This window comes from Levilactobacillus namurensis DSM 19117, from assembly GCF_001434785.1.
In the GTDB taxonomy this organism is placed as follows: Bacteria; Bacillota; Bacilli; order Lactobacillales; family Lactobacillaceae; genus Levilactobacillus; species Levilactobacillus namurensis.
Window position 1 is genome coordinate 17,638 of the sequence record NZ_AZDT01000046.1, and the last position, 44,853, is coordinate 62,490.

Genomic DNA, 44,853 nt, shown 5'->3' on the forward strand with positions numbered 1-44,853 from the left:
TTCACCGGCTGGGCCCTATCGGCTGACGGGACCTCACATTGGTGCGCGATACTGCATGACACAGTTGCTCATGCTACCGCTAACGTAAGCCGTGAGGGCGGTCAGCTAGGGCTTAGCAGTGAAATTTGACTTGGGGAGCGTTTCTCAGCTGCCCTAGTCAAAGGCCCAGCTTCGAGACCGCTCTTTGGCTCGAAGTGGTGCCCACTGCGTTCCAGCCCTAGCTGGCCGCCCGGTAAGGCGCCAAGCGGGACCGGATGGATAAGACCCCTTCTAAACGCAACTAGTCGTTGTCCGTTGGCTTACCCACGTCTAGGGCTTGGTGCTTGAGCTTGGGGAAGACCCACTTGTCAGCAATCCCCGTGATGCCGCCTTGGGCGACGAAAGCGAAGATGGTCCCTAACCCGAAGTTGGTGAACTGCCGGGTCACGATGATCGCCACGATGGCCATCAAAGTCGGCGGAATGTAGGACACCCACATCGCCTTAGCAGCTTGCCCCTTAAAGTAGCGGAAGCGCAGAATCTGCATCAGATCGTCCGCCGGGTGCAGGACCAAGTTGACCCGTTGATAGATGGAAATGGCGGTCGCAATCAACGCCACCCCGACGAAGTTCAAGAAGACGTAGAAGATGACCATGCCCGTACTGCGTGCATCCGGTAGCCCGCCGAACAAAGTTGGGTAACTGCCCATAAAGAAGTCTTCAAAGACTTGAATCAACGCGGAGAACGGTACCATGAAGACCATGTTGCCGATGATTCGTTTCCAGCTCCAGTGATGCATCAGCACCGCGTTTAAGACCGCCGTTAAGAAGCCCATGATCAGAAACGCCCAGAAGAGGTTCCAGTGAAACGCCGTCCCTAAGTTGGCTTCCGCCGCCGTCCAATAGGCGGCCCCCAAGAAGGACGGGTGAATCTTGGCACTGGTGACCAACGTCAACACGTTCCCCGCGGAGTTGATGACCAGTGAAAACGCAAAGTACGCAATGGCTTTCCCCATTGAAATGGTTCGAGCCGCACTAGGATTGGCCGTCGCAGCCAAATCCGAAGTTGCTTCAACTTTCATTGTTTGATGTTCCTTTCTCACTTAACCCGTTTCGGACAACCGGTTGCAATGAACGCCACCTTAATTCCCGGGAAGGTCGTGGTTGGCGTCGAAATTTATCGTCTTTTAAATCACAATCTCTGATAATTTCGACGCACCGCGTTCACTTATCGGTTGCCCTGATTTTTAAAAGCGAGATTAGTATATCATTCACAATCCCAAATTATAGCCGTTTCTACGGGTTCTCAGAGTTCCAAAAGTGCGTCAATCCCCATTAAGCTTTCGATGTAATCGATTGTATTTTTTCGTGATTTTAATCACATTAAATTTAATTTTCTAGATTTCCCTTGCTAAAAGTCTCAATTCTTGCTAAGCTGATTTCAATTAAACACGCAGAAATGCCTTCTAGGGTTCCGTCACCACGTGAGTCTGGTCCGAGAGAAGGCCCCGGAAAATATTCCGGGACACGGAAGGAGAAAAGCCTGGGAGATTTTGTCGTCATTGACAGAATCCCCCAGGCTTTTTTCTAGCCATTTTACCTGTGTGAAGGAGGAATTTTTGATGTGGAAACACTGGTTCAGCGTCATTTATGGCGCCATTTTCGAAATTTCATGGGTCGTGGGCTTTAAGCACGCCACGACTTGGTGGGAGTGGGGATTGACCGCCATCGCCGTCTACCTGAGCTTCTACTTCTTAGTCACCGCCAGTCGTCACCTGCCGGCCGGGACGGCCTACGCCGTCTTCGTGGGCCTGGGGACCCTGGGCACCACCACGGTGGGCATGTTGCTCTTCGGCGAGGCCGTCAGTCTCTTGAAGATTGGCTTGATTTTACTGTTGTTAGTCGGAATCGGCGGGCTACAGACCGTCACGGAAAAGGAGGCGTAAGGCATGGCTTGGATCTGGTTAATCATTGCGGGCTTGTGTGAAATGATGGGTGTCACCTTCATGAACTGGGCCTTACACCGGCATACCTGGCAGCTCTGGACCGCCATGGTCGTGGCCTTTGCTGGAAGCTTCGGCTGTCTGGAACTGGCCTTACAAACGTTGCCCATGGGTACGGCTTACGCCATCTGGACCGGTATCGGGGCCGCGGGCGGCGTGATCACGGGCATGCTGTTCTTCGGCGAATCGCGAGACTGGCGTAAGTTACTCTGGGTCGTCGTGATTTTAAGTGCCACGGTGGGGTTGAAACTGATCGCCTAATCGCTCACCTCGTCGAATCTGGGGTCGAAAATCCCCGCTAGACCCGGCTGACGGCCTTTTCTTTTGATTTAAGAACCTTTAAAATGGACAAATGCGGTTCCATGACCGCTTAAATCAAACTAATCGCCGTTTTGGCTGAGTAAGAGAGTGCCTAAAAATATGAATAAGAAAATCATCTCCGGAACCTTCTGGCTGTCCTTCGGGAGCATCGTGTCGCGGATTCTGGGCGTCGTCTACCTGATTCCCTGGCTGTACATGATTGGCTCACCCTATCATCAGACCGCCGCGCAGGCCCTGTTCAACACCGCCTACACGCCCTACGCGCTGTTCATCTCGCTAGGGACGGCCGGGTTCCCCTCGGCGGTCGCCCGCCGTGTCGCCTACTTCAACGGGAAGGATGAGCCGGCCAACGCCCGGAGCGTCGCTAAGATTGGCTTCCTGGTCATGCTGGCCTCGGGAATCTTGTGTGGGATCTTGCTCTACCTGCTGGCGCCCACCATCGCCCACTCCAGTCCCGTGGCGTCCCCCAACGATGCCATCATCGCCATCCGCAGTCTGGTCCCGGCCATCATCTTAATTCCGTCAATGAGTGTCTTGCGGGGCTGGTTCCAGGGGAATTCTGACCTGAAACCCTATGGCTTGTCCCAACTCTGGGAACAGTTCATTCGCATCGTGACCATCCTGCTAGGGACCTACCTGATCATTGAGGTCTTCGGCAATAATTATAAATACGCCGTCTTCGTAAGTGTCTTCGCCGCCTTCATCGGGGCCGTGGCCAGCTACCTGTACCTGTTAAAACAACTGGGCGGCTACCGCACCCAAACCCCGACCGCAGACGCGGTCGTCTCACGGCGCGAACTCCTGCGGATGTTACGCATCGTGGTCTACGAGTCGATTCCGTTTATCTTCGTGGGGTCGGGTATCTCGCTGTGCCAGCTCTTCGACCAACTGTTTTTCAAACAAATCATGCAGGGGGCCTTACACCTCTCCGCCATCAAGACCCAGTACGCCTACACCATCTTCTCGGCCAACCCCAACAAGATCACCACGGTGGTTATCTCGCTGGCCATGGCCATCTCGGAGACGTCGCTTCCGCTGATTTCCAGTAAAATTGCGAACCTGCGGGACAACCGCGCGGGAATCGAACGGGACATCGAATCGAACCTTAACCTGATGACCTTCTTCCTGTTGCCGGCCGTACTGATGATTTGCGCCCTGGCATTTCCGATTTACGGGGTCTTCTTCAACTTCGACCGGCTGGGCGGCCATTACTTGATCTACAACGTCCTCCAGAGCTTTATTCTGGGAATGGCCATCAACGTGTTGACGGTCATGCAGGCCTTACGGATGAGTAAGAAGGCGACTTGGATTCTCTTGGGCGGCTTGGTCATCAAGCTGGCGCTCCAGTACCCGCTAGTCTACTTCTGGCAAGGGTTGGGCGCCATCCTCGCGACCAGTATCGCCTTCGGATTCGTGTTGCTGGCGAGTCTTCGCTTGATCCGCCACCACTACGCCTTGAACCTGACCAGTCTCAAGAAGACAGGCATCGTTAACGCCTTGTTACTGGTCGCCATGGTGGTCCTGATCATTGCGACCCACGGCCTGTACCCCATGACGGGCATCACCAACAAGTTCGTAGCCATGGTCTACGTGGCCGTCTGGGGCCTGATCTACCTGGGCATCTACCTGTTGTTGGCGAACCGTTCCGGCTTGACCCAACAACTGTTCCATAAGAAACTGGGCTACAAGTACTTCCGGTACAAGCATTTCGGCTAAAAAATTGATTGTTTAATTAAACCGGGCACTAGAAATTGTTGATTTCTAGTGCCCGGTTTAGTGTCGTCATAGAATCCCATTTTAATTTCCTGGTCATGTCTTCCCGTTCAAATCAGGAAGTGACTGCAATAATTTATCCAAATGCTCATTTTCCGACTTTTCGATGGTAAACAAAACCATATCAATAGATGTAAGCGTAAATCGAACTTGGTAGGTTCCAAGAAGATTTAAAAGTTCACTCAGTTTAGGCGTTAGGGCAACCCCTACCCTGAACTGAATTGTAGATTGAGCTGAATTTACGGCCACTACTTTTTGATCAGAAAGCACTATCTGAAGAAGCCTAATCAGGGTATTCATTTTAAGCCACCTGTTAAGCGCATCACTTTTAGACAAATAGACGTGGACCTGAATAGTCTCAACTTCAGACCTTGAGTTCAGTAGATCCATTTTAATTCTTCTAATGTAAACAATTTGAGCACTCAGCTCAATCATAAAAATATCTAAATTCTGGATTAACGTATTCAAAAATCATTTTTAGAAACAGACGTTTTGATTTATGAACACCGATAAAATCGGATTAGCATCTACCTTGAACCTAACGTGAGTTCAGCCACCACAACACCATGCTGTAACGTTGCCGTAGATGACAACCCCATCGCCAGTCGTGAAAGTTGACCAGGGGAATGTCTTGGCCTTTCTTAGTCAAAGGCCCAGCTTCGAGACCGCTCTTTGGCTCGAAGTGATGCCTACGGCGTTTCAGTCCTGACTACCCGGTAAGCCACTGACCCGCACTATTTTAACAATGTCCCGTCAACTCCCAGCATCCACAACGTCAAAACGGCCGGCACGCAAGGGAGCGCCGGTCGTTTTGGGTGACTAATTCAATTAACTTGGGTTATTTTGCCAGCTTGGCACCCTTGTTCACGTAGTACAGGGAACCAATCTTGCCGGAAACTGATAACTTATTGTTCTTGTACGTCAGCTTCGTCACTGAAGCGTTCTTCAGCGGCGTGCCTTTGTACTTCTTGGTCATACTTGCCAGGTATTCGTTGATCGACATCCCCGAGCTGACCACCAGGACGTTCCCGCCCCCGTGGCGCTTAGTGGTCTTGGCGATCTGCTTCAATTCCTTAGCCATCCGCTTCTGGACTTGCTTGGAACTTTCGGCCCGGTCACCCTTGACCAGCTTAGTCTTTTGACTGTTCTGCTTGTCTAAGGTGTAGTAGGCGTCCTGTAACTTGGTCCAGTAAGCCTTCCCCTGCTTAGCCATCATTTCGTCACCGTTCTTGTAGCCGTATACACCGGCGATCAGGGCGTTATCCGTGGCGATACTGTCCCCTTCAAAGCTCCCGTAGCCGCCTTCGCGTAAGGCAGAAGAGATCTTGACTTTGACCTTGGCGTTACCGGAGTACTTCAACGCGTGCTTGGCCGTGACTTCCTGCCGAGTCAGGTTCCCTGCGTAGGCGTACTTGAAGGTCTTCCCCTTTAACCCCCGGCCCAAATCGTTGGCGACCGCTAACCCGTTCTTAGTCAACGGGAAATCACTCCAGCCTTGAACCCGGCCCATCACGTTACCCGTGGTTTCGCCGTGCCGCGTCAAGTAGATCGTCACGGGTTTCGTAGTGGTCTTCTTCTTGGCTTGGGCCGACGTGGTCCCGGATAAGGCGAACGCACCGGTCGCGATAAGCGCGATACTAAGGGTGGTCTTTAGGGTCTGTGCTAACTTCATGAGCATGATGCCTCCTATATGTAAGTTGTAAGTGGTCTAGTTTCAAAGCCATCTCACGTGAATCGTTTTATTGAGAACTGGAATCGCTTACAAATCTAAAAATACCACAACCTGTTTTGACCCGCAACCCCTATTTTAGTGAATTTTTAGTTGGCTTCAGGATTTACGGTTAGTTTCAGAAAACAACCTACCTGCCGACCGCTTCTGAAATTGGTATAGCTAACATTTCAACCTATAACTGGTGACTGGATTTCCCCCTCACGTCAGTGTTCACTGCAAAAAACCACCAGCAGGTTGTCCCACTGGTGGTGCTTGCCCACATCGTCAACCGATCTAAGGTTGCGCTGCAAGTTTTGGTTTAGTTTTTCGTCACCGCAATCAAAGATTCCGGTCGGCCGTTGACGCTCACGTGCACGCTGGGACCACTGATTAAGCGCACCCGCGTCACATCAGCCGCTAAGTTGACTTCCAGCACACTCTTCCCCACCGTTAAGCGGTAGGACAGTGCCGTCAATTCCTGGGGCAAATGGTTGGTCACGTGGACCACACCAGCTTGGACGTGGAAGCCGGAGAATCCCGCCACTAACGCCAACCAACTACCTCCCAGATTGGCTAAATGCAGGCCATCGGCGGTATTGCCTTGGAGGTTGACCAGATCCATCCGCGCCGTATCCATGAAGTAGCGGTAGGCCTTCTCGGTGTCTCCCAACCGGGCCGCCAAGATGCTAAAGGTCGACCGCGACAGCGATGAATCGTGGGTGGTGACACCTTCATAATAGGTGTACTCACGTTTCAACTGTTCCGGGTCCAGGTCGTCCGGAAACAGGTAGTCCGCCAACATGGTATCCGCCTGCTTGGCGACCTGGTAGCGGTAGATGGTCAATGGATGGTAATGCAACAGCAACGGGAAGTTATCCGGCGTCATCCGGTCGGCTGGCCAGTGCGGCTTACTGAGGAAGCTGTCGTCCTGCGCATTGATCTTATAGTCTTGACTGTAAGGCAGGTAGATGTGCGCCGCCAAGTCCCGGAAGTGCGCCAGGTCCGCCGGCGTCACGTGCAGGTCCATCAAGCGTTCCGGATCATGCTTGGCCAAGTCGTCCGCTAACTGGACCACCAGCTCCAAGTTGTGTTTGGCCATCCGGTTGGTGTAGTAGTTGTTATTGACCAGCGCCGTGTATTCGTCGGGCCCCGTGACGGTCAAGAATTCGAAGCGCCGGAGGTCCCCCACCTGGTGCCAGGTCCCGAAGTCGGCCCAGAACCGCGCCGTCTCCAGAACCATCTCGAACCCACACTGGGCGATAAAGTCCCAGTCACCAGTCACGTCGTAGTACTTGCCCACCGCGTAGGCGATGTCGGCGTCAATATGGTACTGCGCGGTTCCGGCCGGATAGTAGGCCGAGGCTTCCTGCCCGTTGATGGTTCGCCAAGCGAACAGTGCGCCGTGTTCGACCCCCATCTGCCGGGCCCGTTCCCGCGCCTGCGGCAGGACCTGGTAGCGGTACTGTAACAGTTGCCGGGCCATCTGCGGGTGCGTATAGATGAAGTAGGGCAACATGAACATTTCGGTATCCCAGAAGTAATGCCCTTCGTACCCCGAACCGCTCAGGCCCTTCGCGGGGATATTGGTTCGGCCATCCCGCCCCGCGGACTGGTTCAGCTGAAAGACGTTATAGTGGATGGCTAGGTCCAGGGACGGGTTGCCCCCCACCCGGACTTCACCATGCCGCCAGACCTTTTGCCAGAAGCGCTGGTTATCATCAGCCAGCTCCTCGAGGGAACTGTCCAGCGCCGGGGTCACTGGGTCGATGGTGTTGAACTCACTGACCGCGCCCACGTAGGCCTGGTAGTCCAGCACGTGCGGTTGGTTGTCGCTGAGGTCGACCCGGTAGTTCAACAGGGTTCCCGCCGGCGTATTCATCCGCAGGTAGAGGGTCACCGCTAATTGGGATTGCTTGGTCTGGATCTGGTACCGCTGAAGGTTCGGGGCCGTAAACGCGGTCTTGCAGTTCGGCAGGCCCGCCATCCGGGTCTTCCGCGGGTCGGCCGAGGCAATGGCTTCGGCCGCAGCCGGAACCGCGATGGACTTGCTGACCACCAGTGGGCCCGCGTAGTTGTCCGCGGACAAGGTGTATCGCACCGCCCAGAAATCGTCGCGATTCTGACCAATCAGGGAGTCGACCGTGATCTGGATGGTCTCCCCCTGTTGTGACCTGGCCTGATACTGTTCCGTTAGCTTTCCCGTAGTCAGGTTCAGGTCCGCCGCAAGTCGTTTGCTGGCCGTGAACAAGTGCCCGTTGACCGTGGTGATGGTCAGGTGCCGCAAGTCCGCCAGGTTCACGATGGTCTGATGCTGTTTCGCGTACCCCACCCCAGCTTCGCCGTAGGTAATGGGCGCGGTTTCATAAAAGCCGTTGATCAACGTCCCACTAATCGGGTTGCCGCTGATGGGATCCGTGGCCCGAACCCCGAAATGGCCGTTGGCTAACGAAAAGATGGTCTCCAGATACTCCGGGCGGTCGCTACCCACGTCCCGTAAGGTCAAATGATAATCCTGTGTCGTCAAAATAATTCCTCCCCTATGCCTGTAAAATTTTAAAGTGACTGTGCCGCCATCTTCAAGGCGTCCTGGACCGCCGGGACGTTACCGGTAAAGTTCAAAAACGCGTGGCTCATGCCGCCGTAGCGAATATAGCGGGCGTCCTGATTCGCGGAGCCCACCTGGCGAATGAAGGCCTCGGCCTGGAGCCGAAACGGATCGAATTCCCCAATCAACACGGTGGTCTTCTTAAAGTTGTGCGGGTCCGCCAAGAGTGGCGACAGGAGTGGCGCCTTGAGGTCGACTGCTTGGCCGTTGACGTAGTAGTCACTCATGATTTCGTCTAATTGTTCAAAGAGTTGGTAGAACCGGTGTAACGCGGGGCGCTGACCCGCGACCACGTCAATCTGACGGTCGTTCCAGAGATCCCCTTGATAGTCGGACCCCTGAATCACGGTGGGGTAGAATAGGATGTGGCTGGCAATCTCGCAGATACCCATCGACCGGCACAGCTGACTCACGGCTAAGGCAATCGAGGCCCCCGCCGAGTCCCCGCTGACCGAGATCTGGGCGTAGGTCGCTTTCAAATCGGCGATAACCGCCAACCCGTCCAAGATCCCCGCCGGATACGGCTGTTCGGGTGCTAAGGCGTAATCGACGTTATAGACCACGCAGTTGGCCTGTTCCGCCAGGTACTTCATGGCGACTAAGACGTCTTCCGGCGTGCCCCCGTAATAGGCCCCGCCATGAAAGTACACCAAAGCGTGGTCCGCGTTCAAGTGATCCATCCGGGCGATTCGAATCACCCGCACCCGCCGGTTCATGGCTACGATCTGGCGCATCTGGATCTTCATGTCGGTGGTGGTCAGGTCCCGCTGCCCGGAGGTTTCCGTTCCCTGGCGCAAGCTGGTCAGGTCGGTGTCCAGGTGCGGATTCTCCGGAAGATCTTTCACGGTCTCCCAGATTAACGGCTCGTAGGTGTGCGGCGTCACCCGCTCCTTGAACCAGCTGGTCACCCCGTTTTGGACCTGGTGCGTCGTCAAGTGTGCCAAGCGCGTTAGCTCATCTTGATAGTCCGTCGACCGTTTGGTTGTCGTGTCATTTAACATGGTATCTTCCTCCCCATAACTCAAGTGATCGCGCCGTTATCCGTCGGTCGCGCGTTACCGCAAATTCATTGATTCCGCCAAAATGCGGTCAGGTTCCAGACCTGGTCCAGCCAGTCTAACTCATCGGCGAACCAGTGGGCGACCGTGGGTTGGACGAAGGCCGCTCCGAACGTCGCATCGGCCGCGTCGTAGCTCTTGGGAAACGCCGTAAAAGCGCGGGCCAAGGATAACCCGTGGGGCCCCGTCGCATAGATGGTGCTTTGGACGGAAACGCCCGCCGCCCGTAAGGCCTGGATATAGTGCTGGGCGTTGGTGACCGGCACCAGCTCATCTGTCTGGGTCGCCCAGATAAAGGTCGGTGGATTGGCCGCTGTGACTAGCTGGTCAGCCTCATGGTAGGGCCATTCCCCGGCAATCGCTTCTCGTTCGGGAGCCGTGCTAGGCCAGCCCAGGCGTAACCCGATTACCGGGTACGCTAGCGCTAAGGCGTTGACCTTCAGTTGGTCCGACGCGACGCCCAAGGCCTGAGTCAGAAACGGCGCCGACCAGTGATCCGCATAGAGGGCGGCCAGGTAACCCCCGGCCGAGAAGCCCGCCAGGATAAAGTGGTCGGGCGACAGATGATCGGCGACCGCCCGGGCCCGAAAGTAAGCCACCACCGTCCCTAACTGGTACAGGGCCGTGGGCAATACTGGGGGTTGGTCGGCTAACCGGTAATCCACCACCACCGCCGCAAATCCTTGGGCCAGATAATTTAACGCAATAATTTCGCTTTCCCGTTGCGAGTAGAAGGTAAAGCCGCCGCCCGGCAAGATGATTGCTAGGGGCCGCTTCTGGATCACGTGCAGATCCGCGATTGGGTCCGGTTGATAATAGGTCACCGTGACCCGGTAATCGCCCGCACCCAACGTCCGTTTAGAGACCTTCATCACTACTCAGCTCCTCATCGTCAGTCACCGAATCAACTTCCGTGGCGTCCTGTTCCGCTTTTGCGGCCTTCATCGAGGCGGCCACTTGGTCTTCATCCAGCTTGTAGAAGAGTAGGATGCCGGCAATCGCTAAGGCTAAGATCACCGGAACCCAGATGAAGCTGATGGAGATGGCCGCGTTAGCCGTGGCACTTTGGACCTTGGCCGTGGCTTGGAACCCGCCCCAGGATAAGATCCAGCCGGACAAGAAGCCGCCTAAGCCCATGCCCAACTTAGCCCCCACCATGGGGACCGAAGACAGGATGCCGGGTTCATCGATTTTGAGCGCCAACCGGGAATACTCCACGGTATCGGCGATCATCACGAAGGAAATGGAGAACGCCGCTCCCATGGCGATCGTCGCAATCACGGTCCCGGCAAACAGGAAGATCAGGTTTCCCGAGCTCAGTCCTAGGGGCATGATGGCTTCACCGATGGCAAAGGTGACTAGGGACACCATCATCACGTTACGGTGTTTCATCAGCTTACTCAAGAACGGCACGGAGAGGTTCCCGATAACGGCCACGATAATCAGTCCGTTGAACAGGCCAATCATGTCCGTCCGCCGGTAGACGTAGGTCAGGTAGTAGACCGCTGTTTGCATCCGGATGACCCAGAAAGTCTGTAACAGGATGAAGCCCAGGCTCAAAATCACCCACGGCTTGTTCTTCACGGCCCCTTTCAGAGATTCTCCCACGGAGAGGTGACTCTTGATGCCGTTCGCATCATCGGTCTGTTGGGTGGTCTCAACGGCGTTGTGTTCTCGTAAATTCAGGAAGGCGCCGAAGAATAGCAACATAATCACGGCCCCAATAATCACGGCCCAAATCGTCCAGCCCAGCTTAGTGTTGCCCCCGCCTAACTTAGCGACCATCGGTAAGGAGATGGCCCCAATCACGGCGGTCCCGATATTGGTCATGACCATCCGGGCACTGGCGAGGTTGGTTCGCTCGTCCGGGTCCGACGTCAGACTCGGCAGAATCGCCGTGATGGGCGTGTTGGCCCCGGAGTAGACCAGGCTGAACAGGGTGTAGACCACGGAGATCCAGGCCAGTTGGAAGGCCCGGTTCCCACCGAACGACGGGTTAAAGAATAATAGCATGGTCAATAAGCCCAAAGGCACCCCGAACCACAGGAAGTAGGGCCGGGACTTGCCGTACTTCGAATGCGTGTGGTCGATCAGGTAGCCGTAAACCACCCCATCGAACGCATCGATCACCCGGACCACCAAGAACAGGGTCCCCACGAACGCGGGTGAGATCCCCAGAACCGTGGTGTAGTAGAACAGAAGGTATAGCCCGACGATTTGCCAAATCAGGTTCCCGGCCATATCCGTGGCCCCGTAGAACCCCCGTTGTTTCCATAATTGCCATTTACTCATGAAATTTCCCTCCTCCTTAAGAATGGATCAGGTCTGTCGTAATAATTTTGCTTTTGTAATCGTTTTCATATAGTTAGCATACTGGTTGCGCCGCTAAACTGTAATCCCGATTTTTGACCATCGACTTACCTTTTCTAACGCTCTTATCTATTTAACCTAATTTCTACGAAACCTTCAATAAATGGCGTCTCACCGGGATAAGTTGCTGTTGGCGCTTAACTAACCTGTGACGTTCCCGAGAATCTGGTTAACCGTTCAGGGTTAAAAATGCCACCTTCATCGCTGGCCATACGAAAACGGGCCACCCCACCATCCTTGGCGGAGTGACCCGTTTTAATTTTGACTTAACCTGAAAACCAATTGGACTTAACCCGGACGACTGATTAGTCCGCGTAGGCCTTTTCTAAGGCAACTTTGTCTTGATGACTGATGGATTCGTAACGGTTGCTGGCGTACATCACGCTGCGGCGACTCTTGGAATGGCTCAGGCCCAGGGCGTGGCCCAGTTCATGGGTCGCCACGTTGGTCCGTTGCTTCTTGGTGTAGCTGAACGACGTCAACAGGTCCCGGTTTAGCGTGGAGTTCGCCGACACGATTTCGGCGTCCTCATCTTGATGGTTGTAGAAGGAATAGTTGGTGTAGCCGGTGAACAGGCCCTTTTGGGTGCTCAGAGAAGCGGACGTTTGTAACACGATGTCGGCTTTTTTCTGACTCTTAACGGCCTTTAACTTCACCGCACCGGTCTTGTTCCATTTTTTAACGGCGCTTTTCCAGATCTTTTGGTAGTATTTGGAGCTGCCGCTGTAGGTATAGGTGATTTTAGATGATTCCCAATGACCCCAAGAAGGCGTCTTAACCGCTGCGTCGGCGTGTGCGGTGCTGCCGATGAAGGCTAAGCTCATGGTGAAGATAACTAAGAAACTGATCTTTAAAGATTTAAACGTCATATAGGTTGAATTACTCGCTTTCTGTGATTGAGGGGTCATTACTTGTAAGTCCCTAGTATGGGGGCAGCGAGCCGTGAACAATATGCCCATCTGACGCACTATGGACATTTTCATGGTGACAATCTTAATGATGTGGATATATTTCATACCTTTTACGCTAATTTAGGCGCCAATCCCCTAGAATTCTTAAGGCTTGTGAATTCTGAGAAAACGCTTAACCACCGAACTGGGCCAAAACTAATTCGCTCGGTACTTTTTTCTAGGCGATTTAGTTATTGGGGAGAGTCGTTGAAGCGGTTGGTAAAAGTCCGAACATTAACTACTAAAATAGTCAAAAGGTCCCATCATCGTTCGTCTGCTTCCGATAATTCGTTGTCTGCTTTGTCATTTTTGCAGTATTGGCATGGACACATTTTCTTATTTGTGCAGCGGGTAAGCCGCGAGCTATCTTCTAACAAAACCCTTTTAAATTGGTATTTTCGGCAAACTTACTAATTGATAATGTATAAAAATCTTTTGTAGTATGGACTAAATGATTGCCGCATGTTATCCTAGATGGGGATAAATGATCTAGCGACTTAGACGGTGTTAGACCCAATCAAACCCGAACTTATTGATTTTAGAAGGGAAGTATGGATGATGACGACACACAATGCACGTACACTAAAAAGTAAGCGTTACCAATGGCTACTCTTAAGCTCGACGGCCCTCTCACTGGCCTTTTTATCAGCGACCAGTACCAGCGCCCAGGCGGACACGACGACTGAGGCGGCGGACCAGCAGAGTCAAGCGACGACCGCTTCTGTGACCCCATCCAAGACGGTCACGTTAACTTCGACGACAAAAGTGGAAACCACTGACCCGGATACTCCCGCGCCTACTACCGAAACTGACGACACCACCGAACCAACTGACCCAGACACCAATACGGAAACCAAAGACACCGCCAAGCCAACCGATCCAGACACCACTACGGAAACTGAAGACACTAACGAGCCAACGGATCCAGATACCACTACAGAAACCGAAGATACTACGCAACCAACCGATCCAAATACAACGACAGAAACTGACGACACCACCGAACCAGCCGATCCAGACACCACCACGGAAACTGAAAATTCCGATGTAGCCACTGATGCGGACGACTCCAACACAACGACTGCACCCGAGGACCTAACCGACGACCTTTCAGATCAAAACCAAACGGATGGGACGGACGACAACCAACTCAACAATTCCATCGCACCGACAGCTTTCAGTACGCCCGCACCGACCGCGTTAACCACGGACGCCACGGAAACTATCAATGACTGGATGCCGAATACGTACCTGCAGAACGATGTTTTAAAAGCGCTTAAAAAGCTGACAAACACCGGCAAAACCTGGTCTAGTGTCAACGACATCACCAAGGAAGACATGGCCCTTCTGGACAGATTATTCTTATCCGAATCCTATATTGATGGTGAAACCGACTATGCCCTAGATGGCCTGGAATATGCCACGAACTTAACCACCCTATGGCTCAATAACGGGCTAAATTCGCCCTCAGGTATGTACTTTGGTGATGTCCGTGACCTCACACCACTATCTGGATTAACCAAACTAACCGAACTAAACATCCAAAACAACAGCATTAGTGACCTCACGCCGCTGGCCAACTTGACTAACCTGACTAAACTTTCAGCCTCTTTTAACCATATTTCTGATTTCCGGCCTCTCCAAGGTCTAACTAACTTGAAAGACATCACCTACGGAAACCAATTTATCATTAAAGACACCCCCATTTACGTTAACCGAGCGGATAAGACGGCTAATCTTCCTAGTACCATCTACTTAATTGATGGCACTAAGGTTACCCTAGAGCCTAACAATGGGGTGGCTCAACCCATTCATTTCAATTCATCCACTTTCCACTACAAGTACAGTTGGCACTTCTTGGCCTCAAAGACTAAAGATGACGTGACGCAAGATGGTAACGGGGGCCTAAACTTCACCAATATTCAAGAACAAGCACCTGGCATTACCGGCGAATATAACGGCACAACGGTAGTTCCCGTCAAAGACAGCTACTATCTCACTGGCTCCTACACGATGCAGGGAATCGTTCAATTTGGCCTGGTTCAACCTTACGTCCTCTACGACTCAACAGTGACCGTTCACTACCAGGACACCCAGGGCAACACCATCGCCGATGACCAAGTTCTTTACGGTGATGTGGGCGGTGACTACACCACCCAGAAACAGGACATCGACGGCTACACGTTCCAAGAAATCCAAGGAAACGCTACAGGTCAATTTACGGATAAGGACCAAGAAGTGACCTACATCTACGCCCAAGATCCCGCGGAACAGGGTACCGTGACCGTCCACTACGTCGATGACCAGGGCAACACCATCGCTCCAGATGAAGTTCTCACCCAAGACGTGGGTAGCGACTACACCACCGAACAAAAGGAGATCGACGGCTACACCTTCAAGGACGTCACTGGGAACCCCACCGGGACCGTGACCGCAGAAGCGCAAGAAGTCACCTACGTTTACACCCAAGATCCCGCGGAACAAGGTACCGTGACCGTCCACTACGTTGATGACCAGGGCAACACCATCGCTCCAGATGAGGTTCTTACCCAAGACGTGGGTAGTGATTACACCACTGAACAAAAGGCTATCGACGGCTACACCTTTAAGGAAGTTAACGGTAATCCTACCGGGACCGTTACCACAGAAGCGCAAGAAGTCACCTACGTTTACACGGCCGACAAAGCCGCACAAGGGACCATCACCGTCCACTACGTTGATGAGAACGGAACAGCTATTGCGGAACCGACGACCATGACCGGTGACGAGGGCAGTGACTACACCACGACGCCGCGGACCATCGACGGCTACACGCTGGTCAAAACTCCGGACAACGCCTCCGGTAAATACACTGCCGGGAACCTCGACATCACCTACGTTTACCAAGCCGTGAACACTGGCGGCGGTAACGGTGGCGGTGATAACGGCGGTGGCGACAATGGTGGCAACGGTGGCGGCGACATCGACACTGGCGGAGGTGACAACGGCGGTGGTGATATCGACACTGGCGACGGCAACAATGGCGGTGGCGATATCGATACCGGGGAAAACGGCAATACCGTTGACCCTGAGATTCCGACAACACCAACCAAGCCAACTAAGCCAACTACTCCTGGCCAATCTGGTAACACGAGCGCCGGCGACTTGGTAAGTTCCGGGAACGCTGCAACGGGCTTACGGGCACCTCAGACGGGGACTACCAGCACCCCAACGGCCCTGACAACTGGCCAAGCAGCCGCAACTGCCACTCCTAACCAGACGGCGCAAGCTACCCTGCCACAGACTAACGAACAAAAATCAACTACCAGTCTCATCGGTTGGCTGGCCGCCATCGCCATTGGTGGCCTAGGCTTCCTGCGGTTCAAGCGGCGGGAACACTAACCGTTATATAAATGGTGTGAGGCACACAAGGAACGTTCCTGATACCCGAGTGCACAATCTAGTACCCGTAACTTTATATGAACTAAGGCACCCCATGAGGATTCAATGAGTCAGCGAGAATTCCATTTAGAAGAACAACCATAAACCACCCTGTCGGTTAACAGGGTGGTTTTTAATATTAATCTATCTACGTTACACTAATATATGAAGGAATATATTAGGGGGTAATAATAACATGAAGTTACATGGCAAAAATGTTGCAACGTTAATGCTGCTTGGCGTAGTTGCGGGGATTGGACTTACTACGGGGACAACGGCAAGTGCCAAGAAAATAACGTCATACACATGGAATTATGGAAATACTAAAAATTACAAATGGTCGGCGCCCAAAGATGATGCTGCACCATTGTATTATACGAATACTAAGAAAAACGGTTATATTTGGAATAAGAAATTCACCAAAAAGTTACATAATATCAAAAATTATCAATACACTTCTTGGTACGTTCATAAATCATTCAAGCGTCACGGGAAAGTTTACTATAAAGTCACTGGGAATAAGGTATCTGGCTATGTTTGGCATGGCTATGTAGCTCCGGCAATCGCTAAGGATATTAGTACGTTCAAGTCAGATAGTAGTTATATTAAGTATTTAAAGACCGATAAATCCCAAAAGCTGTCACGGGCACTTCTTAAATATTTCCCTGGTGCAAAAGTTAGTTTAGATGTATCTCGCCGTGGAGCTAATCTGTACAATGGAAAGAGTCTTATGGATTTAAAGGGCTACGAACATGCTATTAACTTAACTGCGCTAAATCATAAGCAAAAATTGGCAAATTTCACCTACAGCGAAAACATTTATAACATTCTTGAAGATCCGGTAACTAAGACAAATGCAGCTAAGGCTAAGAATGTGTATAAAGTACTGAAAAAGAATGGTTATACAAAAGGCAAAATTAAAGAATTGATTAATCAAGGGTATAAATTAGGAATATATATGGATGATGGTATGGGGGCTAGCGCTTCGAAGAGCGGTTATCCTTGGAAAATTAATACCTTCTTCAAAACAAAGTTCAATTATGCTCTATATCTTGCTAAATAAAAGTAGCCATTACGACTTGCTTAAAGTGAACCTTATATTGGGAACAAGCTTCTAAACCAATTATTAATTATCTTTTATTAATAATTGGATGTTAAAAAGCCACGGATACCTTATCCGTGGCTTTTTTGATATCCTATTTCATTTACCGAATTGCCCCATGGTATGTGAAGTCCTTGCTGGTGGGGTCTGCCAGGAATTGACGGGTCTGATCGAGGTCTTCTAAGACCGCTACGGCCGACTTCGCTAACATCACGTTGAACGTCTCACCCGTCTTCAGGGTCTCCATGTAGTACGCGATGGGAATCTCGCGCCCGAAGGCCATCCCCGTCTCCCAGATGGTCCCGGTATCGTAGTCGTCGACCACGGCTAAGACCAACTTGGCGGTCTTCAGATGCGCCGTGTTATCGGCAAAGACCGCATCCCGGTCGGCATCCGTCGCGTCCGGCGTCAAGTCGATTCCGTCTAGACGCGGTGAATAGTAGCTGATGCCCATGTCGTTCATCAAGTTCTCTAAAGCACCCAAGCGTTCCGGTTCTCCTGGGGCGAACCAGGGACCGGAAAGATAAACTTGGGGGTGTTCTGCGTGTACCCGTACTGTCAATACAATCACTCTCTTTCGTTAGTTACCGTTGAGTTTACCGGAAATCCGGTTCCCTGACTAGGGACAATCCGGGATGACCGCCGAACCTACTTGATCACCTGCACGTACTTGGCATTGGCGGTCACGTAACCCCCAGCGACCCGGTAACGCAACGTGCTCCCCTGCGTCAGGTCGGTCGGGTGACTGTACGCCCAGCCCACCACTTTGAGGGTCTGACCAGCGGTGTACCGCTGTTCACGCTGGGCGAAGTCGGCCGTTTGGTACCGGTAGATTGCCCGCCGGACCCGAATCTTTTGGACCGACTGGCGCTTCCCCGCCTGAACCAATTTCTTATTCGCCGTGAGGTAGGTCCCGTCGGTGAGCACGAACCGGGTGGTCAACCGGTGGTGGACGATCCGCTTCACCTTAACCACCTGACCCTGCCGGAAATGCCGGACCTTTTGGGTCAAGTTCTTCTGCCGGTAAGCGTTAGCGCCTTGTGGATTGATCACCGTGACCACCGCGTGGCGTCCCTGGTAATAGGTCGGCGTGACGTAGGCCGCCTTAGCGGTCACGTAACCGGTCAGCCCCCGGGTCTTACTCTGGTGGTTCACATCCCGGACCTGGTACCGCAACGTCCCTTTCGCCGTCCGCGCATAACCCGTGACCACGAACATCGGCCGGTCAGAGCGAGCCTTCTTGGCGTACCATTGGCGCCGCGTCTGGGTGGTAAAGTTCTTGGTCCGGTACAGGCCAATCTTGCGGGTGGCCGTCACGACGGTCCCCTTAGCCGCAACACCATCTCCACCACCAGCGTTGCCATTCCCGTCCGGATTGGGGTCAGGTTCAGGATCCGGGTCAGGTTCCGGCGCGGGTTCGGGGTTAGGTTCCGGGGTCGGCTCTGGAGTAGGCTCCGGTTCGCCGGGATCTGGTGGAATGATGGGATCCACATCCCCCAAGACGCCGGCCGCCATGGCCAAAATAAACCCGTCAATCCGGTAGGTCCCCGCGGCATCCTTAGTCAGGTAGTCCGTCATGGGCGCCTCCATCCGTTCCAGCATAAGCTTCTCCGAACGGGCGGGGTTCCACTGACTCAGGGTCTCTGGCGAATCGTTGGTGACCCCGTATTTGAGCATCAGGGAGTCCTTCATCCCTGGAATGGTATATTTATCAAACATCTGTTTATCCATAATCATCATGTCCATCGCATCAATAAACTTATCTTCACTCATCCCCTCAGGTTGCGCTAGTTCCCAGAGACGACTTAATCGCGGTCGTAAGTTCTGTTGATAATTAGCGACTAGGTCTGCATGGGCGGCTTCCGTCATCCCCTTAACCTGATACTGGGCAATCTGACTCAAGAACCACGCGTCTTGGAACGCCTGGAGACCCATTAACTCCTTGATTTCATCCGCGGTCCAGATCATCTCTTCGCTGTCCGCTTCACGCGCAACTAAAAAGTCCACGGCCCGCTCCCCGGGTTTGAGGACGACGGGGTCTTCCAGAAAGTCCCGCAAACTACTCGGTAACGACTCAAACATTTCCGCCTGATCCGCTGGTAACCCAGCCGTAATCTGGTCCAGGTAGTCCTGGTCGGCCAGTTGGGCCACCGTTAGCGACTTGGGCGCCTGGGGTACCAGGTAGCTCTTATCCAGCTGACCGTCCCGGTACAGCAAGGCGTAGGGCATCTCAACCTCACCAATCGGGTAATCCTGGGCCGCCGTCTGGGTGACTTGCGAGCCAGGAGTCGAGGTTAAATTTGTAGTTGAAGCGGTTACATTTGTGGTCCATAAACTTCCCGCCAAAACGGCGACCCCTAGGGCCACCCAGCGGCTTGCGCGGTGTCGCATAGGTTGTTCCTCCTTCATCATCCTTCGGGCGTTTTCCCTTGGAGTATAGCATAGGTTTTAACTAACACCTAAGGCTATGTCTCCCCTTGATCATAAACCATAAAAACCGCTCATTTGTAAATAGAACCGTTCCTTAAACTAAAAGCACACCGGCGCCCCATTCAGGGGGGCCGATGTGCCAATCTACCATTAATGGCGGTTCAACCACGCTAAGTACTGGGTCTCGCGTTCAATCGCGTGCTCTAGAATCAAGTAGTGCCCGTAGGCGGCGTCGATGGCGGCCTGGTCCGGGAAGACCGTCGCCATCCGCAAGTGGAGGTGGTCCAGCTGCGCTTGGTGTAACGTCACCTGCTCGTGAATCATCGCCGGGATCCGGGGGTCATCCGCCGACCGAATAAAGTACAGCTTAAGGATGAACTCGTCCTTGGTCGCCGTCAGTTCCGGCGACGGTTCACTGATCCAGGCCTCCAACTTTTGGCGGCCTTTATGCGTTAGCTGGTAAACCTTCTTGGCCAGCTTTTCACCGGTCACCGCATCTTGATGGGTGATTTCGCCATCGGTCTCCATCCGCTTGAGCATGGGATAGATCTGGCTGTGTTGCGCCTGCCAGAACTCCCCAATTTCGTGATCAAACGCCTTGGTCAGATCATAGCCCGTCTGGGAGCGCTGGTTCAATAACCCTAAAATAATGTATTGCAGTCGATTTCGCTGGCCGATGATGCTCAGTCCTTTCTGCCCGGTCTGCCGGGGTTTCCTGTCCTTATTGAACCAGTTTTTGAAAAAAAGTTCAAGCTGGGCCTTGACTTCACTGACCAATCCTCGTATCCTAATCAAGTTATTTAAAACATGTAAATATTGACATAGTGTAAATACAGAAAGGACGCGCAACACATGACTGAAAAAACCTTTAAAACTCTCGACGACTTCCTGGGCACCCACTTCATCTACACCTACGACAACGGTTGGGAATACGAATGGTACGCCAAGAACGACCACACCGTGGATTACCGAATTCACGGTGGGATGGTCGCCGGCCGCTGGGTCACCGACCAAGAAGCCCACATCGTGATGCTGGTTCCCGGCATCTACAAGGTGGCTTGGACGGAACCCACCGGGACCGACGTGGCCCTCGACTTTGTCCCGAACGATAAGAAGCTCAACGGGACCATCTTCTTCCCCAAGTGGGTTGAAGACCATCCTGAGATCACGGTGACCTACCAAAACGACCACATTGACTTAATGGAAGCTTCTCGCGAAAAGTATGACACCTACCCTAAGTTGGTGGTTCCCGAATTCGCTAAGATCACCTACATTGGCGACGCTGGTCAGAACAACGATGACGTGATCAACCAGGCCCCTTACGCGGGGATGACCGACGACATCCGCGCCGGCAAGTTCTACGACGCGAACTACCGGCACCCGAACCAGAAATAATCTCGCGTTTGCGGTACACTAGGGCTAATCCTCAAGGAAAGTAGGTCGATTCGATGGCAAACTATATCCAAGAAATCCGCGCCCTAGTGGGGCACAAACCGATTCTGTTAAACGCGAGCGGGGGCATTCTACTCAATGACCAGGGCCAAGTCTTACTCAACCTGCGGACGGACACCCACAACTGGAGCCTGCCCGGCGGCTACCTGGAGTACGGCGAGACCTTTGACGCCGCCTGCATCCGCGAATATCGAGAAGACAGCGGCATCGACGTAGCGCTGGTGGCCCCCATCGGACTGTTCGACCAAGGGTTCACCACCTACCCCAACGGCGACCAAGCCCAAGTGATCACGCGCTTATATCTGGTCCGCGCCGTGGGCGGCCAGGCCCTCCAGCAGGCCACCGACGAGACGCTGGATCTCCAGTACTTCAGCTTCGACGACCTGCCGCCCCTGTTGAACCAGCAGACGGCCGATATGCTCGCCGCGGCCCAGACCTATTGTCAATCCCATGAACACTAAAGCCTTAGGCGCTCAGAAGTTCCGACTTCTGAGCGCCTTTTGTAATCTCGCGGGATTTTACCCGCAATTCATGGCTTAATTTAGTAAAACGGGTCGTCGCCCTTTCCCGGTTTAGCGTATAATAATGTCAGGTCAGAACACTTGATGGGCCTGTTTTTTTAGCTGGAAAACCACCCTAGTTCTGCGTGATTTATAACTTGTATGATTAGAGTAGCCATCTAATTTCTTAAAAAGGAGCTTCGTCCCTATGCAAACCTGTCCGCATTGTCATCAACCCGTCACCGCTGGCAGTCGCTTCTGTGAACACTGCGGCTACGACCTGACCCAGGCCCCGGCCGCCACCGCTGGTCGCCGGCGGGCCAACTCACCGACGCCCCGGCCCCACCACCATTGGCTGGGCAAAGTCTTGGGTGGCGTGATTGTCTTGGCCGTGATCGTGGTCGCCTTCCTAGGTGTCGGCTTTTACCACCGCCAAGCCGGAAAGCCCAAGCAGATCACCACGATCACCGACGCCATCACGGCCAATCAAAGCAATGATCTAGCCAAGCACCTGACCAGTGACGACCCCAGCCTCAAGATCACGGGCGACACGGTCCAGCCGTTCTTGGACTACACCCGCAAGCATCCCCAGTACGTCAAGAACATGCGCGCTGACCTGCTGGATTCTGGCGAGACCCGCGACCACACCTTTAAGCTGGTCACGGCCGGCCACACCCTAGGCGTCCTGCCCGTGTATAAGCTGCAGGTGGCGACCATGCATCCCCACCTCAGCACTAACGCCGCCAACGCCACCATCCTGGCGAACAACGACGCAGTAATCACGGCCAAGAACGACCACTTCACCTACACCGCCGGCCCTCTGTTCCCCGGGCACTACACGTTCAAACTATCGGGGACCCGCGATAAGGCCAGCGTCACTACGAATCTGCTGGGAAGTCAGGACCGTAACCAGGCCATCACGTTGACCGCCAAGGCGGCGAAGACTACTAGTAGCGCGACCACCACGACCACCAGCAATTCCGGGACCGGCGAACAACCGCACCCCAACGACCAATCCAGCAGTGCCACGCGGGGACAACTGGAAGCTGACATGTCTTCGGACGCCCAGGAAGCCATCGACGCGGCCAGTGACGACTACGATTTCGACCCCGATGATGAACGCTACACGGTCTCCGAACCCCATCCACAGGTCCTCGAGATCAAGACCTACGACCGGGACACCGGCGTATCAGACGGAACTTACCGCTACGATCAAGTCCACTCGATCGTCAGCCTGTACAACGCCAGCACCGGTAAGTTCGAAACCAACGATGACGATGATGATTAACTGAAAGGAAGTCTTTAACATGAAACAAACGACTAGCCGTATCTGTTCCCAATGCGGGTACCAGAACGCCGGCGACGCCAACTTCTGCCTGAAGTGTGGCGCTAAGCTCTCCGCAGCCGACGACTACATCATGGTGCCCCACAGTAGTGATCTGTCCTTCCCCCTGACCGGGCTGGACCTAACGGACGACGAGATTGCCCAGACTAAGCGCTTCGTAATCACCCAAGCCACCACGATTCCGGCGGGTTACCGTAGCGCCGGCCTGGTCTTCGCGGAAAGTGACGTCGCCCCGCAAGCCGGGCAAAAGGCCGCTTGGGAGGACCTGATGAAGCATCTGATGGCCCTTCTATTGGCCAAGCACTACGACGGTTGCGCCCACATCGTGCTTCAACCGCAGCCCACTAACCCTAGTCAACTCTGTCTCTACGGCGAAGCCCTCGTGGCCCAGCCGCAAGTCTAAGGAGGCGCGTTATGAACCAACGTCCGTTTTACGCGCCCGCTGACGACCAAGCCAGTGGCGACCGACCCAACTTCTGTCCCCACTGCGGCCAACCCGTCGCCCCGACCGACACGTTCTGTCAAAATTGTGGGTACAACCTGGTCACCGACCAAGTGACCAACGACCAGACGCCCGAGGCACCGCAGCCAACAGCCTCCACACAGCCCAACCCGCAACCAACGGCTTCGCAGACCACGACCCCGCAACCAGCCCCGACGCCCCAGCGGCGCCCGCGCACACCCCTGACCAAGTCCCAAAAGGCCAAGTGGTGGGGCCTGGGACTAGTTGGGGTGGTCCTAGTTGGCCTGATTGGCTGGGGTGGCCACTACTACTCGAAAGCCACCACGCTAGACCGCATCACCAGCGATATCCGGAGCGGGAAACACCTGACCCACGACTTCGCCAGCAGTAGCGCTGATTTAAAATTGACCACCGCTAAGCTGGTCCCGGTCAACCGCTACTACCGTGACCATCCCCAACAGCTGGCCAGCTTAAAGGCTCAACTGGCAGCTGGGGGCCGGAGCACCGACGGGCATTTCACCTACCGGTCTACGGGACGCCGTTTCCTGCTCTTCCCTAAGTACCAGATCAACGTCACGCCGGTCTATCCGACGGTCACCACCAACCACGCCAAGACGGTGATCTCCCTGGATCATCACACGGTCGCCACGGCGAACAGCGATACATATACCAAGAAGTTGGGGGCCCTGGTCCCCGGCGAATACCACTTACAGGCCAGCGGTAAGGTCGGCAGTCATCAGCTGACCAACAGCAGTGACTACCACATCACTAGCGATAAGACCTACGATCTCGAGTTGCGGACCATTTCGGCGACCTTTAATACGGTCCCGGCATCCACCATTTACCTCAACGGCAAGAAGGTGGGGACGGCCGACAGCACGGGGACCTTTACGCTCAAAGACGAACCTTGGTCCGCCAACATGAGCGTTTACGCTCAGTACGGGTCGACCAACGGCACGGCCAAGTCGAACACCGTGATGCTGGATAAGAACGCCGACGGGGACACCGTCGACCTCAAGTATCCGGGCGTGATTGACGAAAGCGACGCGGACGACTTCATCAGTAACCTCTTCACGGCCATCGAGAACCTATCGAACAACGGTGACATGGATGACGCCACGGACGACGAAGACGACGACCTAGACGCCTTCTTCGAAAACGGCAGTAGTAACACCGAGTACCAGCAGTTTAAGTCCATGGGCCAAGGCTACTATAAGGATGACAACATCGACGGAACCACGATTACCACCACCATCAAGGACATCAAGCCCGGTCCCGACCGGACCAGTCTGGTCACCTACACGGTCAAGTACGACTTCATGCTCGACGACTACGACCACATCCAGACCTTCCAGTACACGGCAACGGTTAAGGATACCAGCCACGATAGCGATGCGAGTCTCAACAACCAGATTGTGAAGATCACACCCGCGCAGAAGATCAACGACTACCACGATAATGACGACTAAGGAAGGACTTTAATATGGAAAAGACCACCTCGAAATTCTGTCCGCAATGCGGGCAACCCCTCGCAGCGGGGGCTAAGTTCTGTACCCACTGCGGTTACCAACTCAAGACACCAGCGGCTGCGGCCGCACCGGACCAAGCCACGAACACCGCATCGGATCAGCGCCAAGCCACGACCCATTCACAGGCCGCAAACGCCGACCAAGCGGCCCCTAACCAGCGCCGCGACGATGTTCAACGGGTCAAACGCTTCTCGGGTAACTACTTTGCCTGGTGGCTGGCAACCGTCAAGCACCCTACCCGAACCGTCGAGCAGACCCCGGCTCTCTTCGGCGGCGTGACCTACCTGCTAGCGGCCCTGTTTCCAACGCTGGGACTGATGTTGCTGGGCTTTCGGGCTGCGTCCGCGGCCAATCAGGCCACGAACCTGGAGCTCAACCTGACGGGCATCATCTGGCGCGTCAGCGTTGCCGTACTGATTGTCTTACTGCTGACGCTGGCCATTTACGCGGGCGTGGGCTACGGCTTTCGGCGACTTAACGACACCACCGGTCAGCTGACGTTCAAGGCTTACGTCACCAGCTTTGCGGGCCTGTTAAACTTGGGGCTCGCCATCGAAGTGCTGGGCGTCATCGTTAGTCTGTTTACGCCGGTCGACTCCGCGACGGGTCTGGTCAGTTGGGGCTTCTTGTTCCTGCTGATTGGGGCGGCCATGCTGATTTTAAATATGGCCTTCGTCTACAGCGTGGTCAGCGACACGCCGCAACCCCGGTGGGACACTTTCTACTTATTAGTGGTCGCCATCATCGCCCTCTCCTTAGCCCTAGGAATCTTTAGCGGCTTGGTCGGCGGCGTGATCGGCAGCTCGCTGGAGAATACCTTCTCACAAATCTTCGATAGTTACGGCAACACTTCTAGCATTTGGTAACTTTTAAAATCCGCGGTCTTTAGGGACGGCGGATTTTGTCTGCCCTTTGCGGTCCAACCGTGGTATTCTAGGGTTTAGACATTCTCGAAGGGGGCTCTGTTATGAGCTTAATTTATATCAAACGCGCAACCCTGGCAGCTTTGCCAGACATTATGGCCATCATCGATAACGCTAAGGCCTTATTAAAGGCCGACGGTAGCCCGCAATGGCAGGACGGGTATCCGGATACCGCCACGTTGAAACGCGACATTGCTGCGCAACAATGCTGGTTGTTAATGGTGGACGGGAAGATTGCGGGGACGGCGACCATGGTGGTGGCCGACGACCCTAACTATCACCAGATCTATAACGGGGCCTGGCAAAACACCACGGACCCTTACGCCACGATTCACCGGATCGCGATTGGTGCCGACTTTGGTGGTCAGCACCTGAGCCACTACTTCTTCTCCAACCTGATCAGTTCGGCTTACCGCGACGGCATCCGCAACTTCCGTATCGACACCCACGACCTGAATAAGCGGATGCAGGCCATCGTAACCAGCTTCGGGTACGCCTTCCGGGGGAAGATCTACGTGGACGAACCCGCCGAGAATCCTGAGGATAACGCGCGACGGGCTTATGAGTTGAATTTGCAAGACTAGCAGGTGGTCATCGGCCTGACTGGGTGCGTCAAGACAAGGCTGGAACGCTCATTAAAACCCGATGGAGAATCCCAATCGGCGTCAAGATTAACCTGGTACTTAAAATAAACCGTCGCATAAAGAAATGGTCCGTGAAAATCTGAAGATTTTCACGGACCATTTTTACTAAATGTATTTTTCTAGCCTGCTAATGCCCCTAAGCCAGGGCTAACTGCGTCTCACGGTTAGTTTGGACGAACCGTTGGAAGGACCCGAAGCACTTCTCCAAGAATTCTACGGTCCGCGCATCCGTCATCTGTCCCTGTTCGTCAAATTTCTGACTAGCAAAGCTCAGCATGAACTGATTCCCGGGTAGAACTTGGGCATTGATACCGGGAGAGTTTAAGATTTCTCGTAACTGGGTTTGAGCCCACGAGGTACCTTGTTGGCCTAAAGAGGCCCCCACGATCATGACGGGTTTGTCGGTCAGGGGATGCCCCACACAAGAGAGCCACTCTAGGCAGCTCTTCAAGCAGGCCGTAATCGAATGGTCGTATTCGGGCGTAGCAATAACGACCCCGTCAGCCGCTTCGATCGCCGTCATCAGCTCCGTAACAGCTTCGGGAACGGCTTTCATCAAATTCTCGTTAAACATTGGCAACTGCCCAATCTCACGCACTTCTAGTTCAACATCGCTCGCAAAATGCTTAGCCATGTATTGAAGTAGCGTCCGGTTGTAGGACCGGTTGGCGTTATTCCCAACAATCCCGATTAATTTCATGATTATCCTCCTATTCCGTGACGTTTTGACTTTGAACGTACTTAGCAGCATGGGTTCCAGAATTCCGTCCGGAGTAGAAGGCGTACCCCACGCAAGTCCCGGGCATGTTGGGGCCGTAAGTATCCCCCGCCAACCCAGCGGCGTCATTGCCTGCCGCGTAGAGTCCCGGCATGACTTGGCCCGCAGTATCCAGAACTTGGTTATCCGGCGTGACTTGCAAGCCACCCATGGTACAGAAGGCACCCACGTTTAACTTGAACCCATAGAACGGTCCTTGGGCAACGGGAACCAGGTAATCGGCGTCCTTACCGAACAAACTATCCGTACCATTGGCACAATCTTGGTTATACTGGTCAATCGTTTGGGTCAATTGGTCCACAGGCAGATTCATCTGGGCGGCTAAGTCTTCCAGACTATCGGCTTTGAAAATGAACGGCTTCTTGGCAGCCAACGCTTGGTCCATCTCGGCTTGCAGCTTGTCCATCTTCTCGCCCCGCTTGACGTAAACTCCCAGGCCCATGAAGTTTCCATCTTTAGCCATCCGATCAACCGTGGCTTGGTCCAAGATACTAAAGACTTGGTCTTGAGTGTACAGGGCGTTCCCGGCGTAAGAGAAGTTATAAACCACAGACTCGTCCACGAAACGTTCGCCATCCCCATTGACCCATAGGAGGGGTTGTTGGCCAGCCGCCGTGTTCATCTGAGAAGGCATCATCTTAAATGACGGTTCGTCGGGATCCTTCAAGTAACCGCCAAAGAGCATGGCCATCCCCGTTCCATACGACTTCGCACCAGCATCCCAGGCCATGGTCAGCCCGTCACCGGTCCCCTTCCCAGAACTGACCGGTACCAGTCGATCTGTATCGTAGTGGGTTAATTTCTTCATTAATTTTGCGTTGTTCAGGTAACCTCCCGTCGCCAACACCACGGCACGGGTCGCAATCGTGGCCGTTTCTTGAGTCGCCACGTTCTCGATAGTGACCCCCGTAATGGCATGGTTCGCATCCTGCTTTAAAGCCACGGCTTGCGTCTGCGTCAGAACCTCGACACCGCGTTTCTCAGTTTGAGGTAACAAAGCATCGTGGAGGACGGCATTCCCCATCCCTTTGTAGATGTGCCATGTGGCTTCCCCAGCTCCCATGGCTTGAACGCCTTCGTACTCGACACCTTGGTCCTTCAACCACTCTACGGTATCCGCACTATGGTCGATATATTGCCGCCAGATCCGTGAATCGGCGCGGAACTTCGAGTAACCAACTTCTTCTTTGAGAACTTCCGTGCCTGATACGTGAATGCCTTGTTCTTTTTGTAAATAAGAATCAACGGCGAAGAGCCCTTCCGTGTAGTTACTGCTACCACCGGTGTGCCGACCTTTTTCTAGCAACAGGACAGTAGCCCCATTTTCAGCAGCCGCCAAGGCAGCGGACGTCCCCGCAGCCCCGGTACCGACAACGACTAAATCATAAGCAGTATTCTGGGTAAGCGACATGATGATTCCTCCATTTTATAGTGAGTTAGTGAGCATTTTAAGGTAAACTGGATGTAATCTCTTGAATGATTCAGGAACTATCATAGCTGTAAATTGGTTCACCGCAAACCGGGGTTTCGGTTCGCTAGGCGAACTTTAAGTTCATCTAGGAGGTCTTTACTTGGATATCGATAAACTTAAAACCTTCCTGCAAGTCGCCCAATATGGGAGCTTCAAGCAGGCGGCCGTAAAACAATATCGCTCTCAACGCGCTATCTCCAAACAAATCACCCAGATTGAAACAGAGCTGGGAGTAACCCTATTCTGGCGCCATGCCAACCGAATTACGCTGACACCCCAGGGACGTTTCTTTCAATCGTCAGCGCAAGACATGGTTAACAATTACACCCAGACCCTAGCTGATCTGCAAGCGTTCAATCAACAGGCCAGGCGAACGTTACAGGTCGGCTACTTCTCGGCCTTCGAAGAACGGTTATTACGGCAGGCACTCTTTCAAATGAAAAAACGAGACCCTAATTTATATTTAACGCTGCGTGAAGAAAGTAACGAACATTTAGTCGAGAGTGTCCGCAACGGGAGTCTGGATGCTGCCCTATCCATCAACTACGGACAAGCCCCGACGCTAAGCTCCCCGGAACTAGCTACGCAACCCATCTTCAGCGGCGAGATGGTGATGGGCGTTAGTACGCTCAATCCCCTCAGTCAGCAGAAATTCCTGACCCCCGCCGATTTAGCCGGCAAGCCCGTCCTGTATTACAGCCCCGAATCCTCCACCTTCTTGCTAGAAAGCTTCCAAGCGCGGATGCCCTTCATGGTGGATAACCAACAGATTAAGCGGGTGACCAGTGTGGAACAACTCCAGATGGCGGTGGCCTTAGACCAGGCCATGGCGTTCTATCCGGCGGGGCTACTAGACCAATCCTTGATGACGGTAGATAGTCATATCGTTCTTCTTCCGGTTCATCAGGCACCGCGACAAGACTATGAAATTGTGGTGATTTATCGGCGGGGCAATCCCAACCCCACCCTTGCAGACTTATTCGCGCAATTCAAACAGCTACACCCTAACAATCAATTATGATGGGCGCTTGTTTAACGTTCCAATGAGTCATGAGACCCATCAAACCACAAAATGGCACGACTTCCGGAAAATTCCGAAGTCGTGCCATTTCTTTACACTATATGTCAATTTAGTGTGCTTTTTTCAAAATATACTTAGACGTAATCACCGCCAAGCAAACGCCCAACCCCAGCGGTAACAGGGCCGAGTAGTTCAAATGACAGACTTCAAAGATCATAAATAGTGCCATCAACGGCGCCTGTTGCGAAGCCGCTAATAACGAAGACGCACCGAGTAATCCAGTTTCCCAAATCGGTACCGCGGGGAAAAAGTGATTAACCACGATCCCAAAGGTCACACCGACTACCGCGCCAATCGCAATCGACGGCGTCAAGGTCCCCCCAGAGGCCCCCGCGCGCAGGGAAAGTACCGTAACCAGGGCCTTTAAGACCGCCCCGATTAACAAGACCTTCAAGATAAACCCAGCGTTAGTGGTCGCAAATGCGGTCTGGGCCAAGGGCCGCCCGTTACTCATGATTTCTGGGAAGTAAAAGGCGATGAGCCCCGTCAACAACGCGACCAACGGCAGCTGCCAAAGCAGCTTATTATCCCGGGTCTGGTGGGCGTTCGCCCATTTAAACAGTTTGCGGAACAATGAGCCCAAAATCCCACAAACCGGACCCACGACCAAGACCACCAAGGTACTGATCAGTGAAAACTTTCCGTTGCCAACGCCATAGTAGGGATGGAACCCCTTGAGGAGTGACCCCACCAGCATGGCTTCGATGGACATCGTCAGACTAACCAGAATCGACCGTTGATCAATGCGTTTCAACAACAGTTCGAGGCTAAACATGGTCCCGGTAATCGGCGCAATGTAGACGCCGGCGAATCCGGCACCGGCCGCGGCGGCCACCAGTAACTTACGGTCTTCAGGTGACAACTGGACCGGCGTGAACTTACTCATAAACCGTTGCCAGGTCTGGGAGAGCATGGCTCCCAGTTCCCGGGGCGCCAATTCTTTCCCGACGGACCCCCCGACACCCACGAAAAAGATTTGGGTGAAGACGTGTAGCGCCGTGGTACCCACGGGCATCTTTTTACCATCTAATCCCTGATTAATAGAGACCGTGGGCTTCATCTTGGTGCGCATGAACCACCACGAAAGGGCCGCTAGGATGCCCCCTACCACCAACGAAATCAGCCGGATTTTACCACCCGCGGCCCAAGCCACCGGCGACCAAGTGGTTTCGTTGTAGCGTAAGAAGAGGTGCTCAATCACGTCATAAAAGAGGCTCAACGCCAGCGATCCCATTCCCGCAAGCACCCCAATAATGATGGTGGAGATTGCGAGCACTCTGTTTTCTTTACTCTTTAACATATCAAACGTCCTTTGTGATTAATTTTAAGCTAATTATCCATGGGTTCGCACTGAAACCCCATTCGTCACCCGACCAGTCGCCCACCATTCCCGAAAGTTCTGGTAGCTGACTTTGATCATGTCTTCTAAGGCCGGCTCGGTGAAGGATCCCATGTGCGGGGTCACCATCACGCGCGGGTGGGCTAATAATTGCCGCACGGCCGCATCCGGGACCGTAGCGACTTGGCCAAAGTCCTGGCCAATCAACTGGGTCTCGTGAGTCACCACATCCGCCCCGTACCCGCCAAGCTGGCCGGCATCCAGGGCGTGTAAAATCGCCGCCGGGTCTGCTAATTCGCCACGCGCCGTGTTGACCAGAACGGCCTGGGGTTTCATTTGTGCTAAGAAGTGCTGATCCAAAGACTGGTCGTTTTCCCCCGGAATATAGGGGACGTGAACCGAGACGATGTCACTGTGGCCCAGTACCGTGGCGCGGTCGCCGAACGTCACCACTTGCCGGTCGGCGACCTTAGGATGGGGGGTGTAGGCCATGACCTGCGCACCCAGCCCCCGGTAGAGGCGGGCTTCCGCCATCCCAATGCGTCCGGCACCGATGATGCCCACCGTCGCCGTATGGAGTTCCCGGCTAAAGTAACTGGCGGGCACCCGAAAGTCCCCCTGACGCGTCTGCTGAACTGCTGCATCAACGTGGCGAAAGAGGCTGAGCCCCAAGGTCAACGCCAGTTCCGCCACCGCATACGGGGAGTAGCCCGGCACCCTGGCAATCTGGATACCGAATTCCGCGGCCGCCGCGAGATCAATGTGGTTAACGCCCACAGAACGCGTGAAGACCGCCCGAATTCCCCATTTTGAAAATCGGCTCAGGTTTTCCCGGTCCACCACGCAGTTCCCGCGGACCAGGACCCCGTCCGCACCGCGAGCTTGGTCGGCGTTAGCGTGGGTCAATAAGTCCGCCACATAGGTCATCTCGAAGTGGTCATGATTTAACCGGTCGAAGTACGGCCGCTCGTTGGGCCGCACCCCGTACGCCGTAATCTTAGCCATGATACCCCCTACTTTCCTGTTCAATAGATTTACTATACCACCGATTAACCCCCATTTTTAGCGCTAGGCCCCTTAAATAAGTCCTAAATGTGGCTGCCTGCGCATCACAATCGCGGCATTACGCCATCCCCGAATCCCCTGATTTTCGCAAGTAGCCACTGGCGCTAACCCCTAGGGTCCCGGGGGATTCACGCGGGTGAGCATCCCCAGAGCCATAAAAATAAACCCGAAAGAATAACGGTATGCGCGGTTAAAATGTTACTGGTTTTTGATATTGGATAGCGCCTTTTAGTCGCTATTTTACGACATAGGCTGTATAATTGCGGGTAGTATGAAACTCATCGAGTTTATGGAAAGGGGATTTTAATCCCGATGTATCGTTTCTTTGTTCAACCACAAATCAACGTGGCTACCCAAAAGCTAGCTGGTTATGAATTGTTATTACGCTCTTCGCACCACGATTACTGGGTAACGCCGACCAATTTTACGGCCGTTTCTATGGCCCAACAGATGGTCCTGTCGCATCGGGAAATCACGAACATTCTTCGTGACCATCCGAACAATCCCCAGATTTCCTTTAACCTGAACCGCGAACAATTCAACGACCAAGAAACGATTGGCCATCTGATTAGTCTGAAAAAGTCCGTCCCGGGCCTGCACCTGATCATTGAACTGACCGAAGCGCCGTCCTTAAGCGAAGTGCACCGTTTCGCCGCACTGTACAAGGCCTACGATATTGAATTAAGTCTGGATGATGTCGGGACCGATAACCCCTGGACGTCGGCGGTTCGTGAGATTCTCCCGTTTATGGACACAATCAAGTTCGCCCTCCAGAATTTCCGTCGGCAACACCGGCAGTCTGAGATTCACAACAGTCTGCAGACTTGGCGCGACGTTGCGGACCTGTATCACCTGAGCCTCACCGTTGAAGGCATCGAGGATCAATCCGACGTGGCCTTGGCCGAAAAATACCGCGCACAAACCACGCAAGGCTACTACTACAGCAAGCCCGTACCTTATTGTGGCTAAAACAAATAACCTTCCCTGACGCTGACTGGCGTTAAGGAAGGTTATTTTTGACGGATTCTACAATTTTCTAAATCTTATTTGTAAGGGTAATTTCTAACCTTAGACGTCTTACCGCTAAACTTATAATAGGTGGCATGCCCGGTTACCTTAGACCCGGACTCATCAAAGTAATCAACTTTTAACGTTTTTTTGGTCTTGTGCATGTATGCTAAATAAGCTGGGGATTCACCGCCCATTGGCACGTAACGCCCCCCCAAGATAAAATCATGCTTGCTAAGATTGCTGTGCGCTAACCGGTAAACCAACGCTTGATCCGTTTGGGCACCATAATCTTCAGTGATTCGACTTCCCGTGATATGTAAGGTTCGAAAGTTCCAATAATACTTGTGATGCCCAAAATACGTTTTGTGCATCTTGGTGCGGTAGTAGCCACGAATGGCTCTGGGCGTTCCGTCGTAAACTTTAGCTGCGTTCGCCGATACGGAGGAAACACTGACGCAAGCCACTGGGATCAACAGTCCTAAAAGAAACTTCTTCATGGTCTAAACAGCCCCTGTCTTTAATAATTCGCTAGTTTTAGCTAAACCTATTTTACGTCCAGACTAATGGCAGTTGCGACGGGCATCTTCAGGTGCTAATTACCGTTTATTTGTTATTAATAACAAACCAAGTTATTGATTAAACCGTACCATTTTCATTACTTTTCTCCCCCTTCCCGCTGTTTCCGTGTTCCGCAAAAACTTTATATAAATATTTTTATATAAAATCCTACCATATAGCCACCCCAAATCTCGTCCGGTCCATCACCCCCCAACCTAATTTCCCCTGTTGACAGCCCGCCCGTTCCGCACTAAAGTAAGGCCATATTCAACAACCGATTAACGCAACGCAATATCAGGAAGAGTAGTCGCTTCCGCTAACCATTAGAGACCACCGGCAGCTGAAAAGGTGGGTTACAACCCTGCGACGAAGATGAGCCTGATTGCTGGCCCGCAGTGCAAGCTGTTGGCTCGATTCGTGACCCGTTACCGTCACCGACTTTTCCGACGTACGCGGAGAAGTTGCGGAGCTGGTGGGTGTGAACCCATCACAAAACGAGGTGGCACCACGGGAGATCGTCCTCATGCAAATTGCATGAGGACGATTTTTTTATACCAAATGGGAGATGGGTCTATGCAACACAAGGGAATCTACGTCGCATTATCCGCCATCAGCTTACTGGCCTTGGCGGGCTGCGGCTCCAAAGCCGCGGGAAACACCGGCAACTCGAAATACGCCGCCAACCAGGTTCTAAACTGGTCGGAGAGTCAGGAACTCGCCACTTCTGACCTCTCCAAAGTCACGGATACCGTTAGCTTCACCATGCTTCAAAACACCCAAGAGGGGCTCTACCGCCTAGACAAGACCGGTAAGCCCGCCAACGCCATTGCCACCAGCACCAAGGTCACCAACGGCGGGAAGGATTACGTCTTTAACCTGCGACACAACGCCAAATGGTCCAACGGTGACCCGGTCACGGCTCACGACTTCGTCTACTCGTGGCAACGGTCACTAGATCCTAAGACCGCGTGCCAGGACGCCTACTACATGTACGCCGTCCGCAACGCCAAAGCCATCAACCAAGGGAAGCTGGCCCCCAGCACCCTGGGCATCAAGGCTGACGGCGACTATCGGTTAGAAGTCCATCTGACCAAGCCCGTGTCGTACTTCAGCAAGCTCCTCGCCTGGCCGCTGTTCTACCCCCTGAACCAGAAGGCCGTTCAACAATACGGCAAACGGTTCGGGACCACTTCGGCTACCACCGTTTCCGACGGGCCTTACAAGCTGACCAAGTGGAACGGAACCAGTAAGACCTGGACGCTGGCTAAGAATCCGAAGTACTGGAACCACGCCAACGTACACCTGACCGCCATCAACTACCAGGTCAACCAGAGCACCACGACCAGCTTTAACCTGTTCACCGCCAAGAAGCTTGACGAGACCAGCCTCAACGGCCAACAAGTCAAGAACAGCTTGAATAATCCAAACTTCGTCAAGCGCCTCCCCACGGGGACGCAACGCCTGGACTTCAACCAAAATAAGGTCAAAGCCTTCAAGAGTCTAGCCGTCCGGCAAGCCATTTCCACGGCCATCGACCGTAAGCAACTGGTCAACGACGTGCTTCAAGATGGATCCGTAGCTTCTAACGGCTTCGTGCCCCACGGCATTGGCAAGAACCCCAAGACCGGGGAAGCCTTCGACCAGGAGGCCGAAGTGCCGTCAGCCGCCACGTATGACCTGAAGCGCGCCAAGCAGTTGCTGGCCAAGGGCTACAAGGAGACCGGGACCAAGTCGATCGACGCCACCCTTTCCGTTTCCGATACGGACGGGGCTAAGAAGGTCGCCGAGTTCGTCCAGAGTTCCTTGCAAAAGCTGCCCGGCGTAAAGATTAGCATCAAGAGTGTGCCCTACGTCCAACTGATGACCCAGCAAGCCAACGGCAACTACCAGCTGACCTTCAGCGGGTGGCAATCGGTCTTTGCCGACCCGATCGAGTTCCTAAACGTCTTCGCCAAGGGCTCGAGCTTTAACACCACTGGCTGGAAGAACGCCCAATTCTACGACCTCCTCAATCAGGCCGAGAACCAGGATGGTAACCAACCCGCCAAGCGCTGGGCCAAGCTAGTCGCCGCCGAAAAGGTCTTGATGAAGACCCAAGCCACGGTTCCGCTGTATCAACAGGCCCAATCGCAGCTGTTACGGACCAACGTCAAGGGCATCATCTATAACCCCGCTGGTGTGCCTTATGACTTCACTGACGCTTACATCGGGAATAACTAAGCGTCCCGTTTCAAGTCTCTCAGGTACCCAAAACCGCCAATGAGTCCATCGACTCACTGACGGTTTTGCCCGTTCAAAATGGTTCTAACCTAATTTTTTTAGCTCACCAGCATCCCCATTTCTTCTATGTATGCCCCCTTCAAACGCCCCTCATCGGCAAAACAACTTTCAATTTTTCCGTTGACAAATTGCACCAAAGTGATTATTCTTAGAATCACATTAGAAATTTAATAGATTTGTAAAGCAATGCCAGGAAGAGTAATCGCATCCGCTAAGTGCCAGAGACCACCGGTAGCTGAGAAGGTGGCTTACAACGATGAGATGAAGATGAGCCTGGTTCGCTGATGATCAGTGCAAGCTAATTGTCCGACTTGTGGCCCGTTACCGCCACCGACTTTTCCGACGTACGCGGAGAAGTTACGGAGGTGATCGGTGTGAGCCGGTCATAAATCAAGGTGGTACCACGAGTAATCGTCCTTATGTCTAAGACATAGGGGCGATTTTTTTGACCCCGATGATTCTCTAAAGGAGCTGACTGACATGTCCTATCGTAAAACCACCACTTACTTAATCGTTTCCGCCCTGAGCCTCCTGGCCCTCGCCGGCTGCGGCACCCAGACCACCAGCAAAGCCACCGGCAATTCCAAGTACGCCGCCAAACAAGAATTGAACTGGACCGAATCCTCGGAACTCGCCACGGCCGACCTTTCCAAGGCCACCGACACCCTGAGTTTCACGGTCCTCCAAAACACCCAAGAAGGCCTCTACCGGCTCGACAAATCGGGGACCCCGCAAAACGCCCTAGCTACCAGCACCAAGGTCACCAACGGCGGTAAGACCTACACCTTCAACCTCCGCAAGAACGCCAAGTGGACCAACGGCCAACCCGTGACCGCCAAAGACTTTGTCTACTCATGGCAACGCACGGTCAACCCCAAGACCGCTTCACAAGACGCATTCTACCTGTTCCAGGTCAAGAACGCCGAGGCCGTCAATGCCGGCAAGAAACCGCTGAGCGCGCTGGGCATCAAAGCTACCGGCAAGTACCAACTGACCGTCAACCTGACCAAGCCGGTCTCCTACTTCAAGAAGCTGCTGGCCTGGCCGCTCTTCTACCCACTGAACCAAAAGGCTGTCGACCACTACGGCAAGCTTTACGGGACTCGCTCCGACAAGACCGTCTATAACGGTCCCTTCAAGTTGACCAAGTGGAACGGGACCAGCAAGTCCTGGACCCTAGCCAAGAACGCCCACTACTGGGACCGTTCCGCCGTACACCTGACCAAGATCAACGAAGTGGTCACCACCAGCACCACTACCAGCTACAACCTCTTCAACGCCAAGAAGACCGACGAAACCCTGTTGAGTGGTCAGCAGGTCAAGAACAACTTGAACAACGAAAACTTCGTCAAACGCCTCCCCACGGGGACCCAACGCCTGGATTTAAATGAAAAGACGGTCAAGGCCTTCAAGAACGTCAAGGTGCGCCAAGCCTTCTCCGCGGCCATTGACCGGAACCAGCTGGTCAAGAACGTCCTGCAAGATGGCTCCGTAGCTTCCACGGGCTTCGTGCCCGCCGGCATGGGCAACAACCCTAAGACCGGAGAAGATTTCAGTAAGGAAGCGGCCGTGAAGTCCGCCACCAGCTACGACCTCAAGCGGGCCAAGAAGCTTTTGGCACAGGGCTACCAAGCAACCGGCACCAAGGCCATCAACGCCACTTTGTCCGTGGCCGACACCGACGCCGCCAAGCAAGCCGCTGAATTTATCCAAAGCGCCTTAAACAAGTTGCCGGGGGTCAAGATCACCATCAAGACGGTGCCTTACGTTCAGCTGATCACTCAGCAGCACAACAGTAACTACGACCTGACCTTTAGCGGCTGGCAATCCGTCTTCGCTGACCCGATCAACTTCTTGGACGTCTACGAAGCCGACTCCAGCTACAATACGGCCAGCTGGAAGAACGCCCAATTCGACAAGCTATTGGACGAATCGGAAAACCAGTACGGGAACCAACCCGCCAAGCGCTGGGCCAAGTTAGTCGCCGCCGAAAAGGTCCTGTTGAAGGACCAGGGGACGATTCCACTGTACCAATCCGCCAAGTCACAGCTCTTACGGACCAACGTCAAGAACATCATCTACAACCCCGCCGGTGTGCCTTACGACTTTAAGACCACTTATATTGCGAAGTAATCCGCCGTTTAGACCGAAAAAAAGCGCTGTAAAATCACCCGATTTTACAGCGCTTTTGTGTGTTTTAGTCAAACAGGTAAACCTTGCTTTCGTATGGTCGTAAAGTGGTCCCCTGGTCATCGGCATAGTTACCAATTAAGCGCTGGGTCGCCTGGGCTTGGCCATAATCTCGCTCAACGGACTGGTCCGTGAAGTTGGTCATGACTAGCAAGGTCTGGCCCTGGTAATGCCGCCGGAACGTGAAGACGGCCTCATCATCTGGGTCCACTTCTTGGTAAGTCCCGTAGCGAATGATCGGCGTCTGGTGCCGGAGCTTGATCAACTTCTGGTAGTAGTAGAAGATTGAATCAGGATCCGCCAACGCTGCTTGGGCGTTAATGGTGGGGTAAGTCGGATTCAACGCAAACCACGGTGTGCCGTCCGTAAAGCCTGCGTTAGTCGTTGCATCCCACGGCATCGGCGTCCGGGCGTTATCCCGTGACATGTGCGCCAGGTACTTCAGCATGGTCGGTCCGTCAACCAACTTCTTTTGCTCAACGAGTTCGTGATAGAAGTTGATGGACTCAAGGTCTTCGTACTGGCTCAATTGGCTATAGTGCGCGTTGGGCATCCCCAGCTCTTCACCTTCGTAAACGTAGGGCGTACCTTGCAACATGTGTAGGGTGGTGCCCAAAGCCTTCGCCGACCGGACCCGGTATTCGGGGCGGTCATCGCCGAAACGAGAAACAGCACGGGGTTGGTCGTGGTTATTCCAGTAGAGGCTGTTCCAGCCCTTCCCGTCTAGGGCTTTTTGCCACCGCCCTAAGGCTTGCTTGAGTTCCGTTAACTTCACCGGTTGGTCGTTCCACTTGGCCAAATGCTTATCTGGATTAGGACTCAACGTCACGTGTTGGAACTGGAAGACCATGTTCAATTCATGGCTGTTCAGTCCCGTATACTTTACGGCGTCTTCGGGGGTTGAACTCGGCATTTCCCCGACCGTCATCACGTCATAGTGGGACAACACTTCCCGATTCATTTCATGCAGGTAGTCGTTGAGCTTAGGCCCGTCCGCGACCATCTTCTCAACGGTCGCGTAGTTGGCGGGTGCTGGCGCGTCCGGCAACCCGGCTGGTTTCGAAATCAGGTTGATGACGTCCATCCGGAAGCCATTGACCCCCTTGTCTAACCAGAAACGCATGATGTCCCATACGGCATTGCGGACGTCGGGATTCTCCCAGTTCAGGTCGGGTTGACCAGGAGCGAAGAGGTGCAGGTAATACTGTCCTCGTTCCGGGACATAGGTCCAGGCCGAACCGCCAAAGGCCGCTCCCCAATTATTGGGTTCGTGACCATCGACCGGGTCGCGCCAGATATAGTAGTCGGCGTACGGGTTGTCCCGTGACGACTTACTTTCCTGGAACCAAGCGTTTTGATTGGACGTGTGGTTGACCACCAAGTCCATCAATAGCTTCATCCCGTGCCGGTGCGTTTCCGCCAGCAAATGGTCGAAGTCGGCCATGGTGCCATACTGGGGATTAATCGCCTTATAGTCGGCGATGTCGTACCCATTATCCTTGCACGGTGACTGGTAGATTGGGTTGAGCCACAACACATCGACGCCTAACTTTTGCAAGTAGTCGAGACGCTGGGTAATGCCGTTGAGGTCCCCAATTCCATCATGATTGCTGTCCTGAAAACTTTGTGGGTAAATCTGATAGACGACTGAATCTTGAAACCACTTTGAATTTGCCAATTAAAAAACCTCCCATAATCAACCGCAACGCTTCCGTTTTAAGCCGCCGGTTGATCATCAAACTTCGAATGAATCAAATGAACACTCAACGCAGCCAAAATCAGGGAACCCCCGCCAACTAGGAACATCGCGGGCATCGAATGACCGACCCACGGGAAGATCCAGAAGCTGGCAACGGAGGCACAGATCTGTGGCAAGCAGATACTGCAGTTGAATAGGCCCAGATACGACCCTTCGTTCTCACCATTCAGGGCTTCCGTCAGTAAGGTAAACGGCTGCGTGTTCATGGTCAGGTAAGTAATCCCAATCAAGATAAACGGAATAATCAGCAACCACTTATTGTGAATAAAGAAGATGCCGAAGAAGCCCGCGGCGCCGGCTAACAACCCGACCTGATACCAGAACTTCCGGTGACTCGGCTTGGTGTGGGCTTGAACCAATAGGCCCCAGACCACCGCCGCGATGGATTGGATGCAGGTCAGCACCCCGAACCAATTCCCAGCGGCTTGGTACCCCGCCGAAGCGGAATTACTGGTGTTCCAGACGTTCAACGAAATCGCTCCCGTCGCGTAGGTCCAGGAGTAGAGGATGGCGAACCAGGTAAAGAATTGGACCACAGAAATTTCCCAGAAGACTTTTGGTGCAGTCTTAAGAAGTTGCCACAGACTGGGTTGCTTAACTTTCTTGGTAGTGTCTAGGTTATGGTAATCCGCATAAGTCGCGGGGTCATATTCATGCACCTTGATAATCGTGACGATGGACGTCGCCAGTAGGACGATGGCGGCCAGGTAAAAGGCAATCTTAACCGTTAATGGAACTTCCCCTTTGGGGGCCACGTTGGCGATTCCAAAGGCCGCCAGGATAAAGGGCACCATGGTAGCAACGACACCGCCTAGGTTAGAAAATGATTGTTGCCAAGACCAAGCCAAGTCCTTTTGGTCTTCATTGACCATGTCCCCAATCACCATTTTGAAGGGTTGCATGCAGACGTTAGACGTCAGGTCCATAAACAGGGTGGCGACCGCGGCAAACCACAGCGCCGCGGCGGACCCGTAACCAAAGCCAAACGATCCGGCGTTGGGAAGCAAGACCAAGACGATGGCGGCAGCCGGTGCACCGATCAATAGGTACGGCATCCGGCGGCCAAACCGATTCCAGGTCTTATCGGAGTACTTTCCGATCAAGGGTTGAATGACCATCCCGGCCAACGGCGGCAGGATAAAGAAGAAGCCCAGCTTGTTCGGGTCGGTCCCAATCGTTTGAAAGATACGACCTAGTTGTGATTGTTGTAAGGAAAAGGCCATATTGACCCCGAAAAATCCAAAAGTCATGGCAAAAATCGTACTTAACTTCAATGATGGCAGATGATGAGTGACTTTCGGCTTTACGGGCGTCGCAACGGGGTGCGCTTGAGAAGTGTTCGAAATACTGCTAACTTTCATGTTGTTGCCTCCCGATTTCAAAATAATTCCGGTTACTGTAAGCGCTTACTACGATGCTTATGCTAGCACCGAACACAAACGTTTGCAATAGCGTTAAATCAAAAACTCAAACGTTTGTGTAAATGATTGACCCCCTTCGCAACGGAGACCCCCGGGCGCCGTAAGGATTGTCGCATTGGCTCGCCATTAAAAAGTTTTTAAGCATACCACTCAAAAAGTGGTCCCCCACTAACGGGAGACCACCAGCCTCAACAAATTCTAAGTTCGTGCCACAAAATCGACCACGCTATCCCGCGCCACCACCTGAATTGGGGTAAAGCGCTGTTGTTGCGGTGTCTCGGTCGCCAGCATCCGGTTAACGCCCGCCACACCCATGTCGTAGAAGCTCTGGGTCAGACTGGTCAGCTGCGGCTGGACGATGTCACACAAGTCCGTCCCGTCGATACTCATCACGGACAGGTCGACGGGCACCATCAGGCCCAGCATCCGGGCTTGATTCATCACACCAATTCCCGCCAGATCACTGCCGGCCAAGACTGCCGTGACGTCCGGGTGAGCCCCGTACGCCTGCATCGCCGCTTGACCGGCCGGGTAACTGTAATCTCCCGGGTGAATCCACGTCGGTCGTGGGGTGATTCCCGCCTCAGCCAGCGCCTGGCGGTAACCGGCCTCCCGGAGCTGCCCGGTGATGGAGACCTGGGTATCGACAGCCGCTAGTCCGATTCGGCGGTGGCCCCGTTCCAACAGGTACTTGGTGGCCTGATACCCCACTTGCCAATCGTCAGACGTGATGAACGGCATCTTGGGGCCCTCGAACGAGATGGATAGGAAGCAGTACGGGATCTCCGTGGATTGTAAAAGCGCTAAGTTTTCCGGCGCTAGGTCCACGGAGAGCAGGAGAATCCCCCGTACCGACCGCTCAATCACAGTCTCCAATGCCCGGCGTTGCCGTTCCGCATCACCATCGCCGGCGTACAGGATAATCACGTTGAGGTCCGCGGGAAACGCCGTGGCCTGGATGCCCTCGATGATCTGCGTCGCAAAGTTGGTCTTGGTGGTGTTGACGATGACCGCCAAGTCATGGCTTCGTTGCGTGACCAGTTCGGTCGCCGCCGTGTTCTTCCGGTAGCCCAGTTCCTTGGCCGTCTGTCGGACCTTTTGTGCCGTCTGGGCGCCGAAGAAGCCCGCCTTGTTGGCCAACACCCGGGAAACCGTCGCGGGCGAGACCCCCGCTTGTTTAGCGATATCTTTGATGGTTACGCCCATCATGGTCACCTCCCTGATTGTTTAATGGTTACCTTCTATTCTACCGGTTTTTGGTCAAAAGTGTTACCGCCTTCGCTAACCTCGCTCCAAATTAACACAAACGTTTGTCTTTTTGCCTTCACGCTATTGCGAGGACTTCGGGAAACTGCTAAAATCGGTTTTGTAAGCGATTACTAAATTGAAATTTACATTAATCTCCGTAACTCATTCCACAAGGAGGACATTTATCATGACCAAAAAATGGTGGCAAAACGCTGTGGTGTACCAAGTGTATCCCCGCAGCTATCAGGATTCTAACGGCGACGGGGTCGGTGATCTCGCCGGTCTGACCCAGCGACTCCCCTATATCAAACGGCTAGGAGCCGACGTCATCTGGTTAAATCCCATCTATAAATCACCGGATAAGGATAACGGCTATGACATCAGTGACTACCAAGCGATTCAACCCGTCTACGGCTCAATGGCTGACTTTGATCAGATGCTGGCGACGGCCCATCAGACCGGCCTGAAGATCTTAATGGATCTGGTGGTCAACCACACTTCTGACCAACATAAGTGGTTCCAAGAGAGTCGCCAGTCCAAGGACAACCCGTATGCCGACTACTACATCTGGCGCGACCCAGTCGACGGCCATGCGCCGAACAACTGGGGGTCCTACTTTAGCGGTGGCGCCTGGACCTACGAACCTAAGCGGGGCCAGTACTACCTTCATCTCTTCGCCCCCGGCCAACCGGACCTGAACTGGGAGAATCCTAAAGTTCGCCAGGAAGTCTGGAACCTGATGCGCTTTTGGTTAGATAAAGGCGTCGACGGTTTCCGGATGGACGTCATCAACCTGATCTCCAAGCCCGCCGGCCTCCCAGACGCACCGGTCGCTCCCGGAGCCCAGTACGGGAACTCGGAGCCGCTGGTGTCCGATGGTCCTAAGCTCAACGACTATCTCCAGGAAATGAACCGGGAAGTGTTGTCCCACTACGACGTGATGACGGTTGGGGAAATGCCGGGGTCTACGCCTGAAGACGCCATTCAATACACTGGCCTGGATGCCAATGAACTGAACATGGTCTTCCAATTCGAACACGTGGGGCTCTCCGCGAACCCCGATGAACGGCTAGGCAAGTGGAACGACCAGCCCGTTCAATTAATTGACCTCAAGCGCTCCTTATCCCGGTGGCAAACGGCCTTAGATGGTAAGGGTTGGAACAGTCTCTACTGGAACAACCACGACCAGCCGCGCGCCGTTTCCCGCTTTGCGACCGATGACCCGCAATACCGGGTTCGAGCTGCCAAGATGTTGGGGACGACCCTGCACATGTTACAGGGAACGCCGTACGTCTACGAAGGCGAGGAACTGGGGGAGACCAATGTCCACTACACTAAGCTCAGTGATTACGAAGATCTGGAAAGTCTGAACGCCTACCACCAAAACGTTGAAGAAGATCACTTGGTCGACAGTCAGACCATGCTGAAATATCTGGCCCACATCTCTCGGGATAACGCCCGGACGCCGATGCAATGGGACGCGACCGCCAACGCAGGGTTTACGACCGGTAAACCGTGGTTTGCGCTGAATCCAAACTATCCTCAAATCAACGCCAAATCCCAGGTCGATGATGATCAGTCCGTCTTTAATTACTACCGCCAGTTGATTGCGTTGCGGCACCACAGCGACCTAATCGTCTACGGGAGTTACCAAGCACTGGACCCAGAAGACAACCAGGTCTTTGCTTACAAGCGGCACTACCAGGGCCAGACGTTATTGGTCATTAGTAACTTCACGGCGGAATCCGTGACTCGTGATTACGGCCAAGCTCAGGCTAGTCAACGATTGATTGGCAACTACGCTGACGACGCCGGGACCACCTTGCGGCCATACGAAACGAAGGTTTACCAGTTTAACGACTAAGTCTTAAGTCTCTAAAAAAGCCAGCTCTCCTCGTGAGGGCTGGCTTTTTTAGGGCGTTCTGGTGGTTGGCCGCACGTTTCAGCACCGTAGCGTTATCGTTAGGATTAAAGGAATCTGGGGGGGCTCCAAACTCCGGCACTACGAATTTTGGGTATAAAAAAAGAACCCAATCACTGGGTTCTTCACGTCGCGTGGCAACGTCCTATCCTCG

At 53.6% G+C, this 44,853-nt stretch carries 36 protein-coding genes and 1 riboswitch; of the genes, 17 read left to right on the forward strand and 19 right to left on the reverse strand.

What is annotated here, in order from left to right; all coding sequences use genetic code 11:
* Window positions 1–280: 280 nt before the first annotated feature.
* Complete coding sequence (locus tag FD30_RS07325; RefSeq protein WP_056944487.1) at window positions 281–1,060, reverse strand: DUF6198 family protein; 780 nt, start codon at window positions 1,058–1,060, stop codon at window positions 281–283.
* Window positions 1,061–1,433: 373 nt separating this feature from the next.
* A riboswitch (guanidine-I (ykkC/yxkD leader) is annotated at window positions 1,434–1,530 on the forward strand.
* Window positions 1,531–1,600: 70 nt separating this feature from the next.
* Between FD30_RS07325 and FD30_RS07330 the strand changes: the two genes are divergently transcribed.
* The 3 genes from FD30_RS07330 to FD30_RS07340 all read left to right on the forward strand — a co-directional run bounded on the left by FD30_RS07330 (window position 1,601) and on the right by FD30_RS07340 (window position 4,018).
* The gene (locus FD30_RS07330; RefSeq protein WP_056944488.1) at window positions 1,601–1,924 is read left to right on the forward strand and encodes a DMT family transporter; all 324 of its coding nucleotides are present in this window, start codon (window positions 1,601–1,603) and stop codon (window positions 1,922–1,924) included.
* Between the two features lie 3 nt (window positions 1,925–1,927).
* Window positions 1,928–2,242, forward strand: a complete 315-nt coding sequence (locus tag FD30_RS07335; protein ID WP_056944489.1) for a DMT family transporter — start codon at window positions 1,928–1,930, stop codon at window positions 2,240–2,242.
* 159 nt (window positions 2,243–2,401) lie between these two features.
* Entirely contained in the window at window positions 2,402–4,018 is a 1,617-nt protein-coding gene (locus FD30_RS07340; protein ID WP_056944490.1) for a putative polysaccharide biosynthesis protein, read from the forward strand.
* A 93-nt stretch (window positions 4,019–4,111) separates the two neighbouring features.
* Here the strand turns inward: FD30_RS07340 and FD30_RS07345 are convergent, their stop codons facing one another.
* The 7 genes from FD30_RS07345 to FD30_RS07375 all read right to left on the reverse strand — a co-directional run bounded on the left by FD30_RS07345 (window position 4,112) and on the right by FD30_RS07375 (window position 12,688).
* Complete coding sequence (locus tag FD30_RS07345) at window positions 4,112–4,375, reverse strand: hypothetical protein (RefSeq protein ID WP_147000013.1); 264 nt, start codon at window positions 4,373–4,375, stop codon at window positions 4,112–4,114.
* Window positions 4,376–4,913: 538 nt separating this feature from the next.
* Complete coding sequence (locus FD30_RS07350) at window positions 4,914–5,747, reverse strand: histidine phosphatase family protein (protein WP_056944492.1); 834 nt, start codon at window positions 5,745–5,747, stop codon at window positions 4,914–4,916.
* Window positions 5,748–6,105: 358 nt separating this feature from the next.
* The gene (locus FD30_RS07355) at window positions 6,106–8,310 is read right to left on the reverse strand and encodes a glycoside hydrolase family 65 protein (RefSeq protein ID WP_056944493.1); all 2,205 of its coding nucleotides are present in this window, start codon (window positions 8,308–8,310) and stop codon (window positions 6,106–6,108) included.
* Window positions 8,311–8,339: 29 nt separating this feature from the next.
* A complete protein-coding gene (locus FD30_RS07360) occupies window positions 8,340–9,392 on the reverse strand; it encodes an alpha/beta hydrolase fold domain-containing protein (protein ID WP_056944494.1) in 1,053 nt (350 codons plus the stop codon).
* A gap of 65 nt (window positions 9,393–9,457) precedes the next feature.
* Complete coding sequence (locus tag FD30_RS07365) at window positions 9,458–10,321, reverse strand: alpha/beta hydrolase (protein ID WP_056944495.1); 864 nt, start codon at window positions 10,319–10,321, stop codon at window positions 9,458–9,460.
* Window positions 10,308–11,741 carry an MFS transporter gene (locus FD30_RS07370; RefSeq protein ID WP_056944496.1) on the reverse strand — a complete coding sequence of 478 codons (1,434 nt, stop codon included), beginning with the start codon at window positions 11,739–11,741 and terminating at the stop codon, window positions 10,308–10,310. Before FD30_RS07370 ends, FD30_RS07365 begins: the two co-directional genes overlap by 14 nt.
* A gap of 383 nt (window positions 11,742–12,124) precedes the next feature.
* On the reverse strand, window positions 12,125–12,688 hold the full coding sequence (locus FD30_RS07375) for a matrixin family metalloprotease (RefSeq protein WP_024747320.1): 564 nt from the start codon (window positions 12,686–12,688) through the stop codon (window positions 12,125–12,127).
* A 639-nt stretch (window positions 12,689–13,327) separates the two neighbouring features.
* Between FD30_RS07375 and FD30_RS07380 the strand changes: the two genes are divergently transcribed.
* Both FD30_RS07380 and FD30_RS07385 read left to right on the forward strand, forming a co-directional pair.
* Window positions 13,328–16,150: a MucBP domain-containing protein gene (locus tag FD30_RS07380; RefSeq protein ID WP_235803259.1), complete on the forward strand. Its 2,823-nt coding sequence runs from the start codon at window positions 13,328–13,330 to the stop codon at window positions 16,148–16,150.
* Between the two features lie 235 nt (window positions 16,151–16,385).
* Window positions 16,386–17,252, forward strand: coding sequence for a D-alanyl-D-alanine carboxypeptidase (locus FD30_RS07385; RefSeq protein WP_225426473.1), 867 nt, complete (start codon window positions 16,386–16,388; stop codon window positions 17,250–17,252).
* A gap of 142 nt (window positions 17,253–17,394) precedes the next feature.
* On the opposite strand, the gene FD30_RS07390 is transcribed toward FD30_RS07385, so the two are convergent.
* The 3 genes from FD30_RS07390 to FD30_RS07400 form a co-directional block, all read right to left on the reverse strand.
* A complete protein-coding gene (locus FD30_RS07390; protein WP_225426474.1) occupies window positions 17,395–17,862 on the reverse strand; it encodes a nucleoside 2-deoxyribosyltransferase in 468 nt (155 codons plus the stop codon).
* Between the two features lie 77 nt (window positions 17,863–17,939).
* Window positions 17,940–19,682, reverse strand: coding sequence for a DUF5776 domain-containing protein (locus tag FD30_RS11555; protein WP_056944499.1), 1,743 nt, complete (start codon window positions 19,680–19,682; stop codon window positions 17,940–17,942).
* Between the two features lie 189 nt (window positions 19,683–19,871).
* Window positions 19,872–20,399 carry a PadR family transcriptional regulator gene (locus FD30_RS07400; protein ID WP_024747316.1) on the reverse strand — a complete coding sequence of 176 codons (528 nt, stop codon included), beginning with the start codon at window positions 20,397–20,399 and terminating at the stop codon, window positions 19,872–19,874.
* 174 nt (window positions 20,400–20,573) lie between these two features.
* Here FD30_RS07400 and FD30_RS07405 point away from each other — a divergent pair, with 174 nt between their 5' ends.
* The 7 genes from FD30_RS07405 to FD30_RS07435 all read left to right on the forward strand — a co-directional run bounded on the left by FD30_RS07405 (window position 20,574) and on the right by FD30_RS07435 (window position 26,517).
* Window positions 20,574–21,116 (forward strand): phenolic acid decarboxylase, encoded by a 543-nt coding sequence (locus FD30_RS07405; protein ID WP_056944500.1) that lies wholly within the window; start codon window positions 20,574–20,576, stop codon window positions 21,114–21,116.
* A 53-nt stretch (window positions 21,117–21,169) separates the two neighbouring features.
* The gene (locus FD30_RS07410) at window positions 21,170–21,634 is read left to right on the forward strand and encodes an NUDIX hydrolase (protein ID WP_056944501.1); all 465 of its coding nucleotides are present in this window, start codon (window positions 21,170–21,172) and stop codon (window positions 21,632–21,634) included.
* A 247-nt stretch (window positions 21,635–21,881) separates the two neighbouring features.
* Complete coding sequence (locus FD30_RS07415) at window positions 21,882–22,961, forward strand: TcaA second domain-containing protein (RefSeq protein WP_056944502.1); 1,080 nt, start codon at window positions 21,882–21,884, stop codon at window positions 22,959–22,961.
* Between the two features lie 19 nt (window positions 22,962–22,980).
* The gene (locus tag FD30_RS07420) at window positions 22,981–23,421 is read left to right on the forward strand and encodes a zinc ribbon domain-containing protein (protein WP_024747312.1); all 441 of its coding nucleotides are present in this window, start codon (window positions 22,981–22,983) and stop codon (window positions 23,419–23,421) included.
* An 11-nt stretch (window positions 23,422–23,432) separates the two neighbouring features.
* Window positions 23,433–24,950: a zinc ribbon domain-containing protein gene (locus FD30_RS07425; RefSeq protein WP_056944503.1), complete on the forward strand. Its 1,518-nt coding sequence runs from the start codon at window positions 23,433–23,435 to the stop codon at window positions 24,948–24,950.
* A gap of 14 nt (window positions 24,951–24,964) precedes the next feature.
* Entirely contained in the window at window positions 24,965–25,876 is a 912-nt protein-coding gene (locus FD30_RS07430) for a zinc ribbon domain-containing protein (protein ID WP_056944504.1), read from the forward strand.
* A gap of 101 nt (window positions 25,877–25,977) precedes the next feature.
* Window positions 25,978–26,517 (forward strand): GNAT family N-acetyltransferase, encoded by a 540-nt coding sequence (locus FD30_RS07435; RefSeq protein WP_056944505.1) that lies wholly within the window; start codon window positions 25,978–25,980, stop codon window positions 26,515–26,517.
* A gap of 196 nt (window positions 26,518–26,713) precedes the next feature.
* Here FD30_RS07435 and FD30_RS07440 read toward each other — a convergent pair whose 3' ends face one another.
* Together FD30_RS07440 and FD30_RS07445 are read right to left on the reverse strand one after the other, a co-directional pair.
* Window positions 26,714–27,277: an NADPH-dependent FMN reductase gene (locus tag FD30_RS07440; protein ID WP_082604846.1), complete on the reverse strand. Its 564-nt coding sequence runs from the start codon at window positions 27,275–27,277 to the stop codon at window positions 26,714–26,716.
* Between the two features lie 10 nt (window positions 27,278–27,287).
* On the reverse strand, window positions 27,288–28,766 hold the full coding sequence (locus FD30_RS07445; protein WP_056944506.1) for a vinyl phenol reductase: 1,479 nt from the start codon (window positions 28,764–28,766) through the stop codon (window positions 27,288–27,290).
* 160 nt (window positions 28,767–28,926) lie between these two features.
* Here FD30_RS07445 and FD30_RS07450 point away from each other — a divergent pair, with 160 nt between their 5' ends.
* Entirely contained in the window at window positions 28,927–29,847 is a 921-nt protein-coding gene (locus tag FD30_RS07450) for a LysR family transcriptional regulator (protein WP_056944507.1), read from the forward strand.
* Window positions 29,848–29,956: 109 nt separating this feature from the next.
* On the opposite strand, the gene FD30_RS07455 is transcribed toward FD30_RS07450, so the two are convergent.
* Together FD30_RS07455 and FD30_RS07460 are read right to left on the reverse strand one after the other, a co-directional pair.
* Window positions 29,957–31,207 (reverse strand): chloride channel protein, encoded by a 1,251-nt coding sequence (locus FD30_RS07455; RefSeq protein ID WP_056944508.1) that lies wholly within the window; start codon window positions 31,205–31,207, stop codon window positions 29,957–29,959.
* Between the two features lie 33 nt (window positions 31,208–31,240).
* On the reverse strand, window positions 31,241–32,251 hold the full coding sequence (locus FD30_RS07460) for an NAD(P)-dependent oxidoreductase (RefSeq protein WP_056944509.1): 1,011 nt from the start codon (window positions 32,249–32,251) through the stop codon (window positions 31,241–31,243).
* 372 nt (window positions 32,252–32,623) lie between these two features.
* Here FD30_RS07460 and FD30_RS07465 point away from each other — a divergent pair, with 372 nt between their 5' ends.
* Complete coding sequence (locus tag FD30_RS07465) at window positions 32,624–33,280, forward strand: EAL domain-containing protein (protein WP_056944510.1); 657 nt, start codon at window positions 32,624–32,626, stop codon at window positions 33,278–33,280.
* A gap of 74 nt (window positions 33,281–33,354) precedes the next feature.
* Here the strand turns inward: FD30_RS07465 and FD30_RS07470 are convergent, their stop codons facing one another.
* Entirely contained in the window at window positions 33,355–33,819 is a 465-nt protein-coding gene (locus FD30_RS07470) for a hypothetical protein (RefSeq protein ID WP_056944511.1), read from the reverse strand.
* A gap of 634 nt (window positions 33,820–34,453) precedes the next feature.
* Between FD30_RS07470 and FD30_RS07475 the strand changes: the two genes are divergently transcribed.
* Window positions 34,454–36,100, forward strand: coding sequence for a peptide ABC transporter substrate-binding protein (locus tag FD30_RS07475; protein WP_056944512.1), 1,647 nt, complete (start codon window positions 34,454–34,456; stop codon window positions 36,098–36,100).
* 540 nt (window positions 36,101–36,640) lie between these two features.
* Window positions 36,641–38,293, forward strand: coding sequence for a peptide ABC transporter substrate-binding protein (locus FD30_RS07480; protein WP_056944513.1), 1,653 nt, complete (start codon window positions 36,641–36,643; stop codon window positions 38,291–38,293).
* 64 nt (window positions 38,294–38,357) lie between these two features.
* Here the strand turns inward: FD30_RS07480 and FD30_RS07485 are convergent, their stop codons facing one another.
* The 3 genes from FD30_RS07485 to FD30_RS07495 form a co-directional block, all read right to left on the reverse strand.
* On the reverse strand, window positions 38,358–40,028 hold the full coding sequence (locus tag FD30_RS07485) for a glycoside hydrolase family 13 protein (RefSeq protein WP_056944514.1): 1,671 nt from the start codon (window positions 40,026–40,028) through the stop codon (window positions 38,358–38,360).
* A gap of 38 nt (window positions 40,029–40,066) precedes the next feature.
* Complete coding sequence (locus FD30_RS07490) at window positions 40,067–41,359, reverse strand: SLC45 family MFS transporter (RefSeq protein ID WP_225426475.1); 1,293 nt, start codon at window positions 41,357–41,359, stop codon at window positions 40,067–40,069.
* A gap of 369 nt (window positions 41,360–41,728) precedes the next feature.
* Complete coding sequence (locus FD30_RS07495; protein WP_056944515.1) at window positions 41,729–42,736, reverse strand: LacI family DNA-binding transcriptional regulator; 1,008 nt, start codon at window positions 42,734–42,736, stop codon at window positions 41,729–41,731.
* A gap of 229 nt (window positions 42,737–42,965) precedes the next feature.
* On the opposite strand from FD30_RS07495, the gene FD30_RS07500 reads away from it, so the two are divergent.
* Window positions 42,966–44,642: a glycoside hydrolase family 13 protein gene (locus FD30_RS07500; RefSeq protein ID WP_056944516.1), complete on the forward strand. Its 1,677-nt coding sequence runs from the start codon at window positions 42,966–42,968 to the stop codon at window positions 44,640–44,642.
* Window positions 44,643–44,853 lie beyond the last annotated feature (211 nt).

What these genes read in the sequence shown, in the direction of transcription:
- FD30_RS07325 (WP_056944487.1), bottom strand. Translation starts at nt 1,060, where the DNA reads ATGAAAGTTGAAGCAACTTCGGATTTGGCTGCGACGGCCAATCCTAGT.
- FD30_RS07330 (WP_056944488.1), top strand. Translation starts at nt 1,601, where the DNA reads ATGTGGAAACACTGGTTCAGCGTCATTTATGGCGCCATTTTCGAAATT.
- FD30_RS07335 (WP_056944489.1), top strand. Translation starts at nt 1,928, where the DNA reads ATGGCTTGGATCTGGTTAATCATTGCGGGCTTGTGTGAAATGATGGGT.
- FD30_RS07340 (WP_056944490.1), top strand. Translation starts at nt 2,402, where the DNA reads ATGAATAAGAAAATCATCTCCGGAACCTTCTGGCTGTCCTTCGGGAGC.
- FD30_RS07345 (WP_147000013.1), bottom strand. Translation starts at nt 4,375, where the DNA reads ATGAATACCCTGATTAGGCTTCTTCAGATAGTGCTTTCTGATCAAAAA.
- FD30_RS07350 (WP_056944492.1), bottom strand. Translation starts at nt 5,747, where the DNA reads ATGAAGTTAGCACAGACCCTAAAGACCACCCTTAGTATCGCGCTTATC.
- FD30_RS07360 (WP_056944494.1), bottom strand. Translation starts at nt 9,392, where the DNA reads ATGTTAAATGACACGACAACCAAACGGTCGACGGACTATCAAGATGAG.
- FD30_RS07365 (WP_056944495.1), bottom strand. Translation starts at nt 10,321, where the DNA reads ATGAAGGTCTCTAAACGGACGTTGGGTGCGGGCGATTACCGGGTCACG.
- FD30_RS07370 (WP_056944496.1), bottom strand. Translation starts at nt 11,741, where the DNA reads ATGAGTAAATGGCAATTATGGAAACAACGGGGGTTCTACGGGGCCACG.
- FD30_RS07375 (WP_024747320.1), bottom strand. Translation starts at nt 12,688, where the DNA reads ATGACGTTTAAATCTTTAAAGATCAGTTTCTTAGTTATCTTCACCATG.
- FD30_RS07380 (WP_235803259.1), top strand. Translation starts at nt 13,328, where the DNA reads ATGACGACACACAATGCACGTACACTAAAAAGTAAGCGTTACCAATGG.
- FD30_RS07385 (WP_225426473.1), top strand. Translation starts at nt 16,386, where the DNA reads ATGAAGTTACATGGCAAAAATGTTGCAACGTTAATGCTGCTTGGCGTA.
- FD30_RS11555 (WP_056944499.1), bottom strand. Translation starts at nt 19,682, where the DNA reads ATGCGACACCGCGCAAGCCGCTGGGTGGCCCTAGGGGTCGCCGTTTTG.
- FD30_RS07405 (WP_056944500.1), top strand. Translation starts at nt 20,574, where the DNA reads ATGACTGAAAAAACCTTTAAAACTCTCGACGACTTCCTGGGCACCCAC.
- FD30_RS07410 (WP_056944501.1), top strand. Translation starts at nt 21,170, where the DNA reads ATGGCAAACTATATCCAAGAAATCCGCGCCCTAGTGGGGCACAAACCG.
- FD30_RS07415 (WP_056944502.1), top strand. Translation starts at nt 21,882, where the DNA reads ATGCAAACCTGTCCGCATTGTCATCAACCCGTCACCGCTGGCAGTCGC.
- FD30_RS07420 (WP_024747312.1), top strand. Translation starts at nt 22,981, where the DNA reads ATGAAACAAACGACTAGCCGTATCTGTTCCCAATGCGGGTACCAGAAC.
- FD30_RS07425 (WP_056944503.1), top strand. Translation starts at nt 23,433, where the DNA reads ATGAACCAACGTCCGTTTTACGCGCCCGCTGACGACCAAGCCAGTGGC.
- FD30_RS07430 (WP_056944504.1), top strand. Translation starts at nt 24,965, where the DNA reads ATGGAAAAGACCACCTCGAAATTCTGTCCGCAATGCGGGCAACCCCTC.
- FD30_RS07435 (WP_056944505.1), top strand. Translation starts at nt 25,978, where the DNA reads ATGAGCTTAATTTATATCAAACGCGCAACCCTGGCAGCTTTGCCAGAC.
- FD30_RS07440 (WP_082604846.1), bottom strand. Translation starts at nt 27,277, where the DNA reads ATGAAATTAATCGGGATTGTTGGGAATAACGCCAACCGGTCCTACAAC.
- FD30_RS07445 (WP_056944506.1), bottom strand. Translation starts at nt 28,766, where the DNA reads ATGTCGCTTACCCAGAATACTGCTTATGATTTAGTCGTTGTCGGTACC.
- FD30_RS07455 (WP_056944508.1), bottom strand. Translation starts at nt 31,207, where the DNA reads ATGTTAAAGAGTAAAGAAAACAGAGTGCTCGCAATCTCCACCATCATT.
- FD30_RS07460 (WP_056944509.1), bottom strand. Translation starts at nt 32,251, where the DNA reads ATGGCTAAGATTACGGCGTACGGGGTGCGGCCCAACGAGCGGCCGTAC.
- FD30_RS07465 (WP_056944510.1), top strand. Translation starts at nt 32,624, where the DNA reads ATGTATCGTTTCTTTGTTCAACCACAAATCAACGTGGCTACCCAAAAG.
- FD30_RS07470 (WP_056944511.1), bottom strand. Translation starts at nt 33,819, where the DNA reads ATGAAGAAGTTTCTTTTAGGACTGTTGATCCCAGTGGCTTGCGTCAGT.
- FD30_RS07475 (WP_056944512.1), top strand. Translation starts at nt 34,454, where the DNA reads ATGCAACACAAGGGAATCTACGTCGCATTATCCGCCATCAGCTTACTG.
- FD30_RS07480 (WP_056944513.1), top strand. Translation starts at nt 36,641, where the DNA reads ATGTCCTATCGTAAAACCACCACTTACTTAATCGTTTCCGCCCTGAGC.
- FD30_RS07490 (WP_225426475.1), bottom strand. Translation starts at nt 41,359, where the DNA reads ATGACTTTTGGATTTTTCGGGGTCAATATGGCCTTTTCCTTACAACAA.
- FD30_RS07495 (WP_056944515.1), bottom strand. Translation starts at nt 42,736, where the DNA reads ATGGGCGTAACCATCAAAGATATCGCTAAACAAGCGGGGGTCTCGCCC.
- FD30_RS07500 (WP_056944516.1), top strand. Translation starts at nt 42,966, where the DNA reads ATGACCAAAAAATGGTGGCAAAACGCTGTGGTGTACCAAGTGTATCCC.